The organism is Leclercia sp. EC_58 (assembly GCF_019584355.1).
GTDB lineage: Bacteria > Pseudomonadota > Gammaproteobacteria > Enterobacterales > Enterobacteriaceae > Enterobacter.
Genome location: NZ_VDAM01000001.1, coordinates 3,141,138 through 3,197,357 on the forward strand (window position 1 = coordinate 3,141,138; position 56,220 = coordinate 3,197,357).

Here is a 56,220-nt window from a genome sequence, read left to right on the forward strand (position 1 = left end):
CCACTCCGGGGATGTGGCAGACATTACAACACTTATCTGCTGGTGGGCTTGATAATGTATCTATAGTTTTTTGTACTTTGGTCGATTAGATTGTGTGGTTACATCTAACGAGGGAAAGCAATGGCTAAGGGGTAATGACTCCAACTTACTGATAGTGTTTTATGTTCAGATAATGCCCGATGACCTTGTCATGCAGCTCCACCGATTTTGAGAACGACAGTGACTTCCGTCCCAGCCTTGCCATGGCAAGGCTGGGACGGAAGTCACTGTCGTTCTCAAAATCGGTGGAGCTGCATGACAAGGTCATCGGGCATTATCTGAACATAAAACACTATCAGTAAGTTGGAGTCATTACCGGATTAATTTACACCCATTATACGCACAACTGCGTCTTATATAACGCGCTGGGTACTCTCTATACCCGCGAGCAGGTGGTGCAGGATACGCTGCAACGCCTGGTGGCCTTCCCGGAGCGCCGCGGCATGGCGACCCAGGTGATCTGGAACGGTAACGACGTGGACGGTTTTTACACCTCGCACCTGGTGACCGGCAGCGGGCGCCATACCCAGTTCAGCCACCTTGGCAAACCGACTAACCGAACGTTCGTCACCCGCACCGTGGCCGACTGCATGATCCACGAGAACAAGATCTATCGCGAGTGGGTGGTGAGCGACAACATGTCGCTGATGAAGCAGCTGGGACTGAACACCGATGAAATCGCCTTTAACATGGCGAAAGAGCAGTTCGACAAGGGCTTTCGCGTTACCGATATCGGTGAAAACGGCCGCATGCTGGGGCAGTATCCGCCGGAGATGGTCTGCGATGTCTCCATCGCCCATACCGACACCGAAGAGCAGTGCCTGCGCTGGATGCACGAAATCTATAACCGCCGGATGCTCGGCAAGATCAAAGAGGTCTACGCGCCGAACGTTCAGTGGCACGGTCCGCTGATGAAAGAACTGTACGGCACAGCGTCGGTGACGCACCAGACTCTGGCCCTGATCGGCATGATCCCTGACGGCGCCTGGCTGCCGCAGCACATCTGCTCCAACCCGTGCGACGAAGGCGGCACGAAAGTAGCGATACGCTGGATCATCGAGGGTCACCACCTGGGCTACGGCGAGCTGGGTAAACCGACCGGTAAACGTCTGTTCGTGATGGGGATGTCTCACTACCACATTATTAACGGCAAAATTGTCGACGAGTGGGTGCTTTACGATCACCTGGCGCTGCTGGCACAAATCAAACTGGGTCAAATGGAGGAAGCATAATGTCTGTACAGTCAATTGTTGACCAGGTGAGCTGGATCAAACGTCCCCAGGGGCAGGATGCGCAGGCCGACAAATCGTTAACCGACACGGTCGGTGGCATTATTGCGCGGGTAAAAGACGAGGGCGACGCGGCCCTGAGAGATTTCTCGCGGCAGTTTGATAAGGTGGTGCCCGCGCAGTTTGAAGTCACGGCCCAGGAGATTGAGACCGCGCTGTGCGAGATGGACCCGCAGACCCGCCGCGACAGCGAGTTTGCCATCGCCCAGGTCAGGCGCTTTGCCGAGGCTCAGCTTGCCACCATGCAGCCGCTGGAGGTGGAAACCCTGCCTGGCGTGCATCTGGGGCACCGGATTATTCCGGTTCAGACGGTGGGGTGTTATGTGCCGGGGGGCCGCTATCCGATCCTCTCCGCGCCGGTGATGTCCATCGTGCCCGCCACGGTTGCCGGATGCGAACAGATCATCGCCTGTCTGCCGCCCGCGGCGCACCCGTCGATGATTGCGGTCTGTCACCTGGCCGGGGCGCACCGGATCTTTAAAATTGGCGGCGCTCAGGCGGTGGCAGCCATGGCCTGGGGAACGGAGAGCGTACCGGCAGTGGATAAAATTGTCGGACCGGGCAACGCCTTTGTGAACGAGGCCAAGCGCCAGGTGTTTGGTAACGTGGGGATTGACGCCCTGGCGGGGCCGAGCGAGATCTTCACCGTCGCCGACGACAGCGCCGATGCGCGCATTATTGCCGCCGATCTGCTGGCGCAGGCCGAGCATGATGTCCACACCCGCGTCGGGCTGGCAACCACCAGCCGGGCAATCGCCGAGGGGGTGCTGTCAGAAATTGAGCGCCAGCTGATGACGCTGCCTACCGCCGCGACCGCGGGCGAAGCCTGGCGTCGTCAGGGAGAAATCGCGGTATGCGACAGCGAAGAGCAGCTGATCGCCTTTGCGGATTATATGGCGACCGAGCATCTGCAGGTCCATACCCGCGACCCGCACAGCACGGCGGCGAAAATCCGCAATTACGGCTCGCTGTTTATCGGCCAGAACGCCAGCGTGGTCTTCTCGGACAAATGTTGCGGCACCAACCACACCTTACCAACCATGGCGGCAGCACGTTACACCGGCGGGCTGTGGGTGGGGGCTTACGTTAAAATCTGTACCCATCAGTGGATCGACGAGCAAGGCATCGCGGCGATTGCGGAACCGGCCATTCGCCAGAGCCGTACCGAGGGGATGCAGGGGCACCGTCGCGCCGCGGAGATCCGTCTGCATCCGGAAGCGCTGGATGCCATCACCTCCGGGCTGCGGGACTGATTGCAACGGGAGGTCAGCGCGCTGCGCTGGCCCCCGGCATGACTGTGAAGAGGACAATATGCAAAAGAGTCGGTTGATTCCCCCCAGGGATGCCCCCGAAGAGATAGCCCGACGGCTGGCAATCATCGCCGGGCAGCCGCAGCTGAACGCAATCCTCGGCATCAACCCGGAGGCGCAGGCCCAGGCGCACATCTGCCAGTCGCTGCGGCGTCGCGGCCAGTTGCTGGGGCCGCTACACGGCGTGCCGCTGATCGTCAAAGATAATATCGCCTGCACCGGACTGCCGATAACGGCAGGGTGTCAGGCCCTGGCCGCGCTTCGGTCCACAGGGGATGCGCTGGTGGTGCGCCGTCTGCGGGCTGCCGGGGCGATAATTCTGGCCCGGGCCAATATGTCCGAGTTTGCCTTCGACGTCCGCTCCCGCAGCTCCCTTGGCGGCGATGTACATCATCCGCTTTTCCCAGGCATCACGGCAGGCGGCTCCAGCGGCGGCAGCGCGGCGGCGGTGGCGGCAGGGATGGCGGAGGGGGCGTTAGGAACCGATACCGGCGGTTCGATCCGCATCCCGTGCAGCTATACCGGGCTGGTGGGGTTAAGACCGCGGGTGCGCAGGGAGCAGATGGAGGGCATCGCGCCGCTCTCTCTCAGTAAAGACACGGTGGGGCCGATGGTACATAGCGTGCAGGATGCGGCCCTGCTGCACTGGATTATTCACGGCCAGACGCCACGGCCCCTTGAACCCGTTTCGCTGAAAGGGGTGCGTTTTGGAGTGATCCGCACCCTGGAAGGGAGCGATTCGCACCAGAGAGAGGTATGGCATGCCGCCCTCGCGCAGCTTGCGCGTCACGGCGCAACGCTTACGGAAATCGACCTGCCGATACTGCGCGACGTGGAGGGAGCAACCTGCCTGAGCCTGTTCGAATTTCGCGTGGGTTTCGATGCCTGGTTAAAGCGGCAGCCAGGTGCCCCGACGGATCTGCATGCGATTGTGGCATCCGGGCAATTTTTACCGGAGTTTTTGCCGCTGCTGACCCGGATGCTCGCCAGCGACAAACTAAAAACCCCGGCGTGGCGCGCCGAAAGAGAGCTGCGGCGTCGGCTGCGCCACACTCTTGGTCAGGTAGCTGAGCAGGCGGGAGTCGACGCTTACCTTTACCCAACGGTATGCCGTATACCTAACAGCCTGGAGAAGATGCCGCCCGGATGTGCGCCTGAGCTGGCGGCCATCAGCGGTTTCGCCGCGATCACGCTTCCTTGCGGCAGAACGCGCAGCGGCTTTCCCGTGGGGCTGGAAATTCTCTCTCCCGCAGCCGATGAATCTCCGCTGCTGGCGTTGGCCGCCGCCTGCGAAACCGCCTTTACTCCGCCATAAACGGCAACCGCCTGCGCACGCGGGAGGCGGGCTGAACGGCGGCTTTCGCCATCGCTTCGCCGATCTCCGCGCAGGCCACCAGCCCCTGAACAAAGGGACGATCGTGCATCAGATAGGGCAGGGCGCCGAAGGCGATGCGCCCGCGCAGGTACTCCGGTGCCAGCAGGGTGTAATCGTCGCCGACGTCGGGGATATCTTCTCCCGCAGAGACAAGCTGTTCGCGCAGGGAAGGGAACGGCAGGTCTTTGCTTTTCAGCGCTTTTTGCCCGCGGGCATCGATAAAGGTATCAAAGATCCAGCGTTTACCCTCGGCGTGAATGACCGTCCGGTTCCCTTCTGCGGCCAGTTCATACTCATTGCCCAGCGCCTCAATGCTGATGATGCCCGCCTCGCGCAGGGCCAGCAGTCGGCGCACCGACCGTGAGGGGATCGCCGCATAATTGTCGATAAACACCCGCGCCAGCCCCGTTTTGAAACGTTCTCTGTCGGTCTCATCCAGGTAGGGCACAATCTTCTCCACGGCCTCATGCAGCCGCAACACAGTGTAGCGCCACGGCAACGTGCGGCGGTCCCGCTTGTTGCGCTCCACTTCATCCAGATTAGAGACCGCCCAGCGGAACGGGCCATGCTTCTGGCGGTCGGCAAACCAGGCGTCGCGGATGCTGTCGGCGGTGAGGGTGTCCAGGGCGATCGCCTTGCTCCACTGCGGGTCGGCCTGCGTCAGCTCTTCAACCATCAGCCTGAACACCCGGTCGAGCAGGCCGGTGGAGCCCTGCTGGATCGCCGCCTCGATAGCCGTTTCCGTAACCACGCTTAACGGCTCGTAGGGGATAGGACAGTAGAAATCGGCTTCGGGCAGGATGCCAGAGCGGGACATCAGCACAATCTTCAGCGCCTCGCTCTTCTCATCGAGCCGGTAGTGGATCTGCTCGTCATCGGTCTCAATGAATTTGCCATGCTGTACGGCAACGGCCATTGCCGCGTCCAGCCCGCTCAGGGAGGTACCTAAAATGCCCACCTTGCCCGCCCCGATACTGGCCTCCATCAGCCCGGACCAGGGGCTCGGGAAGAAGTCGCGTGGGGAGGTATCTTCGTCCGGCCAGACGTGGCCGGTGGCGATAACGGCCAGCTCGAACTGGTCAGGAGTGAGTTTACCGTCGGTCCAGATGCTCACCCCCTCGGCGCTGGCCAGCAGATCGCTCACCTGACAGGACTCCTGGACGGTGATCTCGAAGCCCTGTTTTCGTGCATGCGCGATGAGCGTCTGGAACTGGTCACGGAAATACTGGCCCAGCAGAATACGCGGCAGGAACTGTCGGTCGTGCAGGGTGGATTTCTGCACGCCGTAGCGCGCAAGATGCGCCTCGCTCTGGGTACGCAGCCACGCAAGGTAGGTCGAGAAGAGGGGCGGGATCTCAATGCTGGCGATATTGGCCAGCATCATGCGCGAGTTATCTTCATCGCTATAGGGCATCCCGACGCCGGCCTCTTCAGCCTGTTCATAAACGGTAACGGAAAGCGGTGTATTCAGTTTCAGAAGAGAAAAGAGGGTATAGATCCCTGTGGGACCTGCTCCGACAATGGCAATCTTTTTCATTGTGTTTACCTGCTGTTTTTTTTACCGAATCCATGGGAAAAATGCTATGCAGGTTAAGTGTGGTAGAAAACGGGTGATGAGCAACTCAGAAACGAAGCGAAAGTGATAAATCAGAGAAGAAGAGGGATTGCACCATTTCAGAACTGAAATGGTGCGTCCGAGTGGACTCGAACCACCGACCCCCACCATGTCAAGGTGGTGCTCTAACCAACTGAGCTACGGACGCAGAATGGTGCGTTCAATTGGACTCGAACCAACGACCCCCACCATGTCAAGGTGGTGCTCTAACCAACTGAGCTATGAACGCATTGTTGTGTGTCACAACGGGGACGGATATTAGCGGCAGTGGTCGCATGAGGCAAGAGGCAAACCGCAATTTTCTTTCAGATTTCACGCGATTGCTCTATTCCCGCGCAAAATGAAGAGAAAGTAGCCGCCCGCAGGCGGCTGGCGGGTGATTAACGTGCAGCGCGTTGCAAAATCACGCTGGATGGCTGGCGCTGTAAAAAACGCATGCGCAGCATCATCATAACGGCGGCGGAGGTCAGACCGATGATAAAGCCCATCCAGAAACCGGCCGGGCCCATACGATCCACCACCAGATCGGTGAGCGCCAGAATATACCCGCTCGGCAGACCCAGCACCCAGTAGGCGATAAAGGTGATAAAGAAGATCGACCGCGTATCTTTATAACCTCGCAGCACGCCGCTGCCGATCACCTGGATTGAATCGGAGAGCTGGTACACGGCCGCGAGCAGCATCAGATGGGAGGCCAGCAGCACCACTTCCGGGTTGTCGTTATAGAGCAGGGCAATCTGCTCGCGCAGCGTGACGGTGAACAGCGCGGTGCAGACGGCCATGCACATGCCTACGCCAATGCCGGTCCGGGCTGCGATTTGCGCATCCAGCGTGGAGCCCTGACCGAGGCGATAACCGACGCGAATGGTCACCGCGGCAGCAAGCGACAGCGGCAGAACAAACATCAGCGAGCTGAAGTTAAGGGCGATCTGGTGCCCGGCCACATCCACAATCCCCAGCGGGGAGACGAGCAGCGCGACCACCGCGAACAGCGTCACCTCGAAGAAGAGCGCCAGCGCGATAGGCAGGCCCAGCTGCACCAGACGTTTGACCACCTCCATGTCCGGCTGGCTGAAACCCGCTTTGTTACGGATATCACGCATGGAGCGGGCACGCTTCACATAAGAGAGCATGCCGAAGAACATCACCCAGTAGACTGCCGCCGTGGCAACGCCGCAGCCGATGCCGCCCAGTTCAGGCATGCCGAAATGACCGTAAATAAAGATGTAGTTCACCGGAATATTGACCAGCAGGCCGATAAAGCCCATCACCATGCCCGGTTTGGTCTTCGCCAGACCTTCGCACTGATTACGCATCACCTGGAAGAATAAATAACCCGGCGTCCCCCAGAGAAGGGCGCGTAAATAGCCGACGGCTTTATCCGCCAGGGCCGGGTCAATATTGCGCATGGCGTGAATAATATAGCCCGCGTTCCATAGCACCAGCATGATCAACATCGAGACCAGACCGGCCAGCCAGAAGCCCTGACGGATCTGATGGGCGATGCGATCCCGCCGCCCGGAGCCGTTCAGCTGGGCAATCACTGGCGTCAAGGCCAGCAGCAGGCCGTGGCCGAAGAGAATAGCCGGTAGCCAGATAGAGGTACCGATGGCTACCGCGGCCATATCGGTGGCGCTGTAACCACCGGCCATAACCGTATCGACGAACCCCATTGAGGTCTGGGCGATTTGCGCGAGTATCACCGGGATTGCCAGAGCTAATAACTGACGCGCTTCACTCATGTACTTCTGCACGTGAACACCTTTGGTTTTGTTGTTATTTGAATGCAAAAAAAGCCGCTGCGAAAAACAGCAAGAAGAAGATGCGGGGAATTCCAGCTATTGTAGCGGGGATAAGCTAATTATCTAGTGAAAAAATCGCCAGAAAAGGTGGGTACTGGCAACCTCTATTTTCAACTGTTATTGTGGTGAGATTAAACGGTGTTAACACCGAAGGAACAAACAGGAGTCGTAAGCATGTTTACTGGTATTGTGCAGGGCACCGCAAAACTGGTGTCCATTGATGAAAAACCCAACTTCCGCACCCATGTCGTCGCCCTGCCGGATGAGATGCTTGATGGGCTGGAGACCGGGGCATCGGTTGCACACAACGGTTGTTGCCTGACGGTGACCGAAATTAACGGTAATCTCATCAGCTTCGATTTAATGAAAGAGACGCTGCGCATTACCAATTTGGGCGACCTGGTTGAGGGCGATATTGTTAACGTGGAGCGCGCCGCGAAATTCAGCGACGAAATTGGCGGGCATTTAATGTCAGGCCATATTATGACCACCGCGGAAATCGCCAAAATCCTCACCTCAGAAAATAATCGTCAAATCTGGTTCAAGGTGCAGGATCCGTCATTGATGAAGTACATCCTCTATAAAGGTTTTATTGGCGTGGATGGCATCAGTCTGACCGTTGGTGAAGTAACGCCTACCCGATTCTGCGTCCACCTGATCCCGGAGACGCTGCAGCGCACCACCCTCGGCAGCAAAAAGCTGGGTCACAAAGTGAATATCGAAATCGATCCGCAAACCCAGGCGGTGGTCGATACCGTGGAGCGCGTACTGGCGGCCAAAGAGGCGGCGGCTATCCAGCAGACGCTCAACGACGCGTGATAAAAAAGACCCCGGCAAGCCGGGGTCTTTTTTAGCGGGCCACCCGCAGACCGTGCTCCACACCGCGGCTGAATACCACCTGCCACAGCTGAATATCACGGGCGCGAAACGCACCGGCACAGGCATTCAGATAGTAGCTGAACATCCGTTTAAATCGTTCAGAATAGTTGTCGGCGATCTCCGGCCAGCTGGCAATGAAGCGCTCATGCCAGGCCATCAGCGTGGTATCGTAATCAGCGCCAAAATTATGCCAGTCCTCCATCACAAAATGGGCTTCGCTGGCGTTGGCAATCTGGCGAACTGAGGGTAAACAGCCATTCGGAAAGATGTACTTGTCTATCCAGGGATCGACGCGATGGTCGGTTTTTCTCGAACCAATGGTATGCAGCAGGAACAGGCCATCCGGCTTCAGGTTACGATCCACCACCTCAAAATAGGTGTTGTAGTTTTTCGGCCCCACGTGCTCAAACATCCCCACCGAGACAATGCGGTCGAACTGATCGTTCAGATCGCGGTAATCCTGCAACAGGATAGTCACATCCAGCCCGGCGCAACGCGCCTGCGCCATGCGTTGCTGTTCCGCTGAAATGGTCACGCCGACTACGCTGACACCATAGTGCTGCGCCATAAACTCTGCCAGACCACCCCAGCCGCAGCCGATATCCAGTACTCGCATACCGGGCTGTAGCTGCAGTTTTTCGCAGATGAGGCGCAGTTTATCCTGCTGCGCCTGCTCAAGCGTGGTGGCCTCTTTCCAGTAACCGCAGGAGTACTGCATCGCCGGATCGAGCATGCGGCTGAACAGGTCGTTGCCAAGATCGTAGTGCTCTTTGCCGACAATCCAGGCGCGCTTTTTACTTTGCAGGTTGAACAGACGGGCAGTGGCAATGCGAAGGGTATCCTTCAGGTGGCTGGGCAGCTGTGATTCCAGACCCGCGCGCAACACCTTGTGGAAAAAGATGTCCAGCCGTTCGCACTCCCACCAGCCGTCCATGTAGCTCTCGCCGAGACCCAGCGAGCCCTGCTTCAGGACGCGTTTAAAAAAATCGGGGTGTTTAATTTGTAGATCGGAGGATGCCGGGCCGTTGATGGTGATACCCGCGCGGCTCAGCAATTCATTGACTATCCGGAACCAGTCATCATTCCGGATGCTGACTTCTTCTATACACGATGAACTCATAGCTTCTCCATCACCTGATGTGATCAGAACCCATAAACAGCGTAGACGCTCTTTATGGAGAGTGAGAAATTTCACGGTGTGACCCGTGAGGCTAATATCCGACGTAGAACAGAGGAAGGGAGAGGACCCTTGCCGAAAGGCCATCCATGGTAAAACGGGAGCACTCCGGCTCCCGTTAACACTTAATATTTGTAGTATTTATCAGAACGCTTCAGTCAGTATAGGACTGATATCATGGTGATTCAACAAGATATTGTTAGCGCGCTAATTAACTATTCTGTCAGGCGTGGGAAGATTCGGCCTGCGGGCGCTCATCCTGCTGGCCCGCAGGGAGATACTGCATCCGATAGCCAAGCGCAGCCAGCACGACGGTTGCGACCATTACGCTGGTGGTGGTGAGCAACGGGGTAGCAATCAGCCAGGAGACCAGCAGGCTGGCGAGGAAGCAGAGTCCCAGTTGCAGGGTGTTCTGCAGCGCCGCAGCGCTGCCGGTCGCCTGCGGGAAGGGACGCAGCGCCTGCGCTACCACGATAGGGTAGATGGCACCGTTCGCCACTGCCATCAGGCAGAAGGGGGCCAGCAGCGCCGCCAGGCTGACGCCCGGAATAAACCCGACCGCCCAGGTGCCGATCACGCTGACGGCAAACAGGCCCAGCAGCCACGGCAGCATTTGGTGACCCTGCCATTTTTGCAGCGCGGCGCGGCAGCCGTACCCCCCAATCAGGAAGGCGATGGTTTGCGGCACATAGCTCAGGCCAATTACCGCCGGGCTGTAGCCCATATCGTTGAGGATAAACGGCGAGCCGGTCAGCCAGGCGAAGAAGCTGGCGGAACAGGCGGCGTAGATCAGCACGTTACCGTGGTAGATGCGGGAGCGAAGCAGGGTAAAGAAGGTCACGCGGGAGGTTGGCTGCGCCTCTTTTACCGTCACTGGCTTCAGGAAAAAGGCCGGGAGCATCAGCACCAGGGTAATGGCAAACAGCACCGCAAAAATGGCCTGCCAGCTGAAATGGGCGAGGATCCAGCTGCCGAGCAGCGGTGCCAGCGCCGGCGACAAGCCAACCAGCGGCATGATGGTGGCGAAAATGCGGTTGGTTCGCGATGCCGGGTAGTAATCGGTCACCAGCGCCTGCCATGTCACTGCCGCGGCGCAGACGCCCACCGCCTGGATGAAGCGTAGCACCAGCAGCCAGGTGGCGTCGCGTACCCACAGCATGCCGAGGCAACCGAATGCAAAGATGGCTAAGCCAGCCAGCAGCACCGGCTTGCGTCCGAAGCGATCAGACATCGGTCCCCAGAGCAGCTGCGCGAAGGCAAAACCGGCCAGGAAGAGGCTCAGGCTGGCGCTGATGGCGGCAGCCGGGGTTTGCAGATCCGCCTGCATGATGGCGAACGCAGGCAGATACATATCGGTGGCGAGAAAGCCCAGCACGCTCAGGCCGCCGAGCCAGACTAAAAATCCTTTCCCGGGTTGCATTGTTTTATTGTCCTTATGGATGCAGGTTTAGGTAGCCGCTGAGTGTAGGCAGTGCAATCCCGCTTGTGAAACGCTAATATTTGGCGGTTGCATTCAAATTTTTTGCAGGCAGAAAATGTGGTCAGAATATTCCCTTGAAGTGGTGGATGCCGTTGCGCGTAACGGCAGCTTCAGCGGTGCGGCGCAGGAGCTACATCGTGTCCCGTCAGCCATCAGCTATACGGTGCGTCAGCTTGAGGAGTGGCTGGCGGTGCCACTGTTTGAACGGCGTCACCGTGATGTGGAGCTGACACCTGCCGGGCTGTGGTTTCTGAAGGAGGGGCGCTCTGTTATCAAAAAAATGCAGATCACCCGCGAACAGTGTCAGCAGATCGCCAACGGCTGGCGCGGGCATATCTCCATTGCGGTGGATAACATCGTTCGTCCCGAGCGCACCCGTCAGATGATCGTCGACTTTTATCGCCACTTCGCTGACGTTGAGCTGCGGGTCTCCCAGGAGGTCTTTAACGGTGTCTGGGATGCGCTGGCGGACGGCAGGGTGGAGATGGCGATCGGCGCGACCCAGGCGATACCGGTGGGGGGACGCTACGCGTTTCGCGATATGGGCACGCTAAGCTGGGTCTGCGTGGTGGCCAGCCATCATCCGCTGGCCGCGCTTCCCGGCCCGCTCAGCGATGACACTCTGCGCAACTGGCCGTCGCTGGTGCGAGAAGATACCTCCCGCTCGCTGCCGAAACGGATCACCTGGCTGCTGGACAACCAACGGCGGATCGTCACCCCGGACTGGGAATCCTCTGCGACCTGTCTGTCGGCTGGTCTGTGCGTGGGGATGGTGCCGGTCCATTTTGCCCGGCCCTGGATAGACAGTGGTAAATGGGTGGAGCTGACGCTGGAAAACCCCTTCCCGGATGCGGCCTGCTGCCTCACCTGGCAACAAAACGACATGTCACCGGCGCTGGCGTGGCTGCTGGATTATCTGGGGGACAGTGAAACGATGAACAGGGAGTGGCTGCGGGAGCCAGAGGTACTGGCTCCCTGAGCGGATCAACGGCGGTAATCGCGGAACGGGCCATCGGCGACGGAGCGGCGTTCGATCAAACGCGGATGCACTTCAATAGACTGCGACTCTTCACGTTTGTTGACGATACGGTCGAGCAGCATGTTGAAGGCGGTCTCGCCCAGCGAATCTTTTGGCTGGTGGATGGTGGTCAGCGCCGGGGTGAAGAAACGGGCGTTGCGCACGTTATCATACCCGATCAGCGAAACGTCCTGCGGCACGCGCAGCCCCATCTCATCAGCGGCACAGAGGGCACCCATCGCCATCACATCGCCGCCGCAGAAAATAGCGGTTGGACGCGGCGTCTGGGAGAGGATCTGCTGCATGGCGCGATAGCCGGACTCCGGCTCAAAGTCGCCCTGGACGATCCAGTTTTCCGGCACCGTGATTAAGGCCTCTTCCATCGCTTTCATAAAACCGGCCAGACGACCGGCGCCGGTGTTGCGCTCCAGCGCGCCCGGGATGACGCCGATATCGCGATGACCGCGTTCGATCAGATAACGTCCGGCCATGTAGCCACCTTCAAAGGCGTTATCAATGACCGAGTCGGTGAAGTCGGCTTTCGCTTCGCCCCAGTCCATCACCACCATCGGGATGTTGCGATACTCTTCCAGCATCTTAAGCAGCGGCTCCGGATATTCCGAGCACATCACCAGCAGGCCGTCGACGCGCTTTTGCGCCATCATCGACAGATAGGCCCGCTGCTTCTCCAGGCTGTTCCAGGCGTTGCCGAGGATCAGGGTGTAACCTTTCTGGAAGCAGTTTTTCTCTACCGCTTCAATAATTTCTGCGAAGTAGGGGGCTTCGCTGCTGGTCGCCAGCAGGCCGATCGATTTGGTGTGGTTCACCTTCAGACTACGGGCGACGGCGCTCGGAGAATAGTGCAGCTCTTTGATCGCTGCCCAGACGTTGTTACGCGTCTCTTCCGCCACAAAGCGGGTTTTGTTAATAACATGTGATACGGTTGTAGTGGAAACGTTTGCGCGTTTCGCTACGTCTTTAATTGTTGCCATCAGATGTCACTCCAGACCATATCTTAAGCTCCTGAAAAACCAATAGGTAAACGTTTGCCTTCACTCGCCCTAATTGCGCAATTTGAATTGCGGTACGCCGGGAAAACGACACAGGACGTCAGGAGGGGGTCAATGGCCGGTACGCTAATAAATTTAGCGTGGAATTTTGGCTGATCTTTACCAAAAGGGGAAGAGTAAAAATCGATATCATTCTAAATCCAGCAAGATTTTTACCCTGAACTGTGCAAAAATGAGCAAGCTCACTCTTCGTAGGGTGATTAAAAGGAGAAAAATTGATGAGTACCGATCTTAAGTTTTCGCTGATTACCACCGTTATTGTTCTGGGTCTGATCGTTGCCAGCGGACTGACGGCTGCGCTGCACTGATATTTGCGAGGGAGTTAACGCTCCCTCGTCTCCTTACTCTCATTGTTACGCTTCTTGCAAAAATCTTTTGCCAAATTGTTAACTTCTCATTTTTTGTGATTGATGTCATGCTTTCGCCTTCATTGTTCTGTGTCGCCTGACGACACGGTATCCGGAGTTGAAGTATGAAAATCAATTTTCCGCTGCTGGCCCTGGCCATTGGCGCATTTGGCATTGGCACCACCGAGTTTTCTCCAATGGGACTGCTACCGGTTATCGCCCGGGGTGTGGATGTCTCTATTCCCGCTGCGGGCATGTTAATCAGCGCCTACGCTATCGGCGTAATGGTAGGGGCGCCGCTGATGACCTTGCTGCTTTCCCATCGCGGCCGTCGAAATGCGCTGATCTTCCTGATGGCGATCTTTACCGTCGGTAGCGTGCTGTCGGCGCTCTCCCCGGATTACACCACCCTGTTGCTGTCGCGTATTTTGACCAGCCTTAATCACGGCGCCTTCTTTGGCCTCGGGTCGGTGGTCGCCGCAAGCGTGGTGCCGAAGCATAAACAGGCCAGCGCCGTAGCAACCATGTTTATGGGGCTCACCATCGCCAATATTGGCGGCGTACCTGCCGCAACGTGGATGGGCGAAGCTATCGGCTGGCGGATGTCCTTCCTGGCGACGGCGCTTCTGGGCGTGGTCTCGATGGTCGCGCTCTTCTTCTCCCTCCCAGCGGGCGGCGCGGGCGAAAAACCGGAGGTGCGCAAGGAGCTGGCGGTGCTGATGCGCCCGCAGGTGCTTTCCGCCTTGCTGACCACGGTGCTGGGCGCCGGAGCGATGTTCACCCTCTATACCTACATTGCGCCCGTTCTGCATGACATTAACCAGGCGACACCTGCTTTTGTTACCGCGATGCTGGTGCTGATTGGCGTCGGTTTCTCGCTCGGCAACTTCCTGGGCGGTAAGCTGGCGGACCGCTCCGTAAGCGGCACCCTGAAAGGCTTTTTACTGCTGCTGATCGCGATTATGTTGGCGATCCCGTGGCTGGCACGTAATGAAGTAGGGGCGGCGTTCGCGATGGTGGTATGGGGGATGGCGACCTTTGCGGTGGTACCGCCGCTGCAAATGCGCGTGATGCGCGTGGCAAGCGATGCGCCAGGGTTATCCTCCTCCGTCAATATCGGGGCGTTTAACCTGGGGAATGCGCTGGGTGCGGCGGCAGGTGGTGCGGTGATCTCCGGCGGGCTGGGGTACAGCTTTGTTCCGGTGATGGGGGCCATCATTGCCGCGCTGGGGCTTCTGCTGGTGCTAATGGCCGACAGAAAACAACCTGAACCGGTTTGCGCCGCCGAATAACACCAAAACGCAGAAGGCCCGGCCTTCTGCGTTTTTCGTTATGCCGCGAAGTTCTTCGCAACAAATTCCCAGTTTACCAGCGCCCAGAAGTGCTCAAGGTAGTTCGGGCGCGCATTACGGTAATCGATGTAGTAAGCGTGTTCCCATACATCCACCGTTAACAGCGGGGTAGCGTTGCTGGTCAACGGCGTGCCCGCATTGGACGTGGAAACGATGGCCAGTTTCCCGTCCGCCTCTTTCACCAGCCAGGTCCAGCCCGCGCCAAAGTTTTTCACCGCGGCGTCGGTAAACTTCGCTTTAAATTCCGCAAAGCTGCCAAAGGTGGCGGTGATGGCGTCAGCCAGATCACCCGTCGGTTCGCCACCGGCCTGAGGCGCCAGGCAGTGCCAGTAGAAGGTGTGGTTCCACACCTGGGCGGCGTTATTGAAGATGCCGCCCTCAGAACTACGCACGATCTCTTCCAGGGTTTTCCCTTCAAATGGGGTGCCGGCGATCAGGTTATTCAGGTTGGTGACATAGGTCTGGTGGTGTTTGCCGTAGTGGTACTCCAGGGTTTCCGCAGAAATATGCGGGGCCAGGGCGTCTTTTGCATACGGTAATGCAGGTAATTCAAACGACATTGCTTCTCTCCTTATTATAGTGAACCATCCAATAACCATATTGAATGTAAGGATAGAGTAGCAAATTGAAAGACCCTACAAAAGAGGAACTTACCCCGCAGGCTTACCCGCGGGGCAGGGGGTTAACGCAGCGTGCTGGGCTTCATCACGCGGCGAGCGCCAACGTAATGGCGCTGCCAGTAGTCTTCGCTCAGGGAGGTGATCTGAATATCCTGGCCGGTACGCGGCGACTGAATAAATTTGCCGTTGCCAACGTAGACACCAACGTGATCGGCGGTACCGCGACCCTGGGTGCGGAAGAACACCAGATCGCCGCTTTCGAGCTCACCGCGATCCACCGGGGAGGCGTCACGCAGATGGTACATTTCGTTGGCGGTGCGCGGGATGCGGAACTTCACCAGATCTTTATAGGCGTAATAGACCAGACCACTGCAGTCGAAACCGGTACGCGGTGAGCTGCCGCCCCAGCGATACGGTTTACCAATCTGGCCCATCAGTTTATTTAACGCCGTTTTCTGCGCTTTTTGCACCCGGACTTTGTGCGCTTCAGCAAGGGTCGTGGTCTTGCTGGTTTTCACGCACTGCGCTTTACGTCCTTTACGGGATGTACATTTTTCTGTCACAACGCGGGAAGCGGTTTGAGTTGTACGGGGCGCGCTGCGGGAGGAATTTTTGCTTTTCTTACTGGAGGTGGCTGGCTGTGTTTTAGCGAGGCTGCTTTTTTTGCTGCTCTTTTTACTGGCGGTGCTTTTTTTGCTGGTGCTCTCTTTTTTCGTGGTTTTGCCGGTGCTGCTTTTTTTCTTCGGTTCGGTGGCTTTCGCCAGATGCGTTTTGTGGGCGGCAGAAGGCCGCGCCTGCTCTGAGGCATTTGCCACCGGCGTGAAGGTGAGAGATGAAAACAGCAAAGCACAGAGCGTGATCGAGAATTTATTTATTCGCGCCACTGGGCATTCCCCTGGTAATAGCTGGATATAAATTATCCTGCGTCTGATTTACAAAACTTGTCGATTCTAATCTATAAAAAGCCCCTGCGTTAATAAACTTTTTGCATCTAAAACTGCGTTTCGTTAGCAAGTGCAAAAAATCGGAATTTCAACCGGTTGATTTGTACATTCGCTGAGCAAAGACGCAGGGGGGAACGGGATAAGGTAGTTTTACAATGCAACTTTACGCCACGCGCGGTAAAATCATATACGTGACGAAAATGTTATTTTCCGTAGTCGGCCTGAAACGCTACAATGTCAGACTATTGCCGTAACAGAAGTAAAAGGAAGCAAGACATGAGCACTACTATTGAAAAAATTCAGCAGCAGATTGCTGAAAACCCGATCCTGCTGTACATGAAAGGTTCTCCGAAACTGCCTAGCTGTGGTTTCTCCGCTCAGGCGGTGCAGGCGCTCTCTGCCTGTGGCGAACGTTTTGCTTACGTTGATATTCTGCAGAACCCGGATATCCGCGCTGAGCTGCCAAAATACGCTAACTGGCCGACCTTCCCGCAGCTGTGGGTTGACGGTGAACTGGTTGGCGGTTGCGACATCCTGATTGAGATGTATCAGCGCGGCGAACTGCAGCAGCTGATTAAAGAGACGGCTGCGAAGTACAAATCTGAAGAGCCAGGCGCCGAGTAATTTTGCGCACGGTAAATAAAAAAGCGACCTTCCGGTCGCTTTTTTTATGCGTTGTTGCCAACATCTGGCAGCGGCCAGCCGCCGAGACGCTTCCAGCGGTTAACGATTTCGCAAAACAGTACCGCCGTGCGTTCGGTATCGTACAGGGCGGAGTGCGCCTGTGTGCCGTCAAAATCGATACCGGCGGTAATACAGGCTTTCGACAGCACGGTTTGCCCCAGCGCCAGCCCGCTTAAGGCCGCGGTATCGAAGGTCACAAACGGGTGAAACGGATTACGTTTCAGCGACGCGCGCTCGGCGGCAGCCATCATAAAGCTGTGATCGAAGGTGGCATTGTGCGCCACCATGATTGCGCGATTACAGTTCTGCTCTTTCATGCCCTTGCGCACCATTTTAAAGATGGCATGCAGCGCGTCATATTCACTCACTGCCCCACGCAGCGGGTTATGCGGATCAATACCATTAAATGCCAGCGCCTCAGGCTGCAGGTTCGCTCCTTCAAAAGGTTCAACGTGAAAATGCAGCGTTGAATCCGGCAGCAAATTGCCCTGTTCATCCATCTTCAACGTGATGGCGGCAATTTCCAACAGCGCATCGGTTTTGGCGTTAAATCCAGCAGTTTCGACATCAATCACGACAGGATAAAAACCACGAAAACGGTCGCACAGACCGGTAAGTTGAGCGTTATCGGACATCTGGATCTCTTACAAGGGGAAAAAAGCAGTGCGTATTATGGCAAATTTTGAGGCGAGATGCAGTAAAACAACGGGCGCATGGCGCGCCCGTCAGGATCAGTTGCCCAGACCGCGACCGGCGTCTTTGGCTTCGATCAGTTCGATTTTATAACCGTCCGGATCTTCAACGAAGGCGATCACGGTGGTGCCGCCCTTAACCGGACCCGCTTCACGGGTCACGTTGCCGCCATTGCTGCGGATACGCTCGCAGGCTTCTGCCGCGTTATCCACTTCCAGGGCGATATGGCCGTAGGCTGTGCCCAGCTCGTAGCTATCCACACCCCAGTTATAGGTGAGTTCGATAACCGCTTCGTCGCTCTCCGGGCCGTAACCGACAAAGGCCAGGGAGTATTTGTATTCCGGGTTTTCGCTGGTGCGCAGCAGGGTCATGCCCAGCACGTTGGTGTAGAAATCGATGGAACGTTGCAGATCGCCAACGCGCAGCATGGTGTGAAGTAGGCGCATATTATCCTCTTAGCTTTTATCATCTTGAACAGAAACGATGTTTTAGTATAGCGGCGAAGTGTCGCCGCTATCAATGCGAGGGCTTATAAAGAGGGGTAATCGGTGTAACCTTCCGCGCCGCCGCCGTAGAAGCTCTCCGGACGCTGCGGGTTCAGCTCGGCTTTGCGCTGCAGACGAGCCACCAGGTCCGGGTTGGCGATATAGGCGCGGCCAAAGGCCACGGCATCGATCAGCCCTTTGTTAATCAGATCTTCGGCTTTCTCCGGTGTATAAGCCCCGGCACCGATGATCACGCCCGGGAAGCGGTCGCGCACTTTCTGACGGAAGGCATCGGTGTATGGCTCGCCGCCAGCCCAGTCTGGCTCGGACATGTGCAGATAAGCGATGCCGCGTTTTGCCAGCTCTTCGATCAGATACAGCGCGTCGGCTTCTTCGTTCGGGCCGTTATCCACGTTCTGGAAAGAACCGATTGGCGAAACGCGAATACCAATGCGATCCGCGCTCCACTCTGCAGAAACCGCATCAATCACTTCCAGCACCAGGCGGGCGCGATTCTCAACGCTGCCGCCATACTGGTCAGTACGCTGGTTAGAGGAAGGCGACAGGAACTGGTGCAGCAGATAGCCGTGGGCCCCGTGCAGTTCAACCAGATCGAAACCGGCTTCGCGAGCATTGGCGACGGCCTGGCGGAAATCGTTCACGATCCCCGGGATCTCGTCCAGCTCCAGCGCACGTGGCGTGGTGGTGTCAACGCGGATGGCGTTGCCATTCTCATCGCGCAGGGAGGTGCGGGTACCCGCATTGATCGCAGAAGCAGACACCGGCGCCTGACCGCCAGGCTGGATGCTGCTGTGGGAGATACGGCCAGTGTGCCACAGCTGAACCGCGATGCGGCCATCTTCAGCATGCACGCCGTCGGTAATTTTCTTCCACGCCGCGATCTGCTCCGGGCTATGCAGGCCAGGGGCGCCGGCATAACCTTTCGCCTGAGCAGAAATTTGCGTGGCTTCAGAGATGATCAGTCCTGCGCTCACGCGCTGGCGATAGTATTCGCCCATCAGCGGCGTCGGGATATCACCCGGCTCAATGCTGCGCAGGCGGGTGAGGGGCGCCATAAAGACACGGTTTGGTGCTTCGATCGCGCCCACCTTAAGCGGGGTAAACAATTTTTCAGCTGACATAAAGGCTCCTGAGTAGACCGGTCGTCTAGTAATTTGCGAAATAAAAACGCCTGTTAACTGCCAGGCGTAGCAATAATGGTTTTGACATGATCCAGGGCGCTTTCAAGCGGCAGCGCGCTGCGGGACATTTTGGCCTGTAGATTGGCCCCCAGCCACAGGGAGTAGAGCACCTGCGCCTGGGTGAGCGGTTCCCCGACGAAGGCCAGGGATTTCTCTTCGCGACCCTTCGCCAGCGCCTGCGCCAGCAGGGTGATGACACCCGTGGCCCCTTTATCCATTGCCGTGCGCATATCTTCCGAGAGATCGCACACTTCAGCAGAGAGTTTTACCGTCAGACAGCCGCTGATAATGCCCTGGGCGCAGAACTGGGCCAGCGTCTCCTGATAATAAGCCAGAACACGATCGCGATAATTGCCCTGACCGCTGGCGAAATGGCTGGCCAGACGCTGATGGTAATCCGCGTAATGCCGCTCCAGCAGCGCCACGCCAAACGCCTCTTTTGAGCGGAAGTAGTGATAAAACGACCCCTTCGGCACATCGGCGGTTTTCAGCAGCTCGCTCAGACCCATCCCGGTGAACCCGCGGTGCATGCAAAGACGCTCGCCGGTCGCAAGGAGATGTTCGCGTGTATCGTGTTCAGTGTGCTTATTCATGTCGACAATGTAATAGACCAATCGGTCTATTGCAAGCCTTACGTTCGACGACAGGCAGTAAGCAGATCCATCTGCGGCTGATAGACGGAGGTGCGAATGTTCATCATCCCCAGCACCGTGGAGAAGAGATTATCCTGCGACACCGCCTCTTTCGCGGCGTGGTTACGCAGGCACTGCGCATCCACGCCAAAGTTCTTTTTATAGTCCTGCGAGAGCCAGAACATAAACGGAATGTGCGTCTGCTGCGAAGGTGCCAGCATGTACGGCGTACCGTGCAGGTAAAGACCGTTTTCCCCCAGCGATTCTCCGTGATCGGAGAGATAAACCAGCGCCGTGTTCATCGTCGCCTGACGCGCCTTCAGGGCGTCGATAGTTTTACTCACCACGCTGTCGGTATACAGGATGGTATTGTCGTAGGTGTTCATCAGCGCCTGGTGATCGCAGTCCTGGATCTGGTTGGTGTCACAGGTCGGCGTAAATTTGCGGTACTGCTCCGGATAGCGCTGATAGTAGGCCGGGCCGTGGCTGCCCATCAGGTGGATCACCAGCACCGTATCCTGTTTAAGCCCATCCAGGGTCTCATTCAGACGATAGAGGTTAACGTCATCAATACAGGATTTATCCTTACAGAACTGATCCAGCTTCCACTGGGTCATGTCGGTATGCGGGATGCGATTACAGGCCCCTTTACAGCCGCCATCGTTATCCCGCCACAGCAGGTTTACCCCGGCGTGGGCCAGCACATCCAGCAACCCTTCCTGATGATGGGCCAGATCGGCATCATACTTTTTGCGCGGCATTCCTGAGAACATGCACGGCACGGAGACGGCAGTTTCCGTGCCGCAGGAGGAGGCCTGCGGGAAGTTGATCATCTCCTGTTTTTCCAGCTCAGGGTTAGTGTCACGCCCGTAACCGTTGAGGGAGTAATTTTCAGCCCGGGACGCCTCGCCAATCACCAATACCAGCACGGTTTTTTTCTGCTGCGCCAGCAGCACCGGGCCTTTACGCGCGTCTTCCCCGAGGTGGATGAGAGTCTGGTCGCCGGCAAACCAGCGCGCCTTGCTGTACTTAACGATGGCGCTGACGTAATTCGCTGGCGTCACCATTTTGACGATGCCTTTGTTATTGCGAAACAGCGAGGCGTAGTCCTTGTAAAAGAGCGCGGCCACCAGAAGGATCACCACCAGGCTGGCGAGGATGGCCGCCACGCGCATCAACAGCGTCTGCCACCACTTACCCGGACGAATACGAATCAGCGCCAGCACGGCGGCTGGCACCAGCCCGGCGATCGCCAGCCACAGCACCAGCTGCGGGGTGATAAGCGCCGTGGCCTCCTGTGAGTTGGTCTCGAAGACGTTAACCATCATATTCTGGTCAATCACCGCGCCGTAGGTGAACATGAACCAGGTCGCCGCCGCGCATCCCAGGGTGAGCAAAACCAGCAGCGGTTTACGGATAAGTGGAATATTCAGAATGCTGAAGACAATGACCCAGCCGCAGAAAAGCACCAGCGGCACGGTCAGGGCAAAGACAAAATCATGCAGCCGGGCGGGGGCGATGACCTGCCAGCTACGGTGAATAAAGAGGGCGTTTAACAGGGTAAACAGGAGCGCGCAGCCCAGCGTAAATCGCGTGTCGTTACACTGTAACTTTTTTAACATCTGCATCATCGTCAACCAGCAAGAATAGTGATGAAGCGAGTATAGGGAGCGAAGATTAGTGAAACCTTAATGCCACAATTCTGTGGTTGACCTCTTGCGTAACCCCGGCTTAAGGTCTTCACTTTACTGAATCTTGGGTTTCGGGAGGTGGGTGTGGCTGAACAACTGGAGTTCTTTCCTGTCCAGAGCCCGTGCCGGGGTATTTGCCAGTCGGATGAGCGAGGGTTTTGTCGCGGCTGTATGCGCAGCCGGGAAGAGCGTTTTAACTGGCAATCAATGAGCGATGCCCAGAAACAGGAGATCCTGCGCCTGTGCCGTCAGCGTCTTTTGCGCAAATTGCGCGCAAACAAGCCCCCTGAAGCTGAAGAACCTCAGCAGCCCTCACTTTTTTAGCGTCACAAACGCGTATACTCTCCCCAGACTTTTTTTAAAGGAAATTGCTATGGTTCAGCGTATTACCCTTGCCCCGCAGGGCCCGGAGTTTTCTCGTTTTGTGATGGGCTACTGGCGTCTGATGGACTGGAACATGTCCGCCCAGGAGCTGGTCGGTTTTATTGAAGAGCATCTGGATCTGGGGATCACCACTGTCGATCACGCCGATATTTATGGCGGCTATCAGTGTGAAGCGGCCTTCGGCGAGGCGATGAAGCTCTCTCCCGCGCTGCGTGAGCGTATGGAGATCGTCACCAAATGCGGTATCGCCACCACGGCGAAAGCGGAGCATGCCCTCGGCCACTACATCACCGACCGCGACCACATTATTCGTAGTGCAGAACAGTCCCTCACGAATCTGGCGACCGATCGCCTTGACCTGCTGCTGATCCACCGTCCCGATCCGCTGATGGACGCCGATGAGGTTGCCGAAGCCTTCCTCGCCCTGCACCAGAGCGGCAAGGTGCGCCATTTTGGTGTCTCTAACTTTACGCCAGCCCAGTTTGCCCTGCTGCAGTCGCGTCTGCCGTTCACCCTGGCGACTAACCAGGTTGAAATTTCGCCGGTTTATCAGCCGCTGCTGCTGGACGGTACCCTCGATCAGCTCCAGCAGCTGCGTATTCGCCCGATGGCCTGGTCCTGCCTCGGCGGCGGTCGCCTGTTTAATGATGATGCCTTCCAGCCGCTGCGCGATGAGCTGGCGAAGGTGGCCCAGGAGCTGAATGCCGAAACCATCGAGCAGGTGGTCTATGCATGGATTTTACGTCTGCCATCTCAGCCGCTGCCGATCATCGGTTCCGGCAAAATTGAGCGTGTACGTTCGGCGCTGGCAGCAGAGCAGCTGAACATGACCCGCCAGCAGTGGTTCCGCATCCGCAAAGCTGCGCTGGGTTACGACGTGCCGTAATTCTCTATTTGTCTGACTTTCCGGTTAAAACGTTGCCCCTGGTATAAACTTAAGGGGCAAAAAATAACCAAGGAGGTCATATGAAGCGATTTACTCTGGCAGCGTTGACGCTGGTGGTTTGTGCAGGTGCGCAGGCTGCCAGCGAAGAAGTAAAGATGAACCTCGTTACCTCTCAGGGGATCGGCCAGTCCATCGGGACAGTCACCATCACTGAAACCGATAAAGGCCTGGAGTTTTCCCCGGATCTTAAAGCCCTCCCTCCGGGCGAACACGGTTATCACGTCCACGCTAAAGGTTCCTGCGAACCGGCCATGAAAGATGGCAAACCGTCCGCCGCTGAGGCCGCGGGTGGACACCTCGATCCCCATAACACCGGCAAACATGAAGGGCCGGAGGGGATGGGCCACTTAGGCGATCTGCCAGCGCTGGTGGTCAATAATGACGGTAAAGCGACCGACCCGGTCGTTGCCCCGCGCCTCAAAAAGCTGGATGAGGTGAAAGGCAAAGCGCTGATGATTCATGTCGGCGGGGATAATATGTCGGATCACCCTAAACCTCTGGGCGGTGGCGGGGAGCGCTACGCCTGCGGGGTGATCTGATCGCTCAGGGTGCCCGGTGCGGGTGCCTGTTCCAGCTGGGATAGCGAGCAGTGCAGTCGCCAGATCAGGGCTGCAAGCTCCTGTCCGGCGGGCTGCGGATGATGCGCCAGCGTGTCACAGATACGCTGAAGCTCATCCAGCGTGGCGGCCAGGGGACGCTGCTGTACGCCGCGTTCGCTCATGATGTCACGCAGCAGTGAGACGGCGACGTCGCGCACCCGGGCCAGCGGATCCGAGCGCGTCTCCCAGTCCCGTAACTGCCAGACCACGTGGCTACAGTTCAGCAGCACCACTCCCCAACGTAGCAGCCAGCGTCGCGCCAGCGCATCCTGACTGTTATTGAGCTGGTTCACATGGTGATAGACCAGCGATTCGTAGCCATTCTCGCTGAGCCGCGGCCTGCGGCTCAGCTGATCGACAAATCCGCGCCGCAATTCGCGAATGTGACGACGGCTCTTACGCGCATCCGATCCCGGACGCAGCACCGCAAAGGCCAGCCATGTCAGCCCCACGCCAAGAATTTTTGCCAGGTTGTCATTAAGGAAATCGGCAAAGTCATACACCGGCGGGTTGGTCACCGAAATAAACGAACCCATAAAGACAATAAGCTGGCCCCACAGACCGGCGAGGGCGGGCATCTGCTGCTTCAGCAGCTGCATGGTGGTCAGCAGCGGGAAGAGAAACAGCAGGAACAGCCAGAGGTCCGAGATCTGCACCATCAGGCCAAACTTGACCACAAAGCTGAAGAGCGAGAGCAGGATCAGGGTGCGCAGCAGCAGGGTGAGTGAGTTAAAGGGCGAGGCCGCCACTGAATAGAGCACGCTGCTGATCGCGGCAAGGGTCAGGGCCGCTCCCCCGGCTTCCCACTGGGCGGTAATGGTCCAGGCGCCCACCAGACTGAGAGCGCAGAAGGTGCGAAACCCGCTCCACAGCGCTTCCAGATTATCGGTATGCCGGGCCAGCGCCGGGCTGCGGGGAACGATAAACTCTGTTATTGGCGTCGCGGTTTCAACGGCTTTTATCCAGCGGCTGCTCTGTAGATAAAGCCGGCAGAAATAGCGTAGCCGCTGCCAGAAAGCACGATGGCGGTAATCCGCGTCGTTGCCTGGTCTCAGCGGAGCAAGGATCCGCGCCACGGTATAAAAATCGGCGTCAGGCCGGGCCAGGGTGGCGAGCAGTTGGTCAATGACCTCCCGGGTGTGGGCGGGCGGATTGGGCCAGTTCAGCAGCATGCGGCGAAGACTGGAGATGGCGCTGGTCATCCGAAGCTGCTGGTGGAGGAGATAATTGAGCAGGGCATTCTGGCGGCGAAAACGGTAGTGGCTCCAGAAAGCCTGAATGCGCAGCAGGTTCATGGTCAGGATCTGGGCGATAACCTTTTCGTGGGCCAGGCGAATGGCATCGTTACTGTCGGGCTGCCACAGCAGGCTGGCGTGCTCCAGCAACCGGGTGTGCATGGTTTTCAGCGCGGTAATAAGGGCTTTGCCGTCGGAGGTGCTGGGCAGGATCATCATCATCACCCCGCCGCTAAGGATGCCAATAATGACCTCGCAGACGCGGGCCTGGGCGATATCCCACAGCTGGGTGGTGTCGAGAATATCAATGACCGGAAAGGCGATGATCGCCGCGGTGTATCCGGCCAGCTGGAAGGCATAGGCGACGTTATTGGTGAAATGGGCGCAGGCCCAGGTGCAAAGCGCCAGCCAGGCCGCCATGCTGAACAGAAACAGCCACGGGTCGTTGAGCGTATGACCAGCAATAATCAGCGCTGCGGTGGCACCGAGCAGGCTGCCCGCCACCCGGCCCAGACTTTTACTGATCACCCCGCCAACGGTCGGGAAGCTGACCACCGCCGCTGAAGTCATCGCCCAGTAGGGTTCGTCGAGGTTAAGACAGTAGGCGACAGTAAGGGCCAGGCACATCGCAATCCCGTTGCGCAGGGCATAGCGCCACTGCGCCGGAGTCGCCTTTATCCATGGCAGGTTGCGCCAGGAGAAAGCGGGCAGGTTCACCGGGCAGTTCCCACAGAGACGGTGCAGGTCGTGCCGGAGACCAGCGTCAGGTCAGACGGCAGCTTGTCAAAACTGATGCGCACCGGGATGCGCTGCGCCAGCCGCACCCAGGGAATATTGGGTTTCACGTCGGGCACCAGTCCAGAATCGGTCTCCACGCTCTGATCGTAGATAGCCCGGCCAATACTCGATACGTGACCCTGTAACTTTTTCGAACTGCTGTAGAGTACGATCTGCGCCGGTGCGCCTTCGCGGATATGCCGGAGCTTGGTCTCTTCAAAATAGCCCACTACGTAAAAGGAGTGGCTGTCGACCAGGGCGAAAACCGGCTGGCCGGTGGTGGCGTAATCGCCCACCCGGGTAGAGAGATTGGTGACCCAGCCGTCCACCGGGGCTTTAACCACCGTCTGAGTCAATTGCCACTGCGCCTGTTTTAGCGTGGCTTCAGCCACCGCTACGTTGGCCTGCATCGCCTTGACGTTGATATTGGCGGTATCCAGATCTTCAGCAGAAATATAGTTTCGCGACAGATGGCGACGTCGGTTTGCTTCGTTGTTCGCTTTCGCCAGATCGGACTGGGCTTTAGCCAGCTGCGCCTCGGCGTTGAGCACCGCAATATGGAAAGGGGTTTCATCAATTCTGAAGAGCACCTCTCCCGCATGGACAAACTGGTTATCCTTAACGTGCAGGGTGGTAATGGTGCCGGAGACCTGGGGCGTCACGCTGACCTGTTCGGCGCGCACCTTTCCATCCCGGGTCCAGGGGGAGTGCATATAATAATTCCATAGCCACCATCCGGCGATGATCGCCACGGCCAGAACCAGTAATGATGAAAAATATTTGATTGTTTTCATAAGTATAGTCACCACACAATGAGCAGAACCAGTCCCAGGCAAACTGCAAGGACGAACAGCGAAAGATCCATCAGCATGGGGTGCCAGATTTCACCGGAATAGATCCAGTCGCGCAGCAAGCGGTGGGTGACAAGCCAGAGAATAAAACCCAGCATCACCGCTTTGAACAGAGGGGGAAAGTAAACCGAGGCACCTACTATCAGATCCTGAAGCGGTAACCCCGAGGCGTTAAGCGTGAACGTCACGTGCCGGTTCCTTTGCAAATGGGGAGTGGCCAAAAAGCGCGGCCGCATAACGCGCTGAGGCGTCACAACAAAGTGTAAATCAGACTCTCATCAAGGATGTATGCAGTATTGCATTTGTTTTGGCAATATAAATGCTGCACACTATTCTAAAATCAGTATAATAACTTAGCAAGCTAATTATAAGGAGATGAAATTGGAATCGCCACTAGGTTCTGATCTGGCAAGGTTAGTACGCATCTGGCGTGCTCTGATTGACCATCGCCTGAAACCTCTGGAATTGACACAGACGCATTGGGTCACGCTGCATAACATCCATCAGCTGCCACCCGACCAGTCACAGATCCAACTGGCAAAAGCGATTGGCATCGAACAGCCATCACTGGTACGTACGCTCGATCAACTGGAAGAGAAGGGGCTGATCTCACGCCAGACCTGCGCCAGCGATCGTCGTGCCAAGCGGATTAAACTCACAGAGAAAGCCACCCCCATCATCACAGAGATGGAGGCGGTGATCAGCAAAACGCGCGGTGAAATCCTCTCCGGGATCACGCCCGCCGAACTGGAACTGCTGATCTCGCTGGTAGCCCGGCTTGAGCACAATATCAATGAGCTACAGTCCCGCGACTAACCTTTAAAAAAGCCTTGCGAACGCAAGGCTTTTTCTTTACTGGAACACGACCACCCGGTTACGCCCGCTCTCTTTCGCCTCGTACATCGCCTTGTCTGCATGTTCGACGCACTCTTCAGCGCTGATTTTCCCTGTGGCGGTAAACACGCCCATACTGATGGTGATGGGCTCGGGAAGTTGTCCGTCAGAGCTGGCTTTATCGAAGCTGATCAGTTTTAAGCGTATCCGCTCCGCAACCTGGCGCGCCGCTTCAGGGGGAGTATGGGTTAACAGCAGGACAAACTCTTCTCCTCCGATGCGCGCCGCAACGTCCTGTGGCCGGACGGAATCCTTCAGCAGTTGAGCGACAAACTGCAACACTTTATCCCCCTGCAGGTGACCGTAGCAGTCGTTGATACGCTTAAAACGATCGAGATCGCTGACGATAACCGAGACCGGCTCCGTCGATTTTACCGTACGAAGGGCGTGGTTCAGGGCATCATAAAAATAGCTGCGGTTGTAGAGCCGTGTCAGCGGATCGCGAATGGAATTCTGGTAAGACTGTTGATACTTCAGATGCGATTCACGATAAAGATTAAATACGTCGCACAGCAGGACAAACATAATCAGCAGCGTGGCGACAGCCTCAAATAACCGTGCGCGATACCATGAGATATCTTCTGCCTGTCCGCCCAAAAACAACATGGCTAGCGTGGCGATATAACAGAGGCATAAGAAATTACCGCCAATCCAGAACAGATTGCGTACCCGCGTAGTACGCAGCAGCGCGGCTAATGCAATAACCCAGAGCGTGATGAGCGTAATGTTAATGGGCCGTTTCCACAGCAACAGATATTGTCGGGTTTCGTTGTCGACCAAATGTAATGATAATAACGCAACATTGCTGGAGTAGAGCCAGGCCAGTATCAATATCAGGGCCGTAAATATAAACATGCCTGTAATGACAGAAAGATGGAAAATCCGTGACAGCGGCCGGTTACGGATTGCATACAGCACAGCCGCAACGATAAACAGTACGCCCATCAGCAGATGACGGAACGTAAAGTAAATCATGGCGTCGTTATAGTTAATGACACTGTACCGATAGATATCCAGCCACGCCGGGAAGCTGGAGAGCGTGCCCACCATCAACAGAGCGGAGCCGATAAAGGCGAATGCAAAGCACATCAGATATAAACGCATTCTGTCGCACCAGTATTTCATTACCATGAAACAGGCAATAAACAGATGAAATACTAACAAAAATATGGTGAGCATGGGAAAAAGAAGCGGTGAAAATGATGCAGTCTTTTCGACCACTCCAAAAAAGAGAGAGTGTAAAATCCCGATGACAATAAAGCAGCCCAAAAAGAACTGCACATACTTGTTCTTAATATAATGATTTATCGCAAGCATATATTTTTTAAATAAAGAGGAAAAAGGTTATGCGAATGGTCTCATATGCACAGGTGGAATACTTTGCGCAGGAACAAGCAGTATGAAAATTAAATATAAGCGACGTGAATGTATTTGGTGAATATATTTGTGAGGATGATACTTAATGGAATAGGGCGTGGTGAGATGACCACGCCCATAAGGTTATTAACGAGGGGAGACGGTGACCTGGCTGCCGTTGCTGGCCAGTACCACACGTTGACCAGCAGCAAACCGGGTGTTGCCCTGTTTCTGGACCACCATAATGGTGCTGCCGTCATCCTTGCGGATCTCTAACTCAACGCCCTGGGATTTGTTCATCGCACCCTGGACGCCCTGACCCGCAACACCACCGGCTACGGCACCTGCCGCGGTTGCCAGGGAGCGACCTGTGCCGCCACCCACGGTGTTACCGAGGAAGCCACCCAGTACCGCACCGCCAAGTGCGCCGATCACGTTGTTCTCATCACCACCCTGAATCTGTACCGGGCGCGCGTTCACGATGGTGCCGTAAGTGACATTCTGAACCTGTTTCGCCTCAGAGGCACTGTAAACATCCCCGGAAAGGGAGTTGTCATTAACACAGCCAGCCAGAGTGAATCCAACCAGCGAAACGGCCAGTACACGTAAAATCATTTGAATCTCCTGTTCACCAAAAACGCTCGTTGAGCATCCGTTATGGCTAAATTATATGGCATCGGGTGCCATAAATCCTATATTTGCTCAAACACAATCAGAATGGTACTCGATTCTCACTCAACCATAGCTATACAAGCGACGATGTCACCCTGCAGGCGATACGGATTATTCCTGGAATGACGCCCAGCAACAGCTATTGTTAAAAAGTATGAGTCCGCCGTAGCATTGATAATCGGTTTATGGTGGAGTGAGTTATCAGCCCAAACGGATTAAGGAAAACGGATGAAATCGGGTCGCTACATTGGCGTAATGTCAGGAACCAGTCTGGATGGTGTGGATGTCGTCCTGGCGGCAATAGACGAGAATATGGTTGCCCAGCAGGCAAGCCTTAGCTGGCCTATTCCCCAGGAGACGAAACAGGCGATCCTGAATATCTGTCAGGGCCAACAGCTGACGCTGTCGCAGCTGGGACAGCTTGATACGCAGCTCGGACGCCTGTTCGGCGATGCGGTGCTGGCGCTGATGAATCAGGAGAATCTGCGTCCTCAGGATGTGGTGGCGATCGGTTGTCACGGGCAAACGGTCTGGCATGAGCCTGGCGGCGACGCGCCGCATACCTTGCAGATAGGCGATAACAACCAGATCGTCGCCAAAACCGGCGTGACGGTGGTGGGGGATTTCCGCCGCCGCGACATGGCTCTCGGCGGGCAGGGCGCCCCGCTGGTTCCCGCGTTCCACCACGCCCTGCTGGCGCATCCGACGGAGCGCCGCATGGTGCTCAATATCGGCGGCATCGCCAATCTTTCTTTATTGATCCCAGGCCAGCCGGTACGCGGGTTCGACACCGGGCCGGGAAATATGCTGATGGACGCCTGGATCTGGCGTCAGGCGGGTAAAGCCTACGATAAAGACGCCCAGTGGGCCTGCAGCGGTAAAGTCATTATCCCGCTGCTGCAAAGCATGCTCTGCGATCCCTATTTTGCCGCACCGGCGCCGAAAAGCACCGGACGCGAATACTTCAACTACGGCTGGCTTGAGCGTCAGCTGGCGAACTTCCCGGGCCTGGCGCCTGAGGATGTACAGGCCACGCTGGCAGAGCTTACCGCCGTTTCCGTGTCGGAACAGGTGCTGTTGAGCGGGGGCTGCGAGCGGCTACTGGTGTGCGGCGGTGGCAGCCGTAACCCACTGGTGATGACCCGTCTCGCCGGTCTGCTGCCGGGCACGGAGGTGACCACCACCGACAAGGCCGGGATCAGTGGCGATGACATGGAGGCGCTGGCCTTTGCCTGGCTGGCGTGGCGCACGGTGGCAGGCCTGCCGGGGAACTTACCCTCGGTAACCGGGGCGCGCGAAGCGAGCGTGTTAGGTGCTGTTTTTCCAGCGAATCCGCGGCAAAATCAGAGTTAACCGAATTTCACTTAAGCCTGGTGTGGGTGAGAATAGCCGAAAAAACGGGAGGGCCTTCGCGCCCTCCGGGACCAGGAAAGTCTTCGGAATTTACCCATGAAAAAACTGCTTCTTGCTTTTACTCCCTTTCTGCTGGCGAGCTGTAGCGTTTACAACCAGTTCGTCGAGCGCATGCAAACCGACACGCTGGCCTATCAGTGCGACGAAAAGCCCCTTACCGTTAAGCTCAACAATCCCCGTCAGGAAGTCAGTTTCGTCTACGACAATAAGCTGCTGACGCTGAAACAGGGCATGTCCGCCTCCGGGACCCGCTACAGCGACGGGGTGTATGTCTTCTGGTCGAAAGGCGACAGTGCAACGGTCTACAAGCGCGATCGCATTGTGCTGAACAATTGTCAGATCGAAAATCCGAAGCGTTGAGATTTTGCAGGGGGCGGCGCACAATAGCGTCACCCATTGTCAACGTCAGTTAACGCCATGCCAGATAACGACGAATTGCAGAAAATTGCGCACCTTAGGCGCGAATACACCAAAGGCGGCCTGCGTCGCCAGGATCTCCCCGCCGAGCCGCTGGTGCTGTTTGAGCACTGGCTGAAACAGGCCTGTGAAGCACAACTGGCCGATCCCACCGCGATGGTGGTTGCCACCGTCGATGAAAATGGCCAACCCTACCAGCGTATCGTGCTGCTCAAGCATTACGACGACAAAGGGCTGGTGTTCTACACCAACCTCGGCAGCCGTAAAGCGCAGCATCTGGAAAATAACCCGCGTATCAGTTTGCTCTTCCCGTGGCATATGCTGGAGCGCCAGGTGATGGTCACCGGTTCCGTTGAGCGTCTCTCTACCCTTGAAGTGGTGAAGTATTTCCACAGCCGTCCGCGCGACAGTCAGATTGGCGCCTGGGTCTCTAAACAGTCAAGCCGCATCTCTGCCCGCGGCGTGCTGGAGAGCAAGTTCCTTGAGCTGAAACAGAAATTCCAGCAGGGCGAAGTGCCACTGCCAAGTTTCTGGGGCGGCTTCCGCGTCTCTGTTCAGCAGATGGAGTTCTGGCAGGGCGGTGAACATCGCCTCCACGACAGGTTTATCTACCAGCGCGATAACGGCGCGTGGAAAATCGATCGGCTGGCACCGTAATCCCCGAAATTTGTTCTCTTAAGCGCTGGCGCTACGTTGGTCAGCGCTTTATTCTATGTACCTTTCGCGTCTGGCGAAAAGTCGTGTACCGGCAAAGGTGCAGTCGTTTTATACATGGAGAATTTGATGGCAAGCAGTAACTTGATTAAACAATTGCAAGAGCGGGGGCTGGTAGCCCAGGTGACGGACGAGGAAGCGTTAGCAGAGCGACTGGCGCAAGGCCCGATCGCGCTCTATTGCGGCTTCGATCCTACCGCTGACAGCTTGCATTTGGGGCATCTGGTTCCTTTGTTATGCCTGAAACGCTTCCAGCTGGCTGGCCATAAGCCTGTGGCTCTGGTCGGTGGCGCAACGGGTCTGATTGGCGACCCAAGCTTCAAAGCCGCTGAGCGTAAACTGAATACGGCGGATACCGTAGAGGAGTGGGTCGCGAAAATCCGCAAACAGGTCGCCCCATTCCTCGACTTTGACTGTGGTGAAAACTCCGCGATCGCTGCGAACAACTACGACTGGTTTGGCAGCATGAACGTGCTGACCTTCCTGCGTGATATCGGCAAGCACTTCTCCGTTAACCAGATGATCAACAAAGAAGCGGTGAAGCAGCGTCTGAACCGTGACGATCAGGGCATCTCCTTTACCGAGTTCTCCTACAACCTGCTGCAGGGGTATGATTTTGCCTGTCTGAACGAGCTGCACGGCGTTGCGCTGCAGATTGGCGGCTCCGATCAGTGGGGTAACATTACCTCCGGTATCGATCTGACCCGTCGTCTGCACCAGAATCAGGTCTTTGGTCTGACCGTTCCGCTGATCACCAAAGCCGACGGCACCAAGTTCGGTAAAACTGAAGGCGGCGCGGTATGGCTCGATCCGAAGAAGACCAGCCCGTACAAGTTCTACCAGTTCTGGATCAACACCGCAGATGCTGACGTTTATCGCTTCCTGAAGTTCTTCACCTTTATGGACATTGAAGAGATCAATGCTCTTGAAGAAGAAGACAAGAACAGCGGTAAAGCACCACGCGCCCAGTACGTGCTGGCCGATGAGGTCACGAAGCTGGTTCACGGCGAAGAGGGCTTAGCGGCGGCCAAGCGCATTACCGCCAGCCTGTTTAACGGCAACCTGAGCGATCTGAGCGAAGCAGACTTCGAACAGCTGGCGCAGGATGGCGTGCCGATGGTGGAGATGGACAAAGGCGCCGATCTGATGCAGGCCCTGGTCGACTCTGAGCTTCAGCCGTCCCGCGGCCAGGCGCGTAAAACTATCGCCTCCAACGCCATCACCATCAACGGTGAAAAACAGTCTGACGCAGAGTACGTCTTCGCTGACAGCGATCGCCTGTTTGGTCGTTATACCTTACTGCGTCGCGGTAAAAAGAATTACTGTCTGGTTTGCTGGAAATAATCATAAAAGCACAGGGGCGTGGGAAACCACGCCCCTTTATTTTTTCAGGGTTGTGGTAAGAAAATGAAGAATATCCTCGCCATCCAGTCCCACGTCGTTTTTGGGCATGCTGGCAACAGCGCCGCAGAATTTCCGATGCGTCGTCTCGGGGCCAATGTCTGGCCATTAAATACCGTTCAGTTTTCCAACCATACGCAATACGGCAAATGGACCGGTTGCGTGATGCCGCCCGCTCATCTCACAGAGATTGTTCAGGGCATCGCTGATATCGACAAACTCAAAACCTGCGATGCCGTGCTGAGCGGTTATCTGGGGTCAGCCGAGCAGGGCGAGCATATTCTCGGTATTGTTCGCCAGGTGAAGGCGGCGAACCCGGCGGCGAAATACTTCTGCGATCCGGTGATGGGTCATCCGGAAAAAGGCTGTATCGTGGCGCCTGGCGTGGCGGAGTTTCATGTGCGTCACGCTCTACCGGCCAGCGACATCATTGCCCCAAACCTCATTGAACTGGAGATCCTCTGTGAACATCCGGTAAACAGCGTGGAGGAGGCCGTTGCGGCGTCCCGTGAACTGATTGCGATGGGGCCGGAAATCGTGCTGGTGAAACATCTGGCCCGCGCCGGAATCAGCCCGGATCGCTTTGAGATGCTGCTGGTGACCAAAGATGAAGCCTGGCACATCAGCCGTCCGCTGGTGGATTTTGGCAGCCGTCAGCCGGTGGGTGTGGGCGATGTGACCAGCGGTCTGCTGCTGGTGAAATTGCTGCAGGGAGCAACGGTGCGTGATGCGCTTGAGCACGTCACGGCGGCGGTGTATGAGATTATGATCGCCACGAAGAACATGCAGGAGTACGAGTTGCAGGTGGTAGCCGCCCAGGATCGTATTGCGAAGCCAGAACACGTTTTCAGCGCGACCCAGCTTTGACATCAATGCCCGGCGGCGCTTCGCTTGCCGGGCCTACAGAGCTCGTAGGCCGGGTAAGCGCCAGCGCCACCCGGCAATAAACCGCTCTCTTACTTCAACCCTTCCGCTTCCAGTGCTGCCGCCACGGCAGGACGCTCCGCCATACGCGCCATATAGGCTTCAATATGGCTTAATCCTTCCATGTTCAGCTTCACGGCCCGTGCCCAGCGCAGGACGGTAAACAGATACGCATCGGCAATGGTAAAGCGCGGCCCACAGATCCACTGATCGTCTTTCAGCGAATCGTTCACATATTGCAGTTTCTTCTCCAGCAGGGCGCGAACGGTCGGCTTGTACTCTTCCGGGGTGTCCGGGCGGAACAGCGGGGTAAAACCTTTATGCAGTTCGGTGGCGATGTAGTTCATCCATTCAATGGTTTTATAGCGGGCGATAGTGCCGGCTGGCGCCAGTAGCTGGCGATCCGCGACGCTGTCCGCCAGGTACTGCATAATAGCAACACCCTCGGTGAGCAGGGTGCCATCTTCCAGCAACAGGGCCGGAACCTGGCCTTTAGGATTCACCGCGAAAAAATCATCGCCGTTTTCCAGACGCTTTTGCATCAGATCAACACCGTTGAGGGTGAAGTCTTTACCGCTCTCGCGCAGCGTAATATGGGAGGCAAGAGAGCAGGCGCCTGGTTTATAGAACAGTTTCATCGGTCACTCCTGTTTACGTAGGTTTACCCTATGTTAGTGCGCCCCATAATAAAAAAAAAGCCGCTAACGCACAGTTAGCGGCTTGTATTCAGTCGTTTCCCGATGACATTACACGGCGGCGGTGCTGCTCGCTTTAGCGGTAGTGTCGTCGTCCTGAGTCATGCGGTTCAGTTTTGGTGCAGTCAGCATCATCAGCACAGCGATAACCGCAGTGGCAATACCAATCTGCAGGAACACATCACCATAGACATGCAGAGACTGCAGCGGATCGGTCACATCAGAAGGCACAGCCATCAGGTTGGCGATCTTACCGGCGATGATGGCAGCACCCGCAGTGGTCAGGAACCAGCTACCCATGATGAAGCCCATCAGGCGCTGTGGCACCAGCTGCGCAACCATCGCCAGGCCCAGACCGGAGATCATCAGCTCACCGATAGACTGCAGCGCGTAGCTCAGGATCAGCCAGTTCACGGATACGATACCCGCGTCGCTGGCGAATTCCGCGCCCAGCGGCAGTACCAGGAAGGCACCAGAGCAGAGCACCATGCCCACCGCGAACTTGTGCGGCATTGGCAGGCGGTCGCCCATCTTGTTGTAGATGGCAGCCAGGATCGGGCTACCTACCATGATCCAGAACGGGTTCAGGGCCTGGAACTGCTCAGGCTCGAACGCGATACCCAGGATAGAGTGCTCAACGTTACGGATCGCGAAGAAGTTCAGGGACGTTGGCATCTGGCTGTACAGCACGAAGAAGACAATCGCTTCAACCATCAGAATGAAAGCAACCACCATCTTACGACGCGCTGCGCCCTGCATGGCAAAGGCTTCTTTCGCGAAAATGCAGACGATACCCAGCGCAACCACGCCCAGCACCGCACGTGCGATACCCTGGTTGTGCAGCAGCCAGGTGGCGATAGCAACCAGCACGACAACACCGACCAGCGTCGCCAGCAGTTTACCCATCTGTACTGGCGCAAAGTCAGGTTTTGAACCGTAGTCTTTCACCCAGCTGCGGCAGAACAGGAAGTTCACCACGGTGATCAGCATACCGACGAAGCTCAGGGCAAACGCCACGCTCCAGCCGAATTTTGCTGCCAGCCACGGGGTCGCCAGCATGGAGAAGAAGGAGCCGATGTTGATGGACATGTAGTACATGGTGAATGCACCGTCCAGACGCGGGTCATCTTTCTTATAGCAGGTAGAAAGCAGGGCAGACGGGTTCGCCTTGAACAGGCCGTTACCCACCGCGATGGTCGCCATACCCAGGTAAACCACGCCGGCATCGTGACCAGACCAGGCTACCAGACCATAACCGATCGCCAGAACGATGGCGCCCAGCAGAATGACACGTTTGGTTCCCAGTACTTTATCGCCCAGCCAGCCGCCAATTGCGACCAGACCGTAGACCAGAGCACTGAAAGAAGAGAACAGGGTGATGGAATCGGCTTCGGACATACCCAGTTGTTTCACCAGGTAAACCGCCATGATCCCTTGCAGACCGTAGTAACCAAAACGCTCCCACAGCTCAATAGAGAATATGAGATAGAACGATTTCGGTTGTTTGAAAGCGTTAAGACTTACGCTCTCTTCAGCTGGTTTATTGTTTGCAGTAGACACATATACCTCTTTTTTTACATCCCATATTAACGGGGGTGTTCATAGCGTGATGACCGTAGTCCATCCGCTTTATAGTTATAGTGGGAGGGGAAACGGCGGGTAATGTTCACTATCCTGACCCGTCTGGCAAGACGTTTGTAATATTCTGTTACATTTAACTCCTGCCCTATAATGCGCCAGAAACCTAAATGTTATTTAGCGTTAAATTTTCCCGTTTCGTTGAAACTGGTTTTTTTCACTGTCTTTCAGGAGAAAAAATCGCCATGTGGCGATATGTTCTGCTGTAAAAGGTGTTTGGCAGTGATATGGCCTATATTCTGAAAAATAACCGGACATATCTACGGGTGGGAAGGGGGTATTTCTTGATGCTGTAGGGCTTTAGTAGCCATTTCGACACATAAAATTAACAGTGTGTGAACAGAGTGATCGTGATCACATTTATATAGAAAATTTTGCTGACGAAAAAACAATTAACCTGTTTGATTGTTATATAGCCGCACAATGCACGAACCCTAAAGTTTAGCTCAGACAGAAAAACTGCCAAAGGCGAGCCTGATAGATAGTCATGCTCGCTATAAGGGTTTTGCGTTATAAAAAAACCGTCTGATGACGGTTTTAGTGGTCTGTTTTTTCTTTATATTCACAGAGATCTTCGATAATACAGGAGCCGCAGCGGGGTTTACGCGCAATGCAGGTATAGCGCCCGTGGAGGATCAACCAGTGATGGCAGTCGACCTTAAACTCCGCAGGAACCACTTTCAGCAGCTTATCTTCGACCTGCTCCACGTTTTTGCCTGGGGCGAAGTTCGTTCGGTTGCAGACGCGGAAGATATGGGTATCCACGGCAATGGTCGGCCAGCCAAAGGCGGTATTCAACACCACGTTAGCGGTTTTACGGCCCACGCCGGGCAACGCTTCCAGCGCCGCGCGATCTTCCGGTACCTCACCGCCGTGCAGCTCTATCAGCATCCGGCAGGTCTTGATCACGTTCTCGGCTTTGCTGTTAAACAGGCCGATGGTCTTGATGTAGGACTTTACCCCCTCAACGCCAAGCTCCAGCATCGCCTGAGGCGTGTTGGCGACAGGGTAGAGCTTCGCGGTGGCTTTATTGACGCTCACGTCAGTGGCCTGTGCAGAGAGCAACACCGCGATCAGCAGTTCAAACGGCGAGGTAAAATTCAGCTCGGTGGTCGGGTGCGGATTATTCTCCCGCAGGCGCTGTAAAATGGTTAAACGTTTCTCTTTGTTCATGAGGCTTTCTCAGGGATCCCTTCCTCTACGCTGAGTGTGGCAGCGCGGCGTTTACGTTTCTCATCAATGAGGTATTTCACCGCCAGCATCATCCCCAGGCCAATAAACGCGCCAGGGGGCAGCATCGCCAGCAGGAACGGCGTATCGGTGTGGAACACTTCAATGCGCAGGACTTTGGCCCAGCTGCCCAGCAGCGCATCTGCGCCATCGAACAGGGTACCGTTGCCAAGGATTTCACGCATGGCGCCCAGCACAAACATCGCCCCGGTTGCCCCCATACCGATGGCAAAGCCATCAAAAGCTGAAATCAGCGGATCGTTTTTCACCGCAAAGGCTTCGGCGCGGCCCACCACGATACAGTTGGTCACAATCAGCGGGATAAAAATCCCCAGCGACTGATAGAGGCCAAAGGCGTAGGCGTTGATCAGCATCTGCACGACGCTCACCACCGAGGCGATAATCATCACGTAGATTGGAATACGAATCTCCGACGGCGTCCAGCGGCGCAGGGCAGAGATCGACAGGTTGGTCAGGGTCAGTACCAGGGTGGTGGCAAGGCCAAGGCCCAACGCGTTGGTAACGGTGGAGGTGACGGCCAGCAGCGGACACATCCCCAGCAGCTGTACCAGCGCGGAGTTGTTTTTCCACAGCCCCTGAACAAAAACCTCTTTTACCTGGCTCATGAACGCTCCTCACAGGCGGGCAGATTGTTAAGTTGTGCAGGCAGCGATTGTGCGTAAATCCCCGCACGTTTAACGGCGTTCACTACCGCTCGTGGGGTGATGGTCGCACCGGTAAACTGATCGATATCACCGCCATCTTTTTTCACCGCGAACGCCGGATCGTCAATACCGTGGATCACTTTACCTGCGAATTGCAAAATCCAGTCGCTTGAGCGGGTTTCGATCTTATCTCCAAGCCCTGGCGTTTCGTGATGCTCGGTCACGCGCGTACCCAGCACGGTGCCGGAAAAATCGGTGCCCACCAGCAGCCTGATAGCGCCGGAGTATCCATCCGGGGCGGTGGCTTCCATCACCACGCCGGTCGGCGTATCGCCTTTACGGGTGATAAAAATACGGTGGGTGCCTTTGCCAAGCGCTGGCGTCTGGACAAGATAACAGCTCTTCTGCAGATCGTTATCGTAGATATCTGCCGGGATCACCTGGTCAAACAGCGCTTTTTGCTGACGGGCCGCCTGTTCATCAATGGTGGATTTGGTTAAGCCGTTGACCAGCGCGGTCATGCCGGTGAGCACGGCGGCAAAGAGCGCCAGCGTCACGCCGTGTTTTTGCATCGTTTTTAACATGGCGAGATCCTTAGCGATGGCCGTACACGCGCGGACGCGTGTAGTAGTCGATGAGCGGAACGGTGATGTTCGCCAGCAGCACGGCAAAGGCCACGCCGTCCGGGTAACCGCCAAAGCTGCGGATCAGCCACACCAGCAGACCGGCCAGCGCACCAAAAATCAGGCGCCCACGGTTGGTGGTGGAGGCCGTTACCGGATCGGTCAGAATAAAAAACGCTCCCAGCATGGTGGCGCCGGAAAGCAGATGGATCTGCGGTGACGCCAGCGACTCCGGCGAGAAGAACCAGCCCAGGCCGGAACAGACGGCCAGCGTTACCAGGAAGCTCACCGGGATATGCCAGCGGATCGCTTTCTGCCACAGCAGGAACAGGCCACCGGCCAGATACGCCAGGTTAACCCACTGCCAGCCCGCGCCTGCCAGCACACCGCTGTATATCGGATATTGCAGGATCTGCTCCACGCTATGACCGGCGTGCAGGGACGTTTTAAAGGTATCCAGCGGGGTCGCCTGGCTAATACCGTCGACGCCCATCCGCAGAGTGTTCATATCCGCGCCGCTGGCGGTATGGCCGGAGAAGATCACCTGCACGGCATCCATAAAGCCTGGCACCGTCGCGGCAATCTCATGCGGCGGCAGCCAGCTGGTCATCTGCACCGGGAATGAGATCAGCAGCACCACATAGCCAATCATCGCCGGGTTAAACGGGTTGTGTCCCAGGCCGCCATACAGCTGCTTGGCGATGATCACCGCGAACACGGTGCCGAGCACCACCATCCACCACGGAGCGAACGGCGGAATACTGATGGCCAGCAGCAGGCCGGTGAGCAGGGCGGAATTGTCCGCCAGAATTTTGCCCACCGCGATTTTTCGCAGTTTAAGTACCAGCGCTTCGGCCGCCAGCGCGCTCACACAGCCAAGGATAATCTGCAGCAACGTACCCCAGCCGAAGAACCAGAGCTGTACGGCAATGCCCGGCAGCGCGGCCAGGCAGACCAGCATCATAATGCGCGATGTCTGGCGCTGGTTATGGGTATAAGGGGAGCTTGCGATTCTGAAAACCATTTAATCCTCGTTAACTGCCTGCTGTGCGGCTCTCTTCGCCTGTACTCGCGCGATGGCGGCAGCCACTGCCGCTTTGCGTGGATCGTCATTGGCTGCCGGCTCTTCTTCCTGTTGCGCCGCCTTGCGCGCTTTTGCTCTGGCAATGGCGGCTTCGACTGCCGCTTTACGCGGGTCGACGGGGGCGGGTTCTTCCTGTTTTGCTTCCGGCGGCACGGCTTTACGGGCTTTGGCCCGGGCAATCGCCGCTTCGACGGCCGCTTTACGCGGGTCGACCGGAGCCTGTTCAACCTGAATATCATCCTGCTGCGCCGCTTTGCGGGCTTTCGCGCGGGCGATGGCCGCTTCGACCGCGGCTTTACGCGGATCGACTGGCGCTGGCTCGCTCTGGTTCTCTTCCGGTGGCGCCGCTTTGCGGGCTTTTGCGCGGGCAATGGCCGCTTCGACCGCGGCTTTACGCGGATCCACCGGAGCAGGCTCGGCCTGAGTCTCTTGCGGTGGCGCGGCTTTGCGGGCTTTTGCGCGGGCAATCGCCGCTTCGACCGCCGCTTTACGCGGATCGGTTTCTGTTGATGCGGCAGCAGCCTGCGCTTTTTCCGCCTGACGGGCGCGAGCTTCTGCTTTGCGCGCTTCGCGGGCGGCAATCATCTCGCTGTTATCCGGGCGCTGACCCGCCGGGATCACCACATCTTCTGTCGCGGTGGCTTTCTTCTCACGCACACGCGCCAGGGCAGCATTAATGGCATCCTGGTCTTTCGCCGCAGGCTGAACTGCCGCTTTCTTATGGCGCTCTTCGCGGGCGGCTTTCTCGCGCTCAAGGCGCTGCTGGCGCGCTTCAAACCGTGCTTTGGCGTCGGCAGCGCGTTTCTCTTCCTGGGCGATGGCGTAAATTTCGGCTTTCTCGACGCGGAAATATTGCACCAGCGGAATATTGCTCGGGCAGACCCAGGCGCAGGCGCCACACTCAATGCAGTCGGCCAGGTTATGGGATTTCGCCTTATCGTGGATCTGCCCTTTGCTGTACCAGTAGAGCTGCTGAGGCAGCAGATCCGCCGGGCAGGCATCGGCACAGGCGCTGCAGCGAATACAGCCTTTCTCTTCCTGCTTTTCGCCCATCTCGCTGACGGACGGAGCCAGCAGGCAGTTGGTGATTTTTACCACCGGGACATCCAACCACGGCAGGGTAAAGCCCATCAGCGGCCCACCCATAATTACCATTTGCTCAGCGCTCGGGCAGAACCCGGCCTGATCCAGCAGATGACGAACCGGCGTGCCCAGACGCGCCCAGACGTTGCCGGGACGGCTAACCGATTCACCGGTAAGGGTAACGACGCGCTCGGTAAGCGGCTCGCCGTCAACAACGGCACGTTTAACGGCATAGGCGGTGCCGACGTTCTGCATCAGGACGCCAATGTCAGACGAACGACCGCCGTGCGGGACCTGCTTGCCGGTTAAAATCTGGGTCAGCTGCTTGGCGCCACCGGAGGGGTACTTAGTGGGGATAACGCGCAGGCTGATATCATGGCTGCCCGCCAGTACCGCACGCAGCATGGAGATGGCCTGCGGTTTGTTATCTTCAATGCCGATCAGCACTTCCTGCGGCTGCAGAATGTGCGCGAGGATGCGAATACCCTCGACGATCTGCGCGGCGCAGTCCTGCATCAGACGATCGTCCGCGGTGATGTACGGCTCGCACTCGGCGGCGTTGATAATCAGGGTTTTGATCTTGTCGCCGCCGCCCTGCAGTTTGTTGCCGGTCGGGAAGCCCGCGCCGCCCAGACCGGCGACGCCAGACTGATGAATGCGTTCAATCAGCGCCTCGCGGCTGTGGCTGCGGTAGTCGCTCCAGCCGTCGCGCTCAATCCAGCGATCTTCGCCATCGGCGTCGATGATGACGCACAGCTCAGAGAGGGCGGAAGGGTGGGCAACGGTATGAGGCGCAATCGCCACCACGGTGCCGGAGGTAGGGGCATGCACAGGTAGCATACGTCCGCGTCCAAAGGTCAGCGGCTGGCCGCGTAACACGCTGTCGCCTGGTTTAACGCACAGCTCACCCTCAGCACCGATGTGCTGTTTCAGGGGGATAACAAAACGGTTGGCCAGTGGGATCTGGCGCAGCGGCGTGCCGCTGGACTGGGTTTTCATCTCTGGCGGATGAATACCGCCATCGAAATCCCAGATCTTCTCTTTTCTGAAGGCAGAAAATAACTTAAGCATGTTGTTCCACAGGAATAATGCGCACCGGAATGGTCTGAAGATCCCATTTCCAGCTATCGGTCGTGGTGGCTACCGGGCGTAACTCAATGCACTGGGTCGGGCAGGGGGCGACACAGAGGTTACAGCCGGTACACAGGTCTTCCATCACGGTATGCATGGCGCGCGTGGCGCCCACAATGGCATCTACCGGGCAGGCCTGAATACATTTGGTGCAGCCGATGCAGTTGGGCTCATCGATCACCGCCAGCATGCGCACCGGCTCCTGTGCGCTTTCATCACCATCGACCGGCTGAGGGTCGACGTTCAGCAGTCCGGCAATCTTCAGCATCACCGCTTCGCCGCCAGGCGCACAGCGGTTAATTTTTTCGCCGCCGTTGCCCACCGCCTCTGCGTAAGGGCGACAGCCAGGGTAGCCGCACTGCCCGCACTGGCTTTGCGGCAGCAGCTCATCAATTTTTTCGACAATCGGGTCATCCTCCACCGCGAAGCGGCGCGAGGCGTAACCGAGAATGATGCCAAACAGCAGCCCCAGAACACTGAGGGCAGCAACGGCAATCCAGATTGCATTCATTACAACTTCACCAGACCACTAAAGCCCATAAAGGCCAGAGACATAAGACCGGCGGTAACCAGCGCGATGGCGTTACCGCGAAACGGTGCCGGAATATCCGCCGCGACCAGGCGTTCGCGGATCGCCGCAAACAGCACCAACACCAGCGAGAAGCCGACCGCGGCGGAAAAGCCGTACAGTGCCGACTGCAGGAAATTGTGCCCAAGGTTAATGTTGAGCAACGCCACGCCGAGCACCGCACAGTTGGTGGTGATCAGCGGCAGGAAGATGCCGAGCAGGCGGTATAACGCCGGGCTGGTTTTACGCACCACCATTTCGGTGAACTGCACCACCACAGCGATAACAAGAATAAAGGCCAGCGTACGCAGATAGGTCAGGCCGAGGGGGATTAAAATCCAGGTATCCACCCACCAGGCGCAGATCGAGGCGAGGGTCAACACGAAGGTGGTGGCCAGCCCCATCCCCATTGCCGTTTCGAGCTTTTTGGATACGCCCATAAATGGGCACAGGCCAAGGAACTTCACGAGAACGAAGTTGTTTACCAGCACCGTGCCGACAAAGAGCAGTAAGTAATCGGTCATTATTCAGCCTGACATAAAAAAGCCGCCTATTATCGGATAAACCGGCGCAGGCGACAACAGGTTAACTGTAAGGTTATTACGGGTTCACAAAGGTGTTCTTTACGCGGGCCGAGCGCTTAAAGTACGGCACGAACAGCGCGGTCACCAGCAGTGGGAAGAGGAGTTGACGCACTGCCAGCGCATCGGAAACCGGCGAAAAGGCGAAGGCTTTCACGGCCAGCAAGACAGAGACCAGCAGCCAGATAATATAGTGCTTAGGCACGCTGCGGCGGCGTTTAAAAAACGCGATGGTCAGCCACAGCGTGTAGTACCACATAGCAATCGCAAAGGCGAAAGAAATAAACCACATGACGATAGCGGAGGTATTTTGCGCGCCCAGCGTTTTAAGCGCATGCGGCGTAATTAATGCAGTGGAATAAAGTACCAGCGCCAGCGAGGCACTTAATAATGCAACCAGCAGCCAGGCGAGCGGAGCAAGTAACCAGCCGCCAATTTTTTCTCCAGCCGTTGTGGTCATGTTCTCTCCCGATAGTCAGCGAAAAGCGCGAACTGCAAATTAGCAGGGGCGAGAGTATATAACATTTCCGGGCAATGGGTACCCTTTTAGAGCACGTAACGCCACACCGACTTAGGCACTTCGCCAATGTTGAACAGGCGTCCGCCAGAGACCAGCTCAGCGCGGCGATGGTCAGCGGCGCGGTACATGCTGATAATATCCTGATTGTCACTCAGGGTGTAGTTCAGGTGGTCAAACAGCTTTTCCAGGCTTTCAAGGGAATTAATTTTGCGAAATTTTAATAAATAGTCCTGAACTGTCATTTTAATAATTTTCCATATAAGAGTGAGTAATGCCAAAGGAGTAATTCGGTCGAATAATAAACGGTTCAAATAAGACGTAAACGGTTTGCCAAAGCGCACCGGCAAAAATAAGACTTTTCTTGACTGATGAAATCAGGCGTCGGTCGACGCCTGGCGAAGAAGGTTAACGCTGTTCATGACGGCTGGCAATAAGCAACTGACATCATATGTCACTATTTTTGATGAGCGTATGAGGCTTGGCCTGGTTGACCGTATTTACCGGCTCAGGGGGCTGGTAGTTATCAATATGACTGGCAATGGCGAGCAGTATCACCGACACGCCCAGTACTATCCATCCCGCTAACTCGATAATGCGATTAATTATTGTCGTCATGATTCTTGGTAATGTTTTATCCATAAATACAGATCCAGAATTTTACAGCGCGATATGCCGCTGAGCAAGCGCTTTACATGGATGTTTTGCGATTGTATTCAGCGAGTTATAAAAGTTAATCAGAAATTACTGATTGCTTCTCTTGCTTTAGGGCAAGGTCCGCCAGATTAATCTATTGTGACGGGAGAGGAGATAGTGTGAAATATGCAGGTCAAAAGATGAGAGGCGATTTCATGAGCGACAAAATCCGTGTGGGATTAATAGGTTATGGTTATGCGAGTAAAACGTTTCATGCCCCGCTGATTGATGGCACCCCGGGGATGGAGCTGGCAGCAATTTCCAGCAGCGATGCGACGAAAGTCCATGCCGACTGGCCAACCGTGCCGGTGGTTTCTGAGCCGAAGCATCTGTTTAACGATCCCAATATCGATCTGATTGTTATCCCGACACCGAATGACACCCATTTCCCGCTGGCAAAAGCGGCCCTTGAAGCGGGCAAGCATGTGGTGGTGGATAAACCCTTTACCGTGACACTGTCACAGGCGCGGGAACTGGACGCGCTGGCGAAAAGCCTGGGTAAACTGCTTTCCGTCTTCCACAACCGCCGCTGGGACAGCGACTTCCTCACCGTTAAAGCCCTCATTGCCGATGGCTCTCTGGGGGAAGTGGCATTCTTCGAATCACATTTCGACCGTTTCCGTCCGCAGGTACGTAATCGCTGGCGTGAGCAGGCGGGTCCGGGCAGCGGCATCTGGTACGATCTGGCCCCACATCTGCTTGACCAGGCCGTTAACCTCTTTGGTCTGCCGGTGAGCCTGAACGTCGATCTGGCCCAGCTGCGCCCTGGCGCGCAGGCCACGGACTACTTCCATGCGGTGTTGAGCTATCCGCAGCGGCGCGTGGTACTGCATGGCACCATGATGGCGGCGGCGGAATCCGCACGTTACATCGTGCATGGCTCCCGCGGCAGCTATGTGAAGTTCGGTCTCGATCCGCAGGAAGATCGTCTGAAAAACGGCGAACGCCTGCCGCAGGAAGACTGGGGCTATGACATGCGTGACGGCGTGCTGACCCGCGTGGAAGGCGAAGAGCGTGTGGAAGAGACCTGGCTGACGCTGCCGGGTAACTATCCGGCCTATTATGCCGGTATTCGCGATGCGCTGAACGGCGACGGGGAAAACCCGGTCCCGGCAAGCCAGGCGATTCAGATTATGGAACTGATTGAGCTGGGTATCGAGTCCGCGAAACATCGCGCGACCCTCTGTCTGGCCTGAAAAAAAGCCCGGCATTGCCGGGCTTTTTCTTATCCGCGTGCGACCTTGTCGCGCAGCGCCTGCTTCTCGGCAGGCGTTAAAAATGCCATCTCCAGACCATTGATCTGCGCCTGGCGAATCTGCTCGCGGCTCAGTCCGGCCTGCGGGGCGGCCACCGTGTATTCGTGAATGATATCGACTCCCTGAACCGCCGGATCGTCAGTGTTCAGCGAGGCCATTACCCCGTGCTCAAGGAAGGTTTTCAGCGGGTGGTGCGCCAGCGTCGCCACGGTGCTGGTCTGAATGTTGGAGGTCAGACAGGATTCGATCCCGATGCGTTGTGCCGCCAGGAAGTCCATCAGGTCGCGGTCTTCCACCGCCTTCACCCCATGACCAATTCGCTCGGCGCCCAGCTCGCGGATCGCCTGCCAGATGCTCTCCGGGCCCGCCGCTTCACCGGCATGGACGGTGATGTGCCAGCCTGCATCGCGGGCGCGATTGAAGTGGGAGAGGAACAGACTGCCCGGGAAGCCCAGCTCGTCGCCCGCCAGATCGACCGCAGTGATATGTTCCCGGTGAGCCAGCAGGGCTTCGAGTTCCTGAAGACAAGCGGCTTCGCCAAAGGTACGGCTCATGATCCCAATCAGACGAGCTTCCACATTAAAGGCTTTACAGCCTTCGCGAACGCCAGCGATCACCGCCTCTACCACACCGTCAACTGGCAGGTTGTGGGACATCGCCATATAGCCCGGCGAGAAACGCAGTTCAACGTAATGCAGACCGTTGCGCGCGGCGTCCTCAATATTCTCGAAGGCAACGCGACGGCAGGCTTCCAGCGAGGCGAGGACTTTTACCCCCCAGTCGAGCTTGCTTAAAAAGCTCACCAGATCCGGTTCGTTTTCTGTTACCTGCACATGCGGGATCAGCGACTCAAGGGTTTGTGCGGGCAGGGCTAAATTATACTGGCGACCAAGATCAAGAATGGTCTGGGCACGGATGTTGCCATCAAGGTGGCGATGAACGTCAGTTAGCGGGAGGGTGGTATCAATCATGGTCGCACTCTTTATTAGGTAAAGTGCGACGTATTATAAAAATAAAACGGAGCAAAAAGCTAATTGCGCAAGATAAATATCCGTTGCGCAATGCTATTACCGCAGGGCGTGAATCCCGGCAATCAGTCGTTCCACTCCTTGCTCCAGTTTACTGCGCGGGCAACCGGCATTGAGTCGGATAAAGCCGTTACCCTCTTCGCCATAGGTATATCCCGGCATAATCGCTACTTTTTGCTGCTCAATCAGCACATTTTGCAGCTTTCGGTCGTCGATATTTAGCGGTCGCAGATCGATCCACGCCAGATAGGTCGCCTCTGGTGGCTGCCAGTTTAACGCAGGAAAGGCACCATTGAGCCTGTCGGCTACATAGTGCAGATTGGCCTCCAGATAACTGCGCAGCGCATCCAGCCAGGCTTCACCCTGTTGGTAGGCGGCAATGTGCGCCACCAGCGCCAGCACCGACGGCGAAGAGAGGCCGTCGCGCCCCTTCAGCGCCTGCAAATAGTCCATGTGGCTGGCTTCATCACCGATCAAACCGTATGCGCCGGTAAGAGCAGGAATATTAAAGCTCTTGGAGCCGGAGGTGAGAAGCGCCCATTTTCCCTGCGCCACTTCGCACCAGGGGATATGCTGATGGTTGCCCCATACCATATCCATATGAATTTCATCGCTAATGACCGCCACACCGTGCCGCGCACAGAGTTCAGCCATGGTCGCTAACTCGTTCCGGGTCCAGACCTTGCCGGTCGGGTTGTGCGGGCTACAGAGCAGCAGGATCTTGTTCTGCGGCTGTGCCAATACCGCTTCCAGTTCGGCCATATCGCACTGCCAGCCCGCCGCCGTCTTATGCAGGCCAACAGGCACCACCTGACGGTTATTGCCCGCAATGGCATTGTAAAACGCGTCGTAGGCCGGGGTGTGGATCACCACCCCGTCTCCTGCCTTGGACCACTGGCGAATCAGCTCCGACACCATATAGATCACCGAAGGGCCATAGACGATGGCGCTGGTATCGATGGAGCTGTTAAAGCGCTGCCGGAACCAGTGCGCTACCGCCCCAAGGAATTCGTCGTTTTTCCAGCGGCTGTAGCCAAACACTCCGTGGCTGATGCGGGCTTGCAGGGCCTCGATGATGCAGGGCGCCGTGGCAAAATCCATGTCCGAGATGGTAAACGGCAGCAGGTCGGCGGCGCCGAAGCGGTCAGCAACATAGTCCCATTGAGTACACCAGGTGCCGTAACGATCCACGACGGTGGAAAAATCAAACATAACGTCTCCTTAAAAGAGAACCCCCTCCTGGGGAGGGGGCTGGGGCATCAGGCTTCTACTGTTCGCATCAGGGTCGCCAGCTCATCTTTCACTGACTGCACCTGCGGGCCGATCACCACCTGCAAATTGTGCTGGTTGAGCTGAACCACGCCGATAGCGCGATTGGCCTTCAGGGCGTTGGTATCCACTTTGGACATATCCGCCACCGACAGGCGCAGACGGGTAATGCAGTTATCGAGAGAGGTGATGTTATCCGCACCGCCCAGCGCCGCCAGGATCGCTGGCGTATTGTAGCCGGATTTGCCGGTCACGCCCGCCACCGCCTGCTCCACGCTCGCCGCGCTCTCAATATCGCGTCCCGGCGTTTTCAGGTTAAAGCGGGTGATGGCGAAGCGGAAGATCCCGTAGTAGACCGCAAACCAGATCGCGGCCACCACCGGCACCAGATACCACTTGGTCGACAGGCCGTGCAGGATGCCGAACACCACAAAGTCAATCACGTTGCCGTCGGTATTACCGATGGTGACACCCAGCACCGCCATGGTGGTAAAGCCCAGGCCGGTCAGCACGGCGTGAATGAGATACAGCACCGGTGCCACGAACAGGAACAGGAACTCGATCGGTTCAGTGGTACCGCCGACCACGCAGGCGATAACGCCGGAGATCAGCAGTCCCTTAATCTTATGACGGTTTTCCGGACGGGCGCAGTGGTACATCGCCAGCGCCGCACCCGGCAGGCCGCCGAGGAAGGCTGGCATTTTGCCCTGGGAGAGGAAGCGGGTCGCGCTCTCCGAGAAGCCGTGGGTGGTCGGGCAGCTTAACTGCGCCTGGAAGATGGTCAGCGCGCCGCTCACGGAGTGGCCGCAGACGTCCATGGTGCCACCGGCTTCGGTGAAGCGGATCAGGGCGACAAGAATATGCTGAAGTCCAAATGGCAGCAGCAGACGCTCACCGGTACCGAAGATCATCGGGCCAAAATCACCGGCGCTGTTGATAATACGGCCAATGCCGGTAATACCCATGGCAAAGACCGGCCAAATCAGCGGAATGATCAGACCAAACAGGCCCATCACCACCAGCGTCACAATCGGCACAAAACGGGTGCCGCCGAAGAAGGCCAGCGCATCAGGCAGACGGATATAGTGAAAACGTTCATGCAGCATCCAGATGATCACACCCGCGATCACGGCCCCGAGGATGCCGGTATCAATCGACTGAATACCAATTACGCTTTGAATGTTATTGGCTTTCAGTACTGCCGCGTCGGTGGTCGGCAGAATGCCTTTGGCGGTCAGCCAGAAGTTCACCGCCAGGTTCATCACCGCGTAGCCCACAAACCCGGCAAAGGCCGCCACGCCTTTGTTTTCGCGGGCCAGCCCCAGCGGGATGGCGATGCAGAACATCACCGGCAGGAAGCTAAAGGCAAAGGAGCCGACCTTGCTCATCCAGATAAAGATCGCCTGCAGCACGGGGTTGCCAAGGAACGGGATCAGGGTAATAACATCGTGGCTGCTGAGCGAACTGCCGATACCCAGCATGATCCCGCAGAAGGAGAGCAGAGCCACGGGCAGCATAAAGGTTTTACCCAGTTGCTGGAAAAACTCCCACAGCGAGATTTTTTGTGCTGCTTTCGCCGTCATGAAACGACTCCTTTATTGTTAAAATAGATTTACCTGCCTCAGTGCTGCGAGAAGATAAAACGTTTTATCAAATTTTAGTGCGCGCTAAATCACATTCTCAGGCTTTGGCAGAGGGTATAAAGATAACCTATTGATAAAACGTTTTACCGATTTCATTATCAGGGAGACACCCCCACACATGGCTGTAGCGAAAAAAATTACCATTAACGACGTCGCGCTGGCGGCGGGTGTCTCCGTGAGCACGGTTTCACTGGTTCTGAGCGGGAAAGGGCGCATCTCCCCTGCGACGGGGCAGCGCGTCAACGAGGCGGTTGAGCAACTGGGATTTGTGCGTAACCGCCAGGCATCGGCGCTGCGGGGTGGGCAAAGCGGGGTGATTGGCCTGATCGTCCGCGACCTGACCTCGCCGTTCTATGCCGAACTGACGGCGGGCCTGACGGAGGCGCTGGAAGCCCAGGGGCGGATGGTCTTTTTACTGCATGGCGGCCGGGAGGCGGATCAGCTGCTCCAGCGCCTCGATATGCTGCTGACGCAGGGGGTGGATGGGGTGATTGTTGCCGGGGCTTCCGGGGTAAGCAATGAACTGTGCGAGCGCGCGGCAGCCAAAGGGGTTCCGCTGGTGTTTGCCTCCCGCGCCAGCTATCTCGACGAAGCGGATACCCTGCGCCCGGACAACATGCAGGCGGCACAAATGCTGACCGAACATCTTATTCGCCGCGGCCATCAACGGATTGCCTGGCTGGGCGGTAAAAGCTCGTCGCTGACGCGCGCCGAACGGGTGGGCGGCTACTGCGCGACGCTGATCAAATACGGCCTGCCGTTCCACAGCGAGTGGGTGGTGGAGTGTGAATCCCGCCACAAGCAGGCGGCAGAGGCGATCGGTAACTTGCTGCGCGCCAGCCCCACTATCAGCGCCGTGATTTGCTATAACGATGTTATCGCCATGGGCGCCTGGTTCGGCTTAATCCGTGCCGGACGGCAGAGCGGGGAAGGCGGGGTCGAAACCTTCTTTGGTCATCAGGTGGCGCTGGGCGCCTTTGCGGATGTGTCAGAGAACGCACTGGACGATCTGCCGATTGTCTGGGCCACCACCCCGGCGCGGGAAATGGGCTACACGCTGGCCGACCGCATTATGCAGCGGATCGATAAAGCCGACGTGCAGGCGGGGCATCAGATTGTATCGGCCCGCCTGGTGACGGTGAAATAACTTTACCCATGCGGCGTGAGCGGGTTACGCGCCAGCCGCGCCTCCAGTGCCTCGACAAACTTGCGCACCTTAACTGGAATCAACCGCGACGTCGGGTAGACGGCCCAGACGGCCAGCGCTTCCGGCCTGGCATCCTCCAGCGCGATCCGCTTCACCAGGCCCTGCACAAAGGCGGGCTCGAGGTACCAGCGGGACAGGTTGGCAATGCCCATACCGCCCAGGCACGCCTCAAAGATCGCCTCGATAGAATTCGCCGAAAACCGCCCCGATACTTTCTGTTTGCTTCGCTGTCCCCCCTGGTCGAACGCCCAGTGGGTGGTGTCAGTGGTGGTTAAGCAGCTGTGCGCCGCAAGATCGCTGAGCGTTTTTGGATAGCCATGCTCCGTCAGATACGCTGTGCTGGCGCAGAGGTCACGGGGGTTATCACAGAGGCGATGCGCCACCAGGCGGTTGTCCCGCAGCGGGGCGATACGTAACGCCACGTCTATTCCTCTGCCAACAATATCAACCTGCTCATCGGTAGCGATTAAATCGACCTGCAGGGCGGGATGCTGACGCATAAAGTCGGGCAGCATCGGGGCGATGATTTTACGGCCAAACGCCGCCGAGGCGGTGATGCGTAGCCGCCCGGAAAGGGGGGCGCCATCAGGAAAGAGGTCAGCCAGGGCATTGGTCTTGTCTTCCAGCAGCGCCTGGGCATGGGGTAAAAAGACCTCGCCGTCGCTGGTGGGTGAAAGGGAGCGCGTGGTGCGGTGCACCAGCCGGACACCCAGCTCCGCTTCCAGATTATTCAGGCATCGCGACGCCGCCATGGCGCTCATTGAGAGCCGACGCGCGGCACCCGCCAGGCTTCCCGCTTTGATGGCTTCCACGAACACTTCCACATCGTCCAGTCTCATTATCACGATTCTCGTTATACTGGCGTATCAAATTACACATCTACACTAATTAGCGTTATAGCGCCATAGTCACTCCACATCCTATAAACAGTAAATTCGGAGTGAAGATGAAAAAGATGACGACGGTTTTAGCGCTCAGTGGCCTGTTTTTTGCGGGCTCCGTCTGGGCAGACGCACCCGCTCAGATTAAACAGCAGGTGCCGGGTTACTATCGCCTGGCGGTGGGGCAATATGAGGTGACGGCGCTTTTCGATGGCTACAACGATCTCTCGCCGTCGCTGTTAAAAGGGCTCTCAGCCGACAAAATTCGCGACCTGCTGGCGCAGCATAAGATTGATGCCGAGCGCATGCCCACCTCCTTTAACGCCTTTTTAGTCAACACCGGTAAGCATCTGGTGATGATCGACAGCGGGGCGGGCCACTGCGTGCCGCAAACCGCAGGGCAATTAATTCCCAACATGCAAGCCTCCGGGTATCGTCCTGAGCAGGTGGACACCATCTTCCTGACCCACCTCCACCTGGACCACGTCTGCGGCCTGAGCGATGCCGCGGGTAAGGCGCTATTCCCTAATGCCACGGTTTACGTGCCGCAGGCGGAAGCTGACTACTGGCTGGATCCGGCGAAAGAGGCCAGCGCCCCCGCCAATGCAAAAGAGTATTTCGCTATCGCCCAACACGCTCTGGCCTCTTATAAAGCGGCGGGACGCCTGAAAACCTTCGTGCCGCCCGCCTCGCCGATCCCTGAAGTCCAGACGGCCTACGCACCCGGCCATACGCCCGGCAGCACGGTGTATCGTTTTGCTTCTCAAGGGAAAGGTATCAACTTTATCGGCGACCTGATTCACGCCCCTGCGGTGCAGTTCCCGCACCCGGAAGTATCGATTCGCTTTGACGTGGATGCGAAAAAAGCCACCTCATCACGCGGGCAGGAGTTCAACGCCCTGGCAAAAGAGGGCGAATGGCTGGCGGCAGCGCATCTGGCGTTCCCGGGCATCGGGCACATTACCGCCGACGCTCAGGGTTACAACTGGAACCCGGCGATTTACGGCCCGTATCAACGTGCGGCCGACGTGCCACTGCTGAAATAAGACGAGGAGATCACAATGAAAAGTTACACCGTAACAGCTAATGGCATCCGTCAGTTCGTGGTTGAAGAGGGGGAAGGCGCACCGGTGATCCTGCTCCACGGCTTCCCGGAAACGAACTACGCCTGGCGCTATCAGATTCCGGTTCTGTCGAAGCATTACCGGGTGATTGCTCCTGATTTGCGCGGCTACGGCGAGAGCGATAAACCGGCCTCCGGCTACGATAAACGCACTATGGCGCGGGATATCCTGGAACTGATGAACGCCCTGGGCCTGAAGAAAGTGGTGCTGGTGGGGCACGACCGCGGCGCGCGTGTCGCCACCCGCTTTGCGAAAGATTATCCGGAACGGGTGGATCGCCTGGTGGTGATGGATAATGTCCCGACGCGTATCGTCGCGCGGGATTTAAACGCCTCCATCGCCCGGGCGTACTGGTTCTTTCTGTTCCACCTGGTGCCCGACCTGCCGGAAGCCCTGATTGCCGGGCGGGAACATATCTGGTTGCGCCATTTCTTCTCGGACTGGACTTACGATCCTTCCACCATCAGCGGCGAGGCGTTTGATACCTACGTCCGGGCCTATCAGGCACCCGGTGCCGTGCGGGGGGCGATGGCCGATTATCGCGCCAATGCAGAGGATGTGGCACAGGATCTGGCGGACGCAGAGGTTAAAATTGCCTGCCCGGTGATGTCGCTGTGGGGCAATGATTTTCACGCTGTCGGCAAGCTGTTCGATATGCAGAGCGTCTGGGCGGAAATGGCGGACGATCTGAGGGCGTATGGTATTGAAGAGTGCGGACATCTGCCGCAGGAAGAGCAACCGGAGAAAGTGAACGCTCTGCTGATGGACTTCCTGACCGGCTGGAAAGGATGACTGGCAATAAAAAACCCCTCCGCAGAGGGGTTTTGCTGTTTACTGCTGCGGTACCGCAGGCGCTGGCGGAGCAGCCGGTGCTGGCGGAGCCGCAGGTTCATCCGGTACCGCCAGGTTCAGGGCCGGTACGCCAAACATGCCGACAAACTCCTCCAGCGGCATCTTCTGGCCATTCAGGGTCACCTGACCATTGCTGTACTGCAGGCTGGTGCCGATCACGTTATCTTCCACGGTGGTGATGCGGAACATCTGTCCCATCGCCGCCAGGCCTTTCACCTGCTGGCTGGCCAGCTTGCCGGCATCATCCTCGTTATAGCCTTCCAGCTTCGCAATCTGGGTCATGAATTCGGTTGCCATGTCCATCGGGATGGTCAGCTTGCTCTCCAGCGATTTCACGCTGCGATCCATTTCCTGCGCCAGGGTCTGCGCTTCACCGGTGGCAGTGGCGGGATCCTTCATGAACAACGAGAGGTTGAAGTTGGTTTCGCCTTTGCTGTTTTTCCAGCTCAGCGGCGCGATAGTCACCACCGGCTCGCCTTTGAGCAGGATCGGCAGATTACCAAAGAAAGCTTCCGCCGCTTTCTGCTGATAGAGCGCCGGATTGTTGGTCATCAGCTCTTTATCAGCCAGCAGAGCCTGGCTTTGAGCGCGATACTGCTGGCTGAACTGGTGCCATGCCTGACCGTCAATATTGCCGATCTTCAGGGTCAGCTTACCGGCACCCAGATCCTGATTCTGCACTTTCAGGCTCTTCAGGTTGTAATCCAGCTGGCTGTTGATGCTCTTGCCATCTTTAGAGAGATCCGCGGTGGCTTTCAGATCTGTGCCTTCCAGCACCGCCATCTCTTTGCCTTCAATGGCGATAGCCATTTTATCGAGGGTCAGTTTCTGATCGCCGATGCGCTCGTCAAAACTGGTCAGACGGCTGTTGCCATCAATGCTCAGGTTATTGAAGGTCAGCTGGACTTTCTGATCGTACTCGTTCACCGCGTTGACCCGGCCGCTTGCCGCTTCACCTTTCAGCGAGACGTTTTTGCCGTCGCGATCGGCATCGAGCTGGAAGTTACCGCCGCTGAAGGCAACCTGCTCGTCGCCATTCTCGTAATTCAGGGCTTTCAGGGCGATATCGGAACGGGTGTCACCGGCATAGCTGATGCGCGTATTGACCTCAAAAGGTGACTCATTTTTCGCCAGATCGAACAGCGGCTTAGAGGCTTCGTTATTGACCAGCGTCGATTTGACCGAGGCCATAGAGGGGATGAGGTTGAAGGATTTCAGCTGGGCCAGCGGGAACGGACCGTGGTCAACATCTTCGTTCAGCACCAGGCTTTGTCCCGGTTGCAGCCACGGATTAGTGGTTCCTGCTACCGGCTTAACGACCATCTGCAGATGGCTGCTGAACACACCGCGCTGATAATCCTGATAGCTCAGCTCCAGCCCGGCTTCCGGCGCGGTACGCTTAAGTTCACTGTTCGCCTGGGCCACCATCTCACCCAGACGGCTCTCCAGCTGTTTCCCGGTGTACCAGGCCGCGCCCGTCCAGACCAGCCCTAATGCAACAATAACGCCTGCAGCTATAACCGATTTTTTCATCGTGATTATCCATAAAATGAAACCGAGCGGTGAAAACCGCCCGGTGAGGTCATAAGGTTAGCAATAGCTTAGCAAAAATGGTTAAAAAATTCAGCAGGTCACTGGAGCTTGTTGAATACCCGCGCCAGACGCCCGACGCCGCTGACGCTAACCGGGGAATCATTCGCGGCAATAAAGGCCGACTCACCAGGCTTCAGCACCAGGCGCTCCTCGCCCTTGCTCAGCACCGCTTCACCCTCAACGCAGAAGAGAATAGCCGCGCTCTGCTGGGCAATACGGGTCTCTTCGCTGCTGAGATCGTGCAGGGAAAACGCAAAGTCCTCCACCGGGATGGGGAAGTCCAGCTCTGCGCCGTTTTTAACCGGCTGGGTGAGCAGTTCAGCTGCCGGTTTCGCGACGAATTTGACGTTGGCCACCAGTTCAGGGATGTCGATGTATTTCGGCGTCAGCCCCGCACGAAGTACGTTATCGGAGTTAGCCATTACCTCCAGCGCCACCCCTTGCAGGTAGGCATGCGGCGTTTCGGCAAACAGGAACATCGCTTCGCCCGGCTCCAGTTTCACCACGTTCAGCAGCAGCGGGGAGAAGAGGCCGCTGTCGTCCGGGTAAAATTCCGAAATCACGCGGAT

Annotated in this window: 56 protein-coding genes, 2 tRNA genes and 2 pseudogenes (1 of these 60 cut by a window edge); 22 read left to right on the forward strand and 38 right to left on the reverse strand. The window is 56.9% G+C overall.

What is annotated here, in order from left to right:
• Positions 1–145 precede the first annotated feature (145 nt).
• A pseudogene (locus FHC51_RS15460) lies at positions 146–244 on the reverse strand (IS1 family transposase); the annotation flags it as partial.
• Between FHC51_RS15460 and FHC51_RS15465 the strand changes: the two are divergent.
• The 4 genes and pseudogenes from FHC51_RS15465 to FHC51_RS15480 form a co-directional block, all read left to right on the forward strand.
• Positions 243–341 (forward strand): annotated as a pseudogene (locus FHC51_RS15465) (IS1 family transposase); the annotation flags it as partial. The pseudogenes FHC51_RS15460 and FHC51_RS15465 overlap by 2 nt on opposite strands.
• Before the next feature lie 93 nt (positions 342–434).
• Positions 435–1,271, forward strand: coding sequence for an ester cyclase (locus FHC51_RS23170; RefSeq protein ID WP_309236341.1), 837 nt, complete (start codon positions 435–437; stop codon positions 1,269–1,271).
• On the forward strand, positions 1,271–2,581 hold the full coding sequence (gene hisD / locus FHC51_RS15475; protein ID WP_255584885.1) for a histidinol dehydrogenase: 1,311 nt from the start codon (positions 1,271–1,273) through the stop codon (positions 2,579–2,581). The genes FHC51_RS23170 and hisD overlap by 1 nt, the downstream gene beginning before the upstream one ends.
• 58 nt (positions 2,582–2,639) lie before the next feature.
• Complete coding sequence (locus tag FHC51_RS15480) at positions 2,640–3,953, forward strand: amidase family protein (protein WP_220435966.1); 1,314 nt, start codon at positions 2,640–2,642, stop codon at positions 3,951–3,953.
• Here the strand turns inward: FHC51_RS15480 and FHC51_RS15485 are convergent.
• The 4 genes from FHC51_RS15485 to mdtK all read right to left on the reverse strand — a co-directional run bounded on the left by FHC51_RS15485 (position 3,940) and on the right by mdtK (position 7,382).
• Entirely contained in the window at positions 3,940–5,550 is a 1,611-nt protein-coding gene (locus tag FHC51_RS15485; protein ID WP_220435967.1) for an FAD-NAD(P)-binding protein, read from the reverse strand. The genes FHC51_RS15480 and FHC51_RS15485 overlap by 14 nt on opposite strands.
• A gap of 149 nt (positions 5,551–5,699) precedes the next feature.
• Positions 5,700–5,776, reverse strand: a tRNA-Val gene (locus tag FHC51_RS15490).
• Between the two features lie 4 nt (positions 5,777–5,780).
• Positions 5,781–5,857 (reverse strand) — tRNA-Val (locus FHC51_RS15495).
• A gap of 151 nt (positions 5,858–6,008) precedes the next feature.
• Positions 6,009–7,382 (reverse strand): MdtK family multidrug efflux MATE transporter, encoded by a 1,374-nt coding sequence (mdtK, locus tag FHC51_RS15500; RefSeq protein ID WP_220435968.1) that lies wholly within the window; start codon positions 7,380–7,382, stop codon positions 6,009–6,011.
• A 222-nt stretch (positions 7,383–7,604) separates the two neighbouring features.
• Between mdtK and FHC51_RS15505 the strand changes: the two genes are divergently transcribed.
• Positions 7,605–8,249 carry a riboflavin synthase subunit alpha gene (locus FHC51_RS15505; RefSeq protein ID WP_103823900.1) on the forward strand — a complete coding sequence of 215 codons (645 nt, stop codon included), beginning with the start codon at positions 7,605–7,607 and terminating at the stop codon, positions 8,247–8,249.
• Between the two features lie 31 nt (positions 8,250–8,280).
• Here FHC51_RS15505 and cfa read toward each other — a convergent pair whose 3' ends face one another.
• Both cfa and punC read right to left on the reverse strand, forming a co-directional pair.
• Positions 8,281–9,429: a cyclopropane fatty acyl phospholipid synthase gene (cfa, locus tag FHC51_RS15510; RefSeq protein WP_103823901.1), complete on the reverse strand. Its 1,149-nt coding sequence runs from the start codon at positions 9,427–9,429 to the stop codon at positions 8,281–8,283.
• 280 nt (positions 9,430–9,709) lie between these two features.
• Positions 9,710–10,906 carry a purine nucleoside transporter PunC gene (punC, locus tag FHC51_RS15515; RefSeq protein ID WP_220435969.1) on the reverse strand — a complete coding sequence of 399 codons (1,197 nt, stop codon included), beginning with the start codon at positions 10,904–10,906 and terminating at the stop codon, positions 9,710–9,712.
• 115 nt (positions 10,907–11,021) lie between these two features.
• Here punC and punR point away from each other — a divergent pair, with 115 nt between their 5' ends.
• Entirely contained in the window at positions 11,022–11,945 is a 924-nt protein-coding gene (gene punR / locus FHC51_RS15520; protein ID WP_220435970.1) for a DNA-binding transcriptional activator PunR, read from the forward strand.
• Positions 11,946–11,950: 5 nt separating this feature from the next.
• Here punR and purR read toward each other — a convergent pair whose 3' ends face one another.
• Positions 11,951–12,976 carry an HTH-type transcriptional repressor PurR gene (gene purR / locus FHC51_RS15525; protein ID WP_103179356.1) on the reverse strand — a complete coding sequence of 342 codons (1,026 nt, stop codon included), beginning with the start codon at positions 12,974–12,976 and terminating at the stop codon, positions 11,951–11,953.
• Positions 12,977–13,272: 296 nt separating this feature from the next.
• Here purR and FHC51_RS15530 point away from each other — a divergent pair, with 296 nt between their 5' ends.
• Together FHC51_RS15530 and FHC51_RS15535 are read left to right on the forward strand one after the other, a co-directional pair.
• Positions 13,273–13,362, forward strand: a complete 90-nt coding sequence (locus FHC51_RS15530; RefSeq protein WP_103179357.1) for a YnhF family membrane protein — start codon at positions 13,273–13,275, stop codon at positions 13,360–13,362.
• A 164-nt stretch (positions 13,363–13,526) separates the two neighbouring features.
• Positions 13,527–14,693, forward strand: coding sequence for an MFS transporter (locus FHC51_RS15535; RefSeq protein WP_220435971.1), 1,167 nt, complete (start codon positions 13,527–13,529; stop codon positions 14,691–14,693).
• Between the two features lie 38 nt (positions 14,694–14,731).
• Here the strand turns inward: FHC51_RS15535 and sodB are convergent, their stop codons facing one another.
• Positions 14,732–15,313, reverse strand: a complete 582-nt coding sequence (gene sodB, locus FHC51_RS15540; RefSeq protein WP_114315184.1) for a superoxide dismutase [Fe] — start codon at positions 15,311–15,313, stop codon at positions 14,732–14,734.
• A gap of 122 nt (positions 15,314–15,435) precedes the next feature.
• Positions 15,436–16,257: a C40 family peptidase gene (locus FHC51_RS15545; protein ID WP_220435972.1), complete on the reverse strand. Its 822-nt coding sequence runs from the start codon at positions 16,255–16,257 to the stop codon at positions 15,436–15,438.
• A 336-nt stretch (positions 16,258–16,593) separates the two neighbouring features.
• Here FHC51_RS15545 and grxD point away from each other — a divergent pair, with 336 nt between their 5' ends.
• Entirely contained in the window at positions 16,594–16,941 is a 348-nt protein-coding gene (gene grxD / locus FHC51_RS15550; protein ID WP_032617810.1) for a monothiol glutaredoxin 4, read from the forward strand.
• A gap of 44 nt (positions 16,942–16,985) precedes the next feature.
• Here the strand turns inward: grxD and rnt are convergent, their stop codons facing one another.
• The 5 genes from rnt to eptA form a co-directional block, all read right to left on the reverse strand.
• A complete protein-coding gene (gene rnt, locus FHC51_RS15555) occupies positions 16,986–17,636 on the reverse strand; it encodes a ribonuclease T (protein ID WP_220435973.1) in 651 nt (216 codons plus the stop codon).
• Positions 17,637–17,732: 96 nt separating this feature from the next.
• Positions 17,733–18,140 carry a lactoylglutathione lyase gene (gene gloA / locus FHC51_RS15560; protein ID WP_103823907.1) on the reverse strand — a complete coding sequence of 136 codons (408 nt, stop codon included), beginning with the start codon at positions 18,138–18,140 and terminating at the stop codon, positions 17,733–17,735.
• Between the two features lie 83 nt (positions 18,141–18,223).
• A complete protein-coding gene (locus tag FHC51_RS15565; protein ID WP_114315181.1) occupies positions 18,224–19,321 on the reverse strand; it encodes an alkene reductase in 1,098 nt (365 codons plus the stop codon).
• A 53-nt stretch (positions 19,322–19,374) separates the two neighbouring features.
• The gene (locus tag FHC51_RS15570; protein WP_103179364.1) at positions 19,375–19,974 is read right to left on the reverse strand and encodes a TetR/AcrR family transcriptional regulator; all 600 of its coding nucleotides are present in this window, start codon (positions 19,972–19,974) and stop codon (positions 19,375–19,377) included.
• Between the two features lie 38 nt (positions 19,975–20,012).
• Positions 20,013–21,641 carry a phosphoethanolamine transferase EptA gene (gene eptA, locus FHC51_RS15575; RefSeq protein ID WP_220436703.1) on the reverse strand — a complete coding sequence of 543 codons (1,629 nt, stop codon included), beginning with the start codon at positions 21,639–21,641 and terminating at the stop codon, positions 20,013–20,015.
• Between the two features lie 147 nt (positions 21,642–21,788).
• Here eptA and FHC51_RS15580 point away from each other — a divergent pair, with 147 nt between their 5' ends.
• The 3 genes from FHC51_RS15580 to sodC all read left to right on the forward strand — a co-directional run bounded on the left by FHC51_RS15580 (position 21,789) and on the right by sodC (position 23,573).
• On the forward strand, positions 21,789–22,028 hold the full coding sequence (locus FHC51_RS15580) for a DUF1289 domain-containing protein (RefSeq protein WP_103179366.1): 240 nt from the start codon (positions 21,789–21,791) through the stop codon (positions 22,026–22,028).
• Positions 22,029–22,077: 49 nt separating this feature from the next.
• On the forward strand, positions 22,078–22,974 hold the full coding sequence (locus FHC51_RS15585) for an aldo/keto reductase family oxidoreductase (protein WP_220435974.1): 897 nt from the start codon (positions 22,078–22,080) through the stop codon (positions 22,972–22,974).
• 80 nt (positions 22,975–23,054) lie between these two features.
• Positions 23,055–23,573 (forward strand): superoxide dismutase [Cu-Zn] SodC, encoded by a 519-nt coding sequence (gene sodC / locus FHC51_RS15590; RefSeq protein ID WP_103179368.1) that lies wholly within the window; start codon positions 23,055–23,057, stop codon positions 23,571–23,573.
• Here sodC and FHC51_RS15595 read toward each other — a convergent pair.
• From FHC51_RS15595 to FHC51_RS15605, 3 genes are read right to left on the reverse strand one after another with little or no spacing between them, the layout of a single operon-like run.
• A complete protein-coding gene (locus FHC51_RS15595) occupies positions 23,552–25,585 on the reverse strand; it encodes an FUSC family protein (protein WP_220435975.1) in 2,034 nt (677 codons plus the stop codon). The genes sodC and FHC51_RS15595 overlap by 22 nt on opposite strands.
• Entirely contained in the window at positions 25,582–26,445 is an 864-nt protein-coding gene (locus FHC51_RS15600; RefSeq protein ID WP_220436704.1) for an HlyD family secretion protein, read from the reverse strand. Before FHC51_RS15600 ends, FHC51_RS15595 begins: the two co-directional genes overlap by 4 nt.
• Before the next feature lie 2 nt (positions 26,446–26,447).
• Positions 26,448–26,684: a DUF1656 domain-containing protein gene (locus FHC51_RS15605; protein WP_103823914.1), complete on the reverse strand. Its 237-nt coding sequence runs from the start codon at positions 26,682–26,684 to the stop codon at positions 26,448–26,450.
• Positions 26,685–26,871: 187 nt separating this feature from the next.
• Here FHC51_RS15605 and slyA point away from each other — a divergent pair, with 187 nt between their 5' ends.
• Positions 26,872–27,312 carry a transcriptional regulator SlyA gene (gene slyA, locus FHC51_RS15610; protein ID WP_103179372.1) on the forward strand — a complete coding sequence of 147 codons (441 nt, stop codon included), beginning with the start codon at positions 26,872–26,874 and terminating at the stop codon, positions 27,310–27,312.
• A gap of 36 nt (positions 27,313–27,348) precedes the next feature.
• Here slyA and FHC51_RS15615 read toward each other — a convergent pair whose 3' ends face one another.
• On the reverse strand, positions 27,349–28,707 hold the full coding sequence (locus FHC51_RS15615) for a GGDEF domain-containing protein (RefSeq protein WP_220435976.1): 1,359 nt from the start codon (positions 28,705–28,707) through the stop codon (positions 27,349–27,351).
• 186 nt (positions 28,708–28,893) lie between these two features.
• A complete protein-coding gene (gene slyB, locus FHC51_RS15620) occupies positions 28,894–29,361 on the reverse strand; it encodes an outer membrane lipoprotein SlyB (protein WP_103179374.1) in 468 nt (155 codons plus the stop codon).
• Between the two features lie 285 nt (positions 29,362–29,646).
• Between slyB and anmK the strand changes: the two genes are divergently transcribed.
• The 5 genes from anmK to pdxY all read left to right on the forward strand — a co-directional run bounded on the left by anmK (position 29,647) and on the right by pdxY (position 34,230).
• A complete protein-coding gene (anmK, locus tag FHC51_RS15625) occupies positions 29,647–30,771 on the forward strand; it encodes an anhydro-N-acetylmuramic acid kinase (protein WP_103824564.1) in 1,125 nt (374 codons plus the stop codon).
• A gap of 96 nt (positions 30,772–30,867) precedes the next feature.
• On the forward strand, positions 30,868–31,191 hold the full coding sequence (mliC, locus tag FHC51_RS15630) for a C-type lysozyme inhibitor (RefSeq protein WP_103824563.1): 324 nt from the start codon (positions 30,868–30,870) through the stop codon (positions 31,189–31,191).
• 57 nt (positions 31,192–31,248) lie between these two features.
• Positions 31,249–31,905 (forward strand): pyridoxamine 5'-phosphate oxidase, encoded by a 657-nt coding sequence (gene pdxH, locus FHC51_RS15635; RefSeq protein ID WP_103824562.1) that lies wholly within the window; start codon positions 31,249–31,251, stop codon positions 31,903–31,905.
• A 126-nt stretch (positions 31,906–32,031) separates the two neighbouring features.
• Positions 32,032–33,306, forward strand: a complete 1,275-nt coding sequence (gene tyrS / locus FHC51_RS15640; protein WP_220435977.1) for a tyrosine--tRNA ligase — start codon at positions 32,032–32,034, stop codon at positions 33,304–33,306.
• Positions 33,307–33,369: 63 nt separating this feature from the next.
• Positions 33,370–34,230: a pyridoxal kinase PdxY gene (pdxY, locus tag FHC51_RS15645; protein ID WP_220435978.1), complete on the forward strand. Its 861-nt coding sequence runs from the start codon at positions 33,370–33,372 to the stop codon at positions 34,228–34,230.
• An 89-nt stretch (positions 34,231–34,319) separates the two neighbouring features.
• Here the strand turns inward: pdxY and gstA are convergent, their stop codons facing one another.
• The 12 genes from gstA to blr form a co-directional block, all read right to left on the reverse strand.
• Positions 34,320–34,925, reverse strand: a complete 606-nt coding sequence (gene gstA / locus FHC51_RS15650; protein ID WP_220435979.1) for a glutathione transferase GstA — start codon at positions 34,923–34,925, stop codon at positions 34,320–34,322.
• 108 nt (positions 34,926–35,033) lie between these two features.
• Positions 35,034–36,542, reverse strand: a complete 1,509-nt coding sequence (gene dtpA, locus FHC51_RS15655; protein ID WP_103824578.1) for a dipeptide/tripeptide permease DtpA — start codon at positions 36,540–36,542, stop codon at positions 35,034–35,036.
• A gap of 615 nt (positions 36,543–37,157) precedes the next feature.
• Positions 37,158–37,793 (reverse strand): endonuclease III, encoded by a 636-nt coding sequence (nth, locus tag FHC51_RS15660; RefSeq protein ID WP_103824558.1) that lies wholly within the window; start codon positions 37,791–37,793, stop codon positions 37,158–37,160.
• Entirely contained in the window at positions 37,790–38,476 is a 687-nt protein-coding gene (locus FHC51_RS15665) for an electron transport complex subunit E (protein WP_220435980.1), read from the reverse strand. The genes nth and FHC51_RS15665 overlap by 4 nt, the downstream gene beginning before the upstream one ends.
• Positions 38,473–39,099, reverse strand: a complete 627-nt coding sequence (gene rsxG / locus FHC51_RS15670) for an electron transport complex subunit RsxG (RefSeq protein WP_220435981.1) — start codon at positions 39,097–39,099, stop codon at positions 38,473–38,475. The genes FHC51_RS15665 and rsxG overlap by 4 nt, the downstream gene beginning before the upstream one ends.
• Positions 39,100–39,109: 10 nt before the next feature.
• On the reverse strand, positions 39,110–40,162 hold the full coding sequence (gene rsxD / locus FHC51_RS15675) for an electron transport complex subunit RsxD (protein WP_103824555.1): 1,053 nt from the start codon (positions 40,160–40,162) through the stop codon (positions 39,110–39,112).
• Positions 40,163–42,376 carry an electron transport complex subunit RsxC gene (rsxC, locus tag FHC51_RS15680; RefSeq protein WP_220435982.1) on the reverse strand — a complete coding sequence of 738 codons (2,214 nt, stop codon included), beginning with the start codon at positions 42,374–42,376 and terminating at the stop codon, positions 40,163–40,165.
• On the reverse strand, positions 42,369–42,947 hold the full coding sequence (gene rsxB / locus FHC51_RS15685; RefSeq protein WP_103824553.1) for an electron transport complex subunit RsxB: 579 nt from the start codon (positions 42,945–42,947) through the stop codon (positions 42,369–42,371). The genes rsxC and rsxB overlap by 8 nt, the downstream gene beginning before the upstream one ends.
• Positions 42,947–43,528 carry an electron transport complex subunit RsxA gene (gene rsxA, locus FHC51_RS15690; RefSeq protein WP_220435983.1) on the reverse strand — a complete coding sequence of 194 codons (582 nt, stop codon included), beginning with the start codon at positions 43,526–43,528 and terminating at the stop codon, positions 42,947–42,949. The genes rsxB and rsxA overlap by 1 nt, the downstream gene beginning before the upstream one ends.
• A 76-nt stretch (positions 43,529–43,604) precedes the next feature.
• Complete coding sequence (locus tag FHC51_RS15695; protein ID WP_103179388.1) at positions 43,605–44,045, reverse strand: DUF2569 domain-containing protein; 441 nt, start codon at positions 44,043–44,045, stop codon at positions 43,605–43,607.
• An 86-nt stretch (positions 44,046–44,131) separates the two neighbouring features.
• Entirely contained in the window at positions 44,132–44,347 is a 216-nt protein-coding gene (gene ydgT / locus FHC51_RS15700; RefSeq protein ID WP_103179389.1) for a transcription modulator YdgT, read from the reverse strand.
• Positions 44,348–44,549: 202 nt separating this feature from the next.
• Positions 44,550–44,720, reverse strand: coding sequence for a division septum protein Blr (blr, locus tag FHC51_RS15705; protein WP_168194517.1), 171 nt, complete (start codon positions 44,718–44,720; stop codon positions 44,550–44,552).
• A gap of 233 nt (positions 44,721–44,953) precedes the next feature.
• On the opposite strand from blr, the gene FHC51_RS15710 reads away from it, so the two are divergent.
• Positions 44,954–45,994, forward strand: coding sequence for an oxidoreductase (locus FHC51_RS15710; RefSeq protein WP_103824550.1), 1,041 nt, complete (start codon positions 44,954–44,956; stop codon positions 45,992–45,994).
• A 29-nt stretch (positions 45,995–46,023) separates the two neighbouring features.
• On the opposite strand, the gene add is transcribed toward FHC51_RS15710, so the two are convergent.
• From add to malX, 3 genes are all read right to left on the reverse strand, one after another.
• Complete coding sequence (add, locus tag FHC51_RS15715) at positions 46,024–47,025, reverse strand: adenosine deaminase (protein ID WP_114387254.1); 1,002 nt, start codon at positions 47,023–47,025, stop codon at positions 46,024–46,026.
• Between the two features lie 96 nt (positions 47,026–47,121).
• Positions 47,122–48,294: a MalY/PatB family protein gene (locus FHC51_RS15720; protein ID WP_220435984.1), complete on the reverse strand. Its 1,173-nt coding sequence runs from the start codon at positions 48,292–48,294 to the stop codon at positions 47,122–47,124.
• A gap of 47 nt (positions 48,295–48,341) precedes the next feature.
• A complete protein-coding gene (gene malX, locus FHC51_RS15725; RefSeq protein WP_220435985.1) occupies positions 48,342–49,934 on the reverse strand; it encodes a maltose/glucose-specific PTS transporter subunit IIBC in 1,593 nt (530 codons plus the stop codon).
• A 178-nt stretch (positions 49,935–50,112) separates the two neighbouring features.
• Here malX and FHC51_RS15730 point away from each other — a divergent pair, with 178 nt between their 5' ends.
• Positions 50,113–51,141, forward strand: coding sequence for a Mal regulon transcriptional regulator MalI (locus tag FHC51_RS15730; RefSeq protein WP_103824546.1), 1,029 nt, complete (start codon positions 50,113–50,115; stop codon positions 51,139–51,141).
• Positions 51,142–51,143: 2 nt separating this feature from the next.
• Here the strand turns inward: FHC51_RS15730 and FHC51_RS15735 are convergent, their stop codons facing one another.
• Positions 51,144–52,040, reverse strand: coding sequence for a LysR family transcriptional regulator (locus FHC51_RS15735; protein ID WP_220435986.1), 897 nt, complete (start codon positions 52,038–52,040; stop codon positions 51,144–51,146).
• 116 nt (positions 52,041–52,156) lie between these two features.
• On the opposite strand from FHC51_RS15735, the gene FHC51_RS15740 reads away from it, so the two are divergent.
• Both FHC51_RS15740 and FHC51_RS15745 read left to right on the forward strand, forming a co-directional pair.
• A complete protein-coding gene (locus tag FHC51_RS15740; RefSeq protein ID WP_255584887.1) occupies positions 52,157–53,128 on the forward strand; it encodes an MBL fold metallo-hydrolase in 972 nt (323 codons plus the stop codon).
• Between the two features lie 15 nt (positions 53,129–53,143).
• On the forward strand, positions 53,144–53,998 hold the full coding sequence (locus FHC51_RS15745; RefSeq protein ID WP_220435988.1) for an alpha/beta fold hydrolase: 855 nt from the start codon (positions 53,144–53,146) through the stop codon (positions 53,996–53,998).
• 39 nt (positions 53,999–54,037) lie between these two features.
• Here FHC51_RS15745 and FHC51_RS15750 read toward each other — a convergent pair whose 3' ends face one another.
• Both FHC51_RS15750 and manA read right to left on the reverse strand, forming a co-directional pair.
• The gene (locus FHC51_RS15750; RefSeq protein ID WP_220435989.1) at positions 54,038–55,591 is read right to left on the reverse strand and encodes a YdgA family protein; all 1,554 of its coding nucleotides are present in this window, start codon (positions 55,589–55,591) and stop codon (positions 54,038–54,040) included.
• Between the two features lie 98 nt (positions 55,592–55,689).
• Positions 55,690–56,220 carry the final stretch of a mannose-6-phosphate isomerase gene (gene manA / locus FHC51_RS15755; RefSeq protein ID WP_220435990.1) on the reverse strand. The gene runs 645 nt beyond the window's last position, so 531 of the gene's 1,176 nt are visible here — the last part of the coding sequence; its start codon lies beyond the right edge, outside the window; the stop codon is at positions 55,690–55,692.

What these genes read in the sequence shown, in the direction of transcription:
- FHC51_RS15585 (WP_220435974.1), top strand. Translation starts at nt 22,078, where the DNA reads ATGGTTCAGCGTATTACCCTTGCCCCGCAGGGCCCGGAGTTTTCTCGT.
- slyB (WP_103179374.1), bottom strand. Translation starts at nt 29,361, where the DNA reads ATGATTTTACGTGTACTGGCCGTTTCGCTGGTTGGATTCACTCTGGCT.
- FHC51_RS15570 (WP_103179364.1), bottom strand. Translation starts at nt 19,974, where the DNA reads ATGAATAAGCACACTGAACACGATACACGCGAACATCTCCTTGCGACC.
- anmK (WP_103824564.1), top strand. Translation starts at nt 29,647, where the DNA reads ATGAAATCGGGTCGCTACATTGGCGTAATGTCAGGAACCAGTCTGGAT.
- slyA (WP_103179372.1), top strand. Translation starts at nt 26,872, where the DNA reads ATGAAATTGGAATCGCCACTAGGTTCTGATCTGGCAAGGTTAGTACGC.
- hisD (WP_255584885.1), top strand. Translation starts at nt 1,271, where the DNA reads ATGTCTGTACAGTCAATTGTTGACCAGGTGAGCTGGATCAAACGTCCC.
- FHC51_RS15745 (WP_220435988.1), top strand. Translation starts at nt 53,144, where the DNA reads ATGAAAAGTTACACCGTAACAGCTAATGGCATCCGTCAGTTCGTGGTT.
- tyrS (WP_220435977.1), top strand. Translation starts at nt 32,032, where the DNA reads ATGGCAAGCAGTAACTTGATTAAACAATTGCAAGAGCGGGGGCTGGTA.
- FHC51_RS15480 (WP_220435966.1), top strand. Translation starts at nt 2,640, where the DNA reads ATGCAAAAGAGTCGGTTGATTCCCCCCAGGGATGCCCCCGAAGAGATA.
- sodC (WP_103179368.1), top strand. Translation starts at nt 23,055, where the DNA reads ATGAAGCGATTTACTCTGGCAGCGTTGACGCTGGTGGTTTGTGCAGGT.
- ydgT (WP_103179389.1), bottom strand. Translation starts at nt 44,347, where the DNA reads ATGACAGTTCAGGACTATTTATTAAAATTTCGCAAAATTAATTCCCTT.
- rsxD (WP_103824555.1), bottom strand. Translation starts at nt 40,162, where the DNA reads ATGGTTTTCAGAATCGCAAGCTCCCCTTATACCCATAACCAGCGCCAG.
- rsxA (WP_220435983.1), bottom strand. Translation starts at nt 43,528, where the DNA reads ATGACCGATTACTTACTGCTCTTTGTCGGCACGGTGCTGGTAAACAAC.
- rnt (WP_220435973.1), bottom strand. Translation starts at nt 17,636, where the DNA reads ATGTCCGATAACGCTCAACTTACCGGTCTGTGCGACCGTTTTCGTGGT.
- FHC51_RS15615 (WP_220435976.1), bottom strand. Translation starts at nt 28,707, where the DNA reads ATGCTTGCGATAAATCATTATATTAAGAACAAGTATGTGCAGTTCTTT.
- FHC51_RS15695 (WP_103179388.1), bottom strand. Translation starts at nt 44,045, where the DNA reads ATGACCACAACGGCTGGAGAAAAAATTGGCGGCTGGTTACTTGCTCCG.
- cfa (WP_103823901.1), bottom strand. Translation starts at nt 9,429, where the DNA reads ATGAGTTCATCGTGTATAGAAGAAGTCAGCATCCGGAATGATGACTGG.
- FHC51_RS15740 (WP_255584887.1), top strand. Translation starts at nt 52,157, where the DNA reads ATGACGACGGTTTTAGCGCTCAGTGGCCTGTTTTTTGCGGGCTCCGTC.
- pdxH (WP_103824562.1), top strand. Translation starts at nt 31,249, where the DNA reads ATGCCAGATAACGACGAATTGCAGAAAATTGCGCACCTTAGGCGCGAA.
- gstA (WP_220435979.1), bottom strand. Translation starts at nt 34,925, where the DNA reads ATGAAACTGTTCTATAAACCAGGCGCCTGCTCTCTTGCCTCCCATATT.
- gloA (WP_103823907.1), bottom strand. Translation starts at nt 18,140, where the DNA reads ATGCGCCTACTTCACACCATGCTGCGCGTTGGCGATCTGCAACGTTCC.
- pdxY (WP_220435978.1), top strand. Translation starts at nt 33,370, where the DNA reads ATGAAGAATATCCTCGCCATCCAGTCCCACGTCGTTTTTGGGCATGCT.
- rsxB (WP_103824553.1), bottom strand. Translation starts at nt 42,947, where the DNA reads ATGAATGCAATCTGGATTGCCGTTGCTGCCCTCAGTGTTCTGGGGCTG.
- punR (WP_220435970.1), top strand. Translation starts at nt 11,022, where the DNA reads ATGTGGTCAGAATATTCCCTTGAAGTGGTGGATGCCGTTGCGCGTAAC.
- FHC51_RS15535 (WP_220435971.1), top strand. Translation starts at nt 13,527, where the DNA reads ATGAAAATCAATTTTCCGCTGCTGGCCCTGGCCATTGGCGCATTTGGC.
- FHC51_RS15730 (WP_103824546.1), top strand. Translation starts at nt 50,113, where the DNA reads ATGGCTGTAGCGAAAAAAATTACCATTAACGACGTCGCGCTGGCGGCG.
- FHC51_RS15735 (WP_220435986.1), bottom strand. Translation starts at nt 52,040, where the DNA reads ATGAGACTGGACGATGTGGAAGTGTTCGTGGAAGCCATCAAAGCGGGA.
- FHC51_RS15710 (WP_103824550.1), top strand. Translation starts at nt 44,954, where the DNA reads ATGAGCGACAAAATCCGTGTGGGATTAATAGGTTATGGTTATGCGAGT.
- nth (WP_103824558.1), bottom strand. Translation starts at nt 37,793, where the DNA reads ATGAACAAAGAGAAACGTTTAACCATTTTACAGCGCCTGCGGGAGAAT.
- mliC (WP_103824563.1), top strand. Translation starts at nt 30,868, where the DNA reads ATGAAAAAACTGCTTCTTGCTTTTACTCCCTTTCTGCTGGCGAGCTGT.
- add (WP_114387254.1), bottom strand. Translation starts at nt 47,025, where the DNA reads ATGATTGATACCACCCTCCCGCTAACTGACGTTCATCGCCACCTTGAT.
- FHC51_RS15505 (WP_103823900.1), top strand. Translation starts at nt 7,605, where the DNA reads ATGTTTACTGGTATTGTGCAGGGCACCGCAAAACTGGTGTCCATTGAT.
- FHC51_RS15485 (WP_220435967.1), bottom strand. Translation starts at nt 5,550, where the DNA reads ATGAAAAAGATTGCCATTGTCGGAGCAGGTCCCACAGGGATCTATACC.
- FHC51_RS15665 (WP_220435980.1), bottom strand. Translation starts at nt 38,476, where the DNA reads ATGAGCCAGGTAAAAGAGGTTTTTGTTCAGGGGCTGTGGAAAAACAAC.
- malX (WP_220435985.1), bottom strand. Translation starts at nt 49,934, where the DNA reads ATGACGGCGAAAGCAGCACAAAAAATCTCGCTGTGGGAGTTTTTCCAG.
- eptA (WP_220436703.1), bottom strand. Translation starts at nt 21,641, where the DNA reads ATGCAGATGTTAAAAAAGTTACAGTGTAACGACACGCGATTTACGCTG.
- sodB (WP_114315184.1), bottom strand. Translation starts at nt 15,313, where the DNA reads ATGTCGTTTGAATTACCTGCATTACCGTATGCAAAAGACGCCCTGGCC.
- purR (WP_103179356.1), bottom strand. Translation starts at nt 12,976, where the DNA reads ATGGCAACAATTAAAGACGTAGCGAAACGCGCAAACGTTTCCACTACA.
- FHC51_RS15720 (WP_220435984.1), bottom strand. Translation starts at nt 48,294, where the DNA reads ATGTTTGATTTTTCCACCGTCGTGGATCGTTACGGCACCTGGTGTACT.
- grxD (WP_032617810.1), top strand. Translation starts at nt 16,594, where the DNA reads ATGAGCACTACTATTGAAAAAATTCAGCAGCAGATTGCTGAAAACCCG.
- punC (WP_220435969.1), bottom strand. Translation starts at nt 10,906, where the DNA reads ATGCAACCCGGGAAAGGATTTTTAGTCTGGCTCGGCGGCCTGAGCGTG.
- FHC51_RS15530 (WP_103179357.1), top strand. Translation starts at nt 13,273, where the DNA reads ATGAGTACCGATCTTAAGTTTTCGCTGATTACCACCGTTATTGTTCTG.
- rsxC (WP_220435982.1), bottom strand. Translation starts at nt 42,376, where the DNA reads ATGCTTAAGTTATTTTCTGCCTTCAGAAAAGAGAAGATCTGGGATTTC.
- rsxG (WP_220435981.1), bottom strand. Translation starts at nt 39,099, where the DNA reads ATGTTAAAAACGATGCAAAAACACGGCGTGACGCTGGCGCTCTTTGCC.
- FHC51_RS15750 (WP_220435989.1), bottom strand. Translation starts at nt 55,591, where the DNA reads ATGAAAAAATCGGTTATAGCTGCAGGCGTTATTGTTGCATTAGGGCTG.
- FHC51_RS15565 (WP_114315181.1), bottom strand. Translation starts at nt 19,321, where the DNA reads ATGTCAGCTGAAAAATTGTTTACCCCGCTTAAGGTGGGCGCGATCGAA.
- blr (WP_168194517.1), bottom strand. Translation starts at nt 44,720, where the DNA reads ATGACGACAATAATTAATCGCATTATCGAGTTAGCGGGATGGATAGTA.